Here is a 41,054-nt window from a genome sequence, read left to right on the forward strand (position 1 = left end):
CTTTTTCGGCGTCTGGAAAAAGTGACCCGCCGTAAGGGCGGAACCCTAATCAGCAACACCCGCAGCAACGGATATGCTCACACCCCCCCAAAAAAACCCCACCTAAACCCGAGCCTGACTCTTACTCCAATCCGTCAACAAACTATAAGCAACAGCCAAAAGCGTAGGCCCGATAAACAACCCGATAAACCCAAACGCAATCAACCCGCCAAACACCCCAAGCAACACAATCACCAACGGCAGATTCCCGCCCCGGCTGATCAGATACGGCTTCAGAACGTTATCCACGCCACTGATGATAAACGTCCCCCAGATCCCCAAAAACACCGCCATCCCATACTCACCCTTCCAGGCCAGCCAAGCCGTAGCCGGCACCCACACCAACGGTGGCCCCATCGGAATCAGACTCAGCAGAAACGTGACGATCCCCAACACCAGCGCCCCCGGCACCCCGGCAATCAAAAACCCGATCAACGCCAGAACCGCCTGCGCCGCCGCCGTACCGATCACCCCGTTCACCACCCGCTGCACCGTGCCAGCCACCAACTCGATGTAATACCCGGCGCGCTCGCCAATCAAACGCTCCAGCAACCGATGAGCAAACGCCGCCAGACGCGGCCCGTCGCGATAGAAAAAGAACACAAAGACAATGCTCAGCGTCAGCTCGAGAATCCCGCCGCCGATCTGCGCACTGCGCGCCAGCAACCAGTTACCGACCTGCCCCAGATAAGGCTTGATCGACACCATCAGTGCCGCGCCCTGCTGATCGATGCTGTTCCAGATCCCGACCAGTCGCTCGCCCACCAACGGCAAGGTACCGAGCCAGGCCGGCGCTTCCGGCAATCCATCGACCTGCACGTCTTTGATGAAGGCGGTGGCATCGCGCACATGATCGGCGAGGTTGAACCCCAGCCAGACCAATGGCGCCGCCACCAACAACATCCAGCCCAGGGTCAGGATCGCCGCAGCCAGCGACTCTCGGCCATTGAGCAGCCGGGTCAGAAGCCGCATCAGCGGCCAACTGGCAAACGCCAGCACCGCGCCCCAGAACAGCGCCGACCAGAACGGCGCCATCACCCAAAGGCTGGCACCAAACAACACCAGCAGCAGGATCTGCACCAGCAGTCGATCGTTATTGAGCATGTAGAGTCTCGAAAAAATCAGTCAGGCCAAGAATAGGCGAACACAGCGCGCGTGTTCGCCCGATAGAGCTTATCGCAACAGATCGATGCGTAAGCCAGAGCCGTCGACACTGCCGGTTTCCATCCGCGCCGCGCGCACGCCCTGATTGATCAGGGCCTGTCGCCAGGCCTCGGCTTTCGGCCCGGACACCGTCACGCGCAACGTCGTATCGAGATTAAGGCCACGGGAAATCAGGCGTAGCCAGGTGTCATCCGGATCATTCACGCGATCAGGGAAATCCAGTTCACCGGTGCTTTTCAGTTGGCGCAACAAAGTCGCCGACGTCGGCAGCAACTCACCCAGCGGCGCAACGGCCTCGAACTGTTCGACATGCAGATAGGCTTTGCGATTGCCGCGGGTAATGCTGTAAAGCGCCACCAGCGTGTTGTCCTTCGGTGCCGCCAGCCTCAGCAACAGATAGGCCTGTTGCTCGTCAGCCCCGTACAACTTGGAATTACCGAACACCTCGTTGGCCCACAGGCTGCTTTCGCCGCAGTCCCGCGCCTGGCACCAGAACAGCAACTCGGCGTCCTGCTTTTGCAGGGCCTCGCGGGCGGCGGTGAAGGCTTCGGTGGCGGAATGTTCGGGCGGCAACTCGTAGGTCACCGAAGTGGTCTGGCCACGGGCAGTCACCTGACCGTCGAAACGCAATTGGCCACTGATCTTGCGGATCGCGCCCAGCGGGTAGATCCGCTCCAGTTCCATCGGCGGGCGATAGTCGACGATTTGCGCATCGGCCAGACGCGGCACGATCTGCAGATCCTGACTGCCCGGCACATCGGCGGCGAACGAAACGGAACTGAAACAGCACAGTGCCAGCAGACTGAGTGATCGCTTGGTCAGGCTCATCGGATCGGCATGGCTTGGCGGTTCGGGGTCGTAGCGGTATAGAAATCCATCGTGGTTGTCTCCCATTTCAACCCGCCCAGCCTCGACAGTTGCCCGCGGCAAGTCAAGGAATGGCGAAGAAGCGATTGAAACAGTCTGCGACAAGATCCGCGCCGGCCTCATCGTTCAGGTGCAAATGGTGCCCACCTGCCAGCTGTTCCCGGCTAAAGGGTAGACGCTCCAGCAGTTCAGAGTGTTTGGCCAGCATGCCGTCGGCGGCGACGATCAGTTGCGCCGGGCAAGTGATGCGCTGAACGAAGGCCATCGCCTGCTCCTGGGTCAGGCGCAGCGGTGATGGCAGGGTCAGGCGGTTGTCGGTCCGCCAGGTGTAACCCCCGGGCACCGGCATCAAGCCGCGCTGAGCCAACAACTCGGCGGCTTCACGACTGACCGCCACCAGGCCTTTCATCCGCGCTTCGATGGCGCGGTCGAGGGTGTTGTAGACCGGTTTGCGCTTCTCGCGCAGATCCAGCTGTGCCTGCAGAGCCATGCCCATGCGCTCGGCAGCGTTTTCGCCTTTATCTGTAGGAGGAATCACACCATCGATCAACGCCAGATGCGTGATCCGCTCGGGCAACGACCCCGCCAGCACCAGCGAGACGATCGCACCCATCGAGTGCCCGAGCAGGCCGAAACGCGTCCAGCCCAGTTGCTCGGCGACTTGCAACACATCATGCGCGTAGTCCCACAGCGCATAGCCAGCGCCATTGGGCCGATGCCCGGAGTGCCCGTGCCCGGCCATGTCCAGCGCAATGATGCGCAAGCCTTTGAGCTTCGGTGCCAGCCGCGCAAAGCTGTTGGCGTTGTCGAGCCAGCCATGCAGGGCGATCACCGGCAAGCCGTCCTCGGGGCCGAACAAATGCGCCGCCAGTTCGATATGCGGCAGGCTCAAGCGCACTTCTTCGAAAACAGGGCTCATGCGCAATCCTTGTCCTGACGGGATTCCCAGCGGGTGAACAGGTTTTTCAGCAACCGTGCGGTGTCTTGCGGGCGCTCAAGGGGAAACATGTGCCCGCCGGGCATGCTCAGCGCCTCACCTTGCGGCATGCGCGAAACGAAACGGGTGTGATGGCGCATGACCACGTTGCTTTTGTGCCCGCGCACCACCGCCAGCGGCACTTTCAATTGCCGGGTACGGCCGGGGCTGGTGTGCGGCACGCCGCGATAGATGCTGATCTCGGTGGCTGGGTCGAAACGCAGGCGCAGCTTGTCGCCCACCGGATGCAAACCATGTTGCAGGTAAGCGTCGAAGCATTCCGGATCGAAACCGCGAAAAAGCGACTTGCCGGCGAAGTAACTGCGCGCACTGTCGAGGTCGGCAAACTCCTCACGGCGCCCCAGGGTGCGCCCGGCCGGGGTCAGCCTGTCGATGAAACCAAAGCGTTTGGCGGCGCGAATGACCCACTGATCACTGCGGGTCAGTACAGGGGAATCGAGCATCACCACACCGCGATACAACTCAGGACAACGCAGCGCCGCGTGCAGGTGCAGAACGCCGCCAAATGAATGACCGACACCCCACACCGGTTGATCCTGCTGCTGCAAATGGTGGATCAACTCGTCGACCAGGTTGTACCAGTTGTCATCCGCCGGGAAACGCGGGTCATGCGCATGCTGTTGCAGATGCGCAACCCGATACTCGGGCGCCAGCGCCGCGAACAACTTGCCATAGGTGCCCGAAGGGAACCCGTTGGCGTGGGCGAAAAAGATAGGTTGCGACATACAGGCAAATCCATGAACGGGAAACGTGGCGTTGATTGTCCGCAAGACCACGTTCTGCGGCATTGACCGTAACTGCCAGGAATGATGACAGTCAGGTCAACGCCATGGGCAAATCGGCAATTACCGTGCCGGCGGCTGCTCACCCAGCGGTACCACCGCCATGGTCAGGCGTGACACACAGCTGGCCTTGCCTTCATCACTGGTCAAACGGATATCCCAGACGTGCGTCGTACGGCCGATATGAATCGGCTTGGCCACCGCTGTCACCCGGCCACTGCGCAAACCACGCAGATGGTTGGCGTTGATTTCCAGCCCCACGCAGTAAAACTTGCTGGCATCGATGCACAGATAACTGGCCATCGAACCGACGGTTTCCGCCAGCACCACCGACGCGCCGCCATGCAGCAAGCCGTAAGGCTGATGAGTGCGATGGTCGATGACCATGCTCGCGGTCAGCGACTCTTCATCGAACGCTTCAAAGCGAATATCCAGCACTTCGCCGATGGTGTTTTTCTGGATTGCGTTCAACTGCTCGATGTCGGGAGTGGTACGCCACAGGCTCATCGCAGACTTCCTTTGTTGTTTTGGTCGACGCTCAATCCTGCCACAGCACCGCCTCGCTACGCTCGCTCCATTCTTCGAAGCGCGCTCCGTAGGTGTCTTCGATAACGTTGCGCTTGATTTTCAGGGTCGGCGTGAGAAAGCCGTTTTCCACCGCCCAACTGTCCTTGACCACCACCAGTCGCCGTAGACGCTCGTGCTTGTCGAGCACGGCGTTGACCTCCTCCAGCAGTTTCTCCAGGCTCGAATGCAGACTCGCCCGGCCCTCCTCCTGATTGACCGTCGACAGCACACACAAACCCAACGGCGCACTCAAGCCATCACCGACCACACATACCTGCTCGATCCGCGAATGCACCGCCAGACGGTTTTCAATGGGTGCCGGAGCGACGTATTTGCCTTTGCTGGTCTTGAAGATTTCCTTGAGCCGACCGGTCAGGCGCAAACGCCCTTCGGCATCCTGTTCGCCCTTGTCGCCGGTACGCAGAAAGCCGTCCTCGGTCAGCGTCTCAGCGGTCTTCTGTGGCTCCTTGAAGTACCCAAGCATGTTCGCCTGACTGCGCACCTGCACCTCGCCCGACTCGTCGATACGCACCTCGACATCCGGGCAGGGTTTGCCGATCCAGCCCTGTTTGTATTGGCCCGGCAGGCAGATATGTGAATAACCGCAACTCTCGGTCATACCGTAGACCTCCAGCACATCGAGGCCGAGTTTCTGATACCAGATAAGCAAGGTCTGTGGCACCGGCGCCGCGCCGGACAAAGCGACGCGCAAGGCATCCAGCCCCAACCCCGCCAGCACTTTGTGCCCTACCCGCTTGCCAATGAACGGCAGGCCAAGGAGAAAATCCAGACGCTTCGCCGGGATCTTGCTGTAGACGCCCATCTGAAATTTGGTCCAGATCCGTGGCACACCAAACATCGCGGTTGGCCGCGCGCGCTTGAGATCGGTGATGAAGGTGTCGAGGCTTTCGGCAAAGAACACTGTCTGCCCGGTGTAGATCGATGCCAGTTCAACGAACATGCGCTCGGCAACGTGGCACAGCGGCAGGTACGACAGCAGCCGGTCGTTCTCATTGAGCCCGAACAGCTGCGTGCCACGGGTCGTGGCGAAACCGAGATTGGCAAAGCTGTGCATTACGCCTTTGGGCAGGCCGGTGGTGCCGGAGGTATAGATGATCGTCGCCAGTTGTTCAGCGGCAGGACGCGGATCGTCCTGAATCGGCGAGCAACGCTGCAAGTCCGCCCAGTTGAAATCGAACTCGCCTGGTGGATGCAGCGGCAAGCTGATGGTCGGCAAATCGGCGGGCACACCTTTCGCCATTCCGGGCCAGTCATCGAGTTTGCCGATAAACGCCAGCACGCTTTCCGAATGCTTGAGCACTTGGGCCACCGAGTCGGCGGTGAGATTGGGATACAGCGGCACCGAAACATGCCCGGCCATCCAGATGGCGAGGTCGGCGATGATCCAGTGTGCGCAGTTTTTCGAGATCAGAGCGATGTGGCTGCCGGGCGGCAACTCCCGCGCGCGCAGCCAGTGCGCGGCGCACCGGGCCTGATGGCCGACGTCGGCCCAGGTCAGGGTCTCGACCTGCCCGCCACCGATGGGCTGTACGAGAAAGCGTTGGCGCGGATGCCGGGCCTCGCGTTCGTAAAACACGTCCAGCGGCAAACGGAATGCGGCAGACATGCGACTCGCTCCTGTTTTTTGGGTCTGGAGCAAGCGTAGTCAACCAAGCAAGTGCTTGGTTGGAAAATTCAAACAAATAATTTCATCGGATTTGCAGGCCTTATCGCTGGCGAGCCAGCTCCCACAGATTCAGTGTGATCTTTCAATTCAAGTTCACAAAAGATCCTGTGGGAGCTGGCTTGCCAGCGATGAAGGCGACTCGATCTCAGGGGTGCTTGAGGCTGTTGAGCTTCATCGAACCGATCAGCAACTCGCTGTGTTCCAGCTCAGCCAGGCCAGCGGTGCTGACCTTCTCCGGCGGATAACCGGCGCCATGCTGCAGATAGCTGAGCAGATTGCCCACCAAAGGGTTGTGGCTGACCAGTAGCACATTGCTCACCGACACCAGTTGTTCGGCCACCCGGTCCGGATCGACCTCCGGCGTCAGCCAATCGACCGTGCGGATCTCCGGTTCAAAACCCAACGCCTCGCGAACAATCTGCGCGGTCTGTTGCGCACGCAGATAGGGGCTGGCGTAGATCGCCGTCAGCGGCTGGCCGATCAGGTGAGCGGCGCTGTTCAAGGCTTCTTTGCGACCGTGATCAGTCAGTTCCCGGTCGGAGTCAGGACACGAGCCGTAAGGCACGGCCTCACCGTGACGCAACACCCAGAGTTTCATAGCTTGGGCTCCTCATCGCGGGCCGGGTGCGGTGCTGGCGGCACGACGTGTGGCGCCTCACCTTCCGGCGTACGCGGCGTTGGCCAGTCGGCGAACGGCCACGGTTTCTGGTCGCTGTGGAAACTGCCGAAGCGGCCGATCTGCGCCAGAAACTGGCTCAGACTGTCGCCGAAATTCATCAGGCTGGCGCTCGGGGCGCCGTAGATCAGTCTATATACAAGCTGCACCAGCACCACCGCGCCGAGGATGAACTGCGCCACCTGCCAGACCAATATGTAGACGATCATCCACAACACCCGCAGCAGGATGGATTCGTACTTGGCTTCGGTTTTCGGATCGTTCATGGCTCACTCCCTGCTGAATCAGTTGAAACCACTGGTGGAAATAAAGTCGACGTCGGTTTTCGGTTCGGCCCGCATCAGCAGACCGATGACCTGTTCCAGCGTGCGCCCCTCGAACAGGATCGCGTGCAGCCCGGCGACCAGCGGCATGTACACGCCCACTTCCTGGGATTTGGCCTTGAGCACTTTAAGGGTATTGACCCCTTCGGCGACTTCACCGAGACGCGACACCGCGTCCTCAAGACTCAGGCCCTGGCCCAAGGCGAAGCCGACCTGATAGTTGCGGCTCTTCGGCGACGAGCACGTCACGATCAAGTCGCCAACACCGGCCAGACCGAGGAAGGTCATCGGGTTGGCGCCCTGATTCACCGCAAACCGGGTCATTTCGGCCAAGGCGCGAGTGATCAGCATGCTCTTGGTGTTTTCGCCCATCTCCAGCGCCACCGCCATGCCGGCAATGATCGCGTAAACGTTTTTCAGCGCCCCGCCCAGCTCGACACCGAAACGATCAGCACTGGCGTACACGCGGAAGGTGCGGCCATGCAATGCGGCCTGCACCTGTTTGCACAGTTCTTCGTCTTCACTGGCGACCACCGTGGCGGTCAGCGCATGCTCGGCGATTTCGCGCGCAAGATTCGGTCCGGACAACACGCCGATGCGCGCTTGCGGGGCGATCTCTTCGAGGATCTGGCTCATCAGTTTGAAGGTGTGGGCTTCGATGCCTTTGGTCAGGCTGACCAGCATCTTGCCGCGCAAGCGCTCGGCGTAAGCCGCCAGCACCGTGCGCAAGGCACTGGACGGCAGCGCGACAAAGCACAAGTCGCAGGCGTCGAGGGTTTCCTGCAGGTCAGTGACGGCGGTCACCCCCGGCAGAATCTTGATGCCTTTGAGGTAACGCGGGTTTTCGCGATTGACCCGGATGGCCTCGGCCTGCTCGGGGTCACGCATCCACTGCCGGACTTGATGGCCGTTCTCGGCCAAAAGATTGGCCACGGCGGTTCCAAAACTTCCGCCTCCCAGGACCGCAATCGGGCGCTGTTCAGTCATATGCAATCCGTTAATCCATACCAGTGGCGATGCCGGCATTATACGGGGCGACCCGGTCGCGGCCAGCCCCCGCGTCAATTACCGACACTTGTAGGAAGAAGACCAATAAAACCTAGGAAAATGCCTCTAACGTGACTGGAAAAGTCGCTGCCCTCGGTTAACATGCGCGCCAATTCTTAGCTCTATAGGCTGTGTCGTGTTTTTTGCCGCTCTCCCACCGCGTTCCTCCCTGCTGCTCGCGCTGTTGTTCAGCCCGGTGTTGCAGGCGGACGACCTGTTCATGGACAGCGAAGCGCTGCCGCAGGTGTTGACCGCCACGCGTCTGAAGCAGACGCCCGCAGAAGTGCCGGGGAGCATGACCGTACTCGACAGCGAATTGATCAACGCCAGCGGTGCCCGCGACATCAGTGAACTGCTGCGGCTGGTGCCGGGGATGATGGTCGGCAACATCAGCGGCAATCAGGCGGCGGTCAATTACCACGGCACCAACGCCACCGAAGCGCGGCGCATGCAGGTGCTGATCGATGGCCGCTCGGTTTATCGCGCAGGCCTGGCGACGGTGGACTGGAGCGACATTCCGGTGGCCATCGAGGACATCGAGCGCATCGAGGTCTTTCGTGGCCCGAACACCGTCAGCTACGGCGCCAACGCACTGATGGCGGTGGTCAACATCATCACCCGCAACCCGGCGGACAGCCACGGCACGCGCCTGAAGTACACCCGTGGCCAACGCGGCATCAATGACTTCTATGCCAGCCAGGGCACCGGTTGGAATGGCGGCGATCTGCGCCTGTCGCTGTCCGGCCAGGAAGACGATGGATTCGACAGCGACCGCACCGGCGCCGATTACCGTGACAGCCGCCGCTTGAACCGCTTCAGCCTCGCAGTCAGCCAGACCCTCAGCGACAACCAAAGCCTAGACTGGCAGGTCAATGCCAAGGATGGCAGCAACCAGCGGCCCTACACCTACCGCCCGGTGTTCTCGGGGATTACCGCCGCCGGGAACAATTCCGACGTGGTGGCCAAGGACTACGCCGGCTCGGTGCGCTGGAATCTCGACATCAACCCGGAGCACAGCCTTTATATCCAAGGTTCGGCTCAGCACTGGGATCGTCAGCAAACCTGGCGTGCCTGCGACGCCGAGGTGTCGTTCAGCCCGGAGCTGACGCAACTGTGGCAGCTCAACCCGAATTACACCGAACGTCTGGCACGCAACATCACCCGCTTCACCGGCCCGGGCGCCGCGCCCGGTACGCCACAGGAAATGGCGTTGGCCAACCGCGTACTCGATCAATGGCGCAACGGCGCCAGCCAGACTCTGTGCGGCGAGATCGACCAGAGCGCCCGCGAATCGCGCTACGACCTCGAACTGCAAGACACCCTCAGCCTGTCCGACAGCGTGCGTCTGGTCAGCGGCATGAACTATCGTTACGACCGGGCTGATTCCGAGACTTACTTCAACGGCACGCTGGACGACACCACCTGGCGCGCGTTCGGCCAACTGGAATGGCGCGCCAGTGAACACTGGCTGTTGCAGGGCGGTGCGATGTTCGAAGACACGCAACTGATCGGCAGTTCGCTGACGCCACGCTTCGCGGTCAATTACCTGATCAATCCACGCCACGGCCTGCGCGCGGTGTATTCGGAGGCGATTCGCTCGCCCGACATGTTCGAGAACAACGTCAACTGGAGCTACCAGGTCAGCAAGCTGCGGCCCTCGGCCTACGGCCAGTCTTCGGCGCGTTACTTCGTCAAGACTCGCGGCCCCGGCGATCTCGATCAGGAACACATGCGCTCGCGGGAGCTGGGCTACAACGGCTATTTCGCCGATCTGGGTCTGGCGCTCGACGTGAAGCTGTTCTACGACGAGATCACCGGGATGATCAGCGAACCGCTGCGCAACAACCAATACATCGCCAGCAACGCCAACAGCTCACGCTTTCGCGGCACCGAAACCCAGCTCGACTGGCGCCTGAGCACCGTCGACCGCCTGCGTTTGACCTACGCCTACGTAGATGCCGAGGCGAGCAATCCGCTGGATCAGCAATTCACCGCCAGCAACAGCGGTTCCGCCGGCTGGCTGCGCGACTGGGGCCATGGCTGGAACAGTGCCCTCTTCTATTACGGCGACAATGCGCTCAACGGCTACCGCTTCGAGCGGGTCGACACGCGGATCGCCAAGCGCATTGCGCTGGGCAAGGCTCAAGTGCAATTGGCCGGCGTGCTGCAACAACGTCTCGACCATGAGCCGACCACTTTCGTCGACAACAACTACGACGAGCGCCGCGTGCTGTACTTCAGCGCCGAGCTGGAATTCTAAGGTGCGCTACGGCATGCCGCGCAAGACGCCAACCCTGGCTCACTGGCTGGCCGGGTTGTGTCTGTTTCTGACCGCGTGGCTGCACGGTGTGGCGGTGCAGGCCGCCGACATTCTGTTGACCGGCGCCGAAGAAAGCCCCGGTGTGCAAGCATTCGTGCAGGCGCTGAGTGAGCTGCGCCCGACCGACACCGTCCGCTTCCAGCCACTGGCCAGCCTGCCGGCGCCGGGTAAATTGCCGGCCAGCCTGCGCCTGATCCTGCTCGATCTGCCGAGCCTCGACTGGCGCCTGCAAGAATCCCAGGGCCCGGCAACGCTGGTGTTGCGCATCAGTCGCCTGCAAGCGCGTCAACGTCTCGGCTCGGCTCAGCCATCCCGCTTGAGCCTGTTGTGGAGCGATCCACCGCTGGGCCGACAACTGCAATTGATCCGGCGAATCCTGCCGCAGGCGCGTCGAGTTGGCGTTTTGTTCGACCAGCACAGCGAGTTTCTCCTTAAAGAGCTGCTTCTGGCGGCGCAGCCACTGAATCTGGAAATCGTCAGCCAGCGCTGGGACAACACCCACGACAGTCGCCCCTTGCAAACGGTGCTGAAAAACAGCGACGTGCTGCTGGGCCTCGACGATCCCGATCTGTACAACCCGAAAACCGCGAAAAACCTGCTGCTCAGCAGCTACTCACGACAATTGGCGCTGATCGGCCCGAACGCCGCGTTTGTCCGAGCCGGCAGCCTGGCCAGCACTTACAGCGACCAGAACGATTGGCTGAGTGTGCTCGACCATTTGCTCGACCAGCCACCCGCCAACTGGCCGCGCACGCTTTATCCCGCATCTTTCAAAGTCTCAAGTAATGCCCAGGTGGCTCGTTCTCTTGGAATCGAACCACTGAATGAAGCGTCTGTTGCCAGCGCGTTGGCTGAAGGAGAAAGCCGCCCATGAGTTTCCGTCGTCGTTGGGACATCAACACCCGCACCCAGCTGATCAGCCTGGGCCCGGCGCTGTTGCTGACCTTGTTGTTGATCAGTTTCTTTACCTTTGTACGCATTCAGGATTTGCGCCAGGAGCTGAATCACACCGGCCAACTGATCGCCAACCAACTGGCGCCCGCCACCGAGTACGGGGTGATTTCCGGTAACAACGAAGTCCTCGAAAGCCTGCTCAAGGCTACGCTGGCGACGCCCAACGTGCGTTTTCTGGAAGTGCAGGACAGCGCCAACCGCATTCTGGTGTATGTCGAACAACCCGCGAACGCCCACAGCCGCCCGCATCAGGTTGAAGTGTTTCAAGCGCCGGTGCGCTTGCAACGGATTGCCTTGCAGAATGACTTCTTCCAGGACGCCAAAGTCAGCAACGGCGGGGCCAGCGAGGATTATCTGGGGCGGGTGATCGTCGGTCTGTCCAACGATGCGTTCAGTCAGCGTCAGCAGGAAATCCTGCTCAAGGCAGGGATTCTGGCGTTGTTCGCCCTGCTCTTCACCTTTGTGCTGGCGCGACGTCTGGCCGGCAGTCTCTCGCAGCCGATTCGCAATATCGGCAACGCGGTCAAGGCGATTCAGGACGGCGACTATAAAACCCCGCTGCCGATCGTCGATGACACCGAACTCGGTGCGTTGTCGCAGCACATCAACAACCTCGCCCAGGCGCTGGAACAGGCCAGCCGTGAACAGCAGCAGGCCATGGCGCAATTGATCCAGACCCGCGAAGAAGCAGAAAAGGCCAACAACGCCAAATCCGACTTTCTGGCGATGATGAGTCATGAATTGCGCACGCCCATGAACGGTGTGCTGGGCATGCTGCAATTACTCGAAACCACGGAGATGACCGAGGAGCAGATCGAATACGCCGCCCTCGCCTCCGAGTCCACCGAGCATCTGCTCAAGGTGATCAACGATATTCTCGACTTCTCGCGCATCGAGCGTTCGGAGCTGGAGCTTGAGCACATTCCGTTCAACCTCGCCGAACTGATCGGCGCCTGCGCGCAGTCGTTCCAGCACAGCGCGGTGCAACGTGGCCTGGCCCTCAATCTGCGGATTCCCGAGGACATGCGCGGTTTGCAGGTACAGGGCGATCCGACGCGGATCCGACAGATCCTGGTCAACCTGGTCGGCAATGCTCTGAAGTTCACCGAGCAGGGCCGGGTCAGCATCGAGGCGCAATGGCAGTCGCTCGATCACGAGCTGCTGTGGTTCACCTGCTCGGTGCGCGACAGCGGCATCGGCATCTCGTCCGAGAGCCTGGAATCGATGTTCAACGCATTCCAGCAGGCCGACAGCTCGATTTCGCGGCGCTACGGCGGCACCGGGCTCGGCCTGCCGATCGCCCGCACCCTCGCCGAACGCATGGGCGGCACCTTGCGTGCCCAGAGCGAGGAAGGTCGCGGCTCGGTATTCACCCTGGAAATTCCGTTGGCTCTTTATAAGCAGGCGTTGCCACAACTGGCCGCCCCCCGTGCGCTGAACGGCAATGGCCACGGCGAGGGGCGCAATGTGTTGCTGGTGGAAGACAACCCGGTCAACCAGACCGTGATTGAAGCAATGCTGCGCAGCCTGGGCTTTACTGTCAGTGTCGCCACCGATGGCGCGCAGGCAGTGCGCAGTGCCGAGGGCAATGATTTTGAAGTGATTTTGATGGACTGCCGTTTGCCGATCATCGATGGCTATGAGGCCACCCGGCAGATTCGCCAGCTGGCCGGGCGCAACGACGTGCCGATCATCGCGCTGACTGCCAATGCTTTGCAGGGAGACCGCGAAACCTGTCTGTCGGCAGGGATGAACGATTATCTGGCGAAGCCGTTCAAACGTAATGATCTGCAGCAGATTCTGCAGCGGTGGGTGTCGTAGTGATGGTCTTTCCACCATCTGCGACTGGCGTGAAAAGCGAAAGTGCGGCAGTCTTAGGCACCCGAATGAGCCTCAAAAGGGGCTTGAATAAAAATTTCAGTGCACAAGTGTACATTCATGTCCTTGGTGCTGTGACTTTCACCACAACGCAATAGTCTATGAGTAGGCTGCCGGTTCGAGGCATGAACGCTTCGAACGGTCGGGAAGATTTGCCCCACCTGCCGCATGGGATTATTGAGGAGCTCGCATGACCAAACAAAACGCCTTTACTCGGGAAGATCTGCTGCGCTGCAGTCGCGGTGAGCTGTTCGGCCCAGGTAACGCGCAACTGCCCGCCCCGAACATGCTGATGGTCGATCGCATCACTCTGATCAGCGAAGAAGGCGGCAAGTACGGCAAAGGTGAATTGGTCGCCGAGCTGGATATCAACCCTGACCTGTGGTTCTTCGCGTGCCACTTCGAGGGCGATCCGGTGATGCCGGGCTGCCTGGGCCTGGACGCCATGTGGCAACTGGTTGGCTTCTTCCTCGGCTGGCAAGGCCTGCCGGGCCGTGGCCGTGCGCTGGGTTCGGGCGAAGTGAAATTCTTCGGCCAGGTCCTCCCGACCGCCAAGAAAGTCACCTACAACATTCATATCAAACGCGTCCTCAAGGGCAAGCTGAACCTGGCCATCGCCGATGGTTCGGTGACTGTCGACGGTCGCGAAATCTACACCGCCGAAGGCCTTCGCGTCGGCGTGTTCACCTCCACTGACAACTTCTAAGGGTTATTCGCATGCGCCGCGTCGTTATCACTGGTCTGGGCATCGTTTCGTGCCTGGGCAATGACAAAGAGACCGTCTCCGCTAACCTGCGTGCAAGCCGCCCTGGCATCCGGTTCAACCCGGAATATGCTGAAATGGGTCTGCGTAGCCAGGTTTCCGGCTCCATCGACCTCAACCTTGAAGAACTGATCGATCGCAAGATCTATCGTTTCGTCGGCCACGCCGCGGCTTACGCCTACCTGGCCATGAAAGACGCGATCACTGACTCCGGCCTGACCGAAGAGCAAGTGTCCAACCCGCGTACCGGTCTGATTGCCGGCTCGGGCGGTGCGTCCACCTTGAACCAGATGGAAGCGCTGGACATCCTGCGCGAGAAAGGCGTGAAACGCGTCGGCCCATACCGCGTCACGCGGACCATGAGCAGCACCGTTTCCGCTTGCCTGGCTACGCCGTTCAAGATCAAGGGCCTGAACTACTCCATCGCTTCTGCCTGCGCCACCAGTGCTCACTGCATCGGTACCGCCATGGAACAGATCCAGATGGGCAAACAGGACATCGTTTTCGCCGGTGGCGGTGAAGAGGAGCACTGGAGCCAGTCGTTCCTGTTCGACGCAATGGGCGCACTGTCCAGCAAGCGTAACGACACCCCGGAACAAGCCTCGCGCGCCTACGACGCCGACCGTGACGGTTTCGTCATTGCTGGCGGTGGCGGCATGGTTGTGGTTGAAGAGCTGGAACACGCTCTGGCCCGTGGCGCAAAAATCTACGCGGAAATCGTTGGCTACGGCGCGACCTCCGACGGCTACGACATGGTTGCCCCGAGTGGCGAAGGCGCGATCCGCTGCATGCAGATGGCGATGTCCACCGTTGATACCCCGATCGACTACCTGAACACCCACGGCACTTCGACTCCGGTCGGCGACGTTGCGGAAATGAAAGGTGTGCGTGAAGTGTTCGGCGACAAGGCTCCAGCGATCAGCTCGACCAAGAGCCTGTCCGGTCACTCCCTGGGCGCCGCCGGCGTTCACGAAGCGATCTACTGCATGCTGATGATGGAAGGCAACTTCATTGCCGGTTCCGCCAACATCGACGAGCTGGACCCTGAAGTGGCCGATCTGCCGGTGCTGACCAAGACCCGCGAGAACGCCACCATCAACACCGTGATGAGCAACAGCTTCGGCTTCGGCGGTACCAACGCCACGCTGGTACTGAAGCGCTGGGAAGGCAAGTAATTCCCCAGGCTTGAGCCACACATGAAAACGCCCCGACTGGTTCGGGGCGTTTTTTTTCGCCTGCAGAAAGTAGCGGGAACACCACCGATCTCTGTGGGAGCTGGCTTGCCAGCGATGGCGTCAGCACGGGCAATATCTATGTTGTCTGACACTCCGCTATCGCTGGCAAGCCAGCTCCCACAGGGTTCTCGGGGTGTTCTGAAAATGAAACTTCTGTCATGAAACTTACCGCCCTGCGACCGAATGTCGCGGATTACGCGGCCTGCAGCACTGTTGCGTTTTACGCAAGAATACGTTGCACGAATCAGGCGTTTACTTAGCAAGCTAACAAATCATATAAAAGAGTCCTGCACACGCCTTGCTGCAGATAACTTGAGATTTGGAGCTAGCAGATGACTGTAAAAGTAACTGAACGCGACGATTCACACATGTCCCACGAAGGCGTAGCCGCCGGTATCCGTATCTGGGATGTGCATCAACAAGACTTGCTGGTCGGGATGTTCCACAACGAAATCGACGCCCACAACTACAAGGCCGAACTGGAAGTGCAAGAGCAGCAACGGGATCTGAAATCCGCCTGATTCAACCACAGCATTGAAAACGAAAAACCCCGCCATGAGCGGGGTTTTTCGTTGTTACAGCTTTATCAATTTACCACATCAGATCGTCAGGGATCTGATAGGCCGCGTACGGATCGTCCTCGGTGCTGACCTCTTCAGTCTGTACATTGAGTTGCACGATACGCTGCGGATCGCGTTCCTGGATCTTCAGGGCCGCTTCACGCGGGATCACTTCGTAACCACCGGCATGGTGGACGATCGCCAGCGAACCGCTGCTGAGCTTGTTGCGCATCAGCGTGTTGACCGAGATGCGCTTGACCTTCTTGTCGTCGACGAAGTTGTAGTAGTCCTCGGTGGTCAGCTTCGGCAGACGCGAGACTTCGATCAACTGCTTGACCTGCGCAGCCCGGGCCTTGGCCTCGGCTTTTTCTTTCTGCTGACGGTTCAGCTCCTGGTCGCGCTTGACCTTCTCGGCCATGGCTTCCTGCGCGGCGCGCTGCTGCGAGTCATCCAGTTCGATCTGGCCTTTGTGGGCCAGACGCTGCTGCTTTTGCTTGTCCTTGCTGACCTGCTTGGCCTGCTTTTGGTTGACCAGACCTGCTTTGAGCAACTGATCGCGAAGGGAAATACTCATGTGCTTACTCACTTGGGCAGTTGCTCAGCCGCAGCTAGGCAAATTCTTTTCCTGACGTTTGGCTTCACCCCACAGGGCGTCCAACTCTTCGAGGGTGCAATCTTCTATGGGACGGTGGGTGTCGCGCAATGCCTGTTCGATAAAACGGAAACGTCTTTCGAATTTGCCATTGGCGCCACGCAGGGCAGTTTCCGGATCGACCTTCAGGTGACGAGCCAGATTGACCACGGAAAACAGCAGGTCGCCGATCTCTTCCGCCACCGCTTGGGGATCGTTTTCGGACATGGCTTCGAGCACTTCATCCAGCTCTTCGCGGACTTTGTCGAGCACGGGCAAGGCGTCCGGCCAGTCGAAACCGACCTGCCCGGCGCGCTTCTGCAATTTGGCTGAACGGGACAATGCCGGCAGCGTTGCGGGCACATCATCGAGCAACGACAGTTGCTCGGGCGCGGCGGATTTCTCGGCGCGTTCTTCGGCCTTGATCTCCTCCCAGCGCTGCTTGACCTGCTCCTCAGTCAATCGCGGCACATCCAGCGGCGCGTAGAGATCGCCGGTCGGGAACACATGCGGATGCCGACGAATCAGCTTGCGGGTGATGCTGTCGATCACCCCGGCAAATTCGAAACGCCCCTCCTCCCGCGCCAGCTGACTGTAATACACCACCTGAAACAGCAGGTCGCCCAACTCGCCCTGCAAGTGATCGAAATCACCACGCTCGATGGCATCGGCCACTTCGTAGGCTTCTTCGAGAGTGTGCGGGACGATGGTTGCGTAGGTTTGCTTGATGTCCCACGGGCAACCGTACTGCGGATCGCGCAGGCGGCTCATCAAGTGCAGCAGGTCTTCAAGGCTGTACATCATTTTTCTTTCTCACCACAAAACCCTGTGGGAGCTGGCTTGCCAGCGATGGCGTCAGCTCGGCTCTCCGGAAAGACCGAGTTGTCTGCATCGCTGGCAAGCCAGCTCCCACATTGGGTCGAAGCCATGTTCACGGGGTGCGGTTACGCCGCGTTTCGATGATGTTCGGCAACTGCGAAATCCGCCCCAGCAAGCGTCCCAGCGCGTCCAGCCCCGGGATCTCGATGGTCAGCGACATCAGCGCGGTGTTGTCTTCCTTGTTCGAGCGGGTGTTGACCGCCAGCACGTTGATCCGCTCGTTGAGCAGCACCTGCGAGACGTCGCGCAGCAGACCGGAACGGTCGTAGGCGCGGATGACGATGTCCACCGGATAGGTGAGCACCGGCACCGGGCCCCAGCTGACCTGAATGATCCGCTCCGGCTCACGCCCGCCCAGTTGCAGCACCGAGGCGCAGTCCTGACGGTGAATGCTCACGCCACGGCCTTGGGTGATGTAACCGACAATCGCATCGCCCGGCAGCGGCTGGCAGCAACCGGCCATCTGGGTCATCAGGTTGCCGACGCCCTGGATCTGAATGTCGCCACGCTTGCCCGGTTTGTACCCGGTGGCTTTGCGCGGAATCAGTTCCAGCTGTTCGTTGCCGCGTTCCGGCTCGACCAGTTGCTGCGCCAGGTTGACCAGTTGCGCCAGACGCAGGTCGCCGGCACCGAGGGCGGCGAACATGTCCTCGGCGGTTTTCATGTTGGCCTTGTCGGCCAGCTTGTCGAAATCCACCGCAGGCAGACCGAGACGCGTCAGTTCGCGCTCGATCAGGGTTTTACCGGCCGCAACGTTCTGGTCGCGGGCCTGCAATTTGAACCAGTGAACGATCTTCGCCCGTGCCCGCGAGGTGGTGACGTAACCCAGGTTGGAGTTCAGCCAGTCACGGCTCGGTGTGCCGTGTTTGCTGGTGATGATCTCGACCTGCTCACCGGTCTGCAGGCTGTAGTTGAGCGGCACGATGCGCCCGTTGATCTTCGCCCCACGGCAGTTGTGGCCGATCTCGGTGTGCACGCGGTAGGCAAAGTCCAGCGGCGTCGCGCCTTTCGGCAAGTCGATGGCATGACCGTCGGGGGTAAAGATGTACACCCGATCCGGCTCGATATCGACCCGCAGCTGTTCAGCCAGACCGCCGATGTCGCCCAGCTCTTCGTGCCACTCGAGTACCTGACGCAGCCAGGAGATTTTCTCTTCGTAGTGGTTGGAGCCGGATTTGACGTCGGTGCCCTTGTAGCGCCAGTGCGCGCAAACGCCAAGTTCGGCTTCTTCGTGCATGGAGTGGGTGCGGATCTGCACCTCCAGCACCTTGCCTTCCGGGCCGATCACGGCGGTGTGCAGCGAGCGGTAGCCGTTTTCTTTCGGGTTGGCGATGTAGTCGTCGAATTCTTTCGGGATGTGCCGCCACAACGTGTGGACGATGCCAAGCGCGGTGTAGCAGTCGCGCATTTCCGGCACCAGCACACGAACGGCGCGAACGTCGTAGATCTGGCTGAATTCCAGACCCTTGCGCTGCATTTTGCGCCAGATCGAATAAATGTGTTTGGCCCGGCCGCTGATGTCGGCGTCGACACCGGTGGCCTGCAGTTCGTCCTTGAGCTGGGTCATCACGTCGGCGATGAAACGCTCACGATCCAGCCGTCGCTCGTGGAGCAACTTGGCGATCTGTTTGTATTGGTCAGGCTCGAGATAACGGAAGGACAAGTCCTCCAGTTCCCATTTGATATGACCGATGCCGAGTCGGTGCGCGAGCGGCGCATAGATGTCGAAGACTTCGCGGGCGACGCGGTTACGCTTTTCGTCGTCGGCAGTTTTCACTGCGCGAATGGCGCAGGTGCGTTCGGCCAGTTTGATCAAGGCGACGCGGACGTCGTCGACCATCGCCACGAGCATCTTGCGCAGGTTTTCCACCTGCCCTTGCGTACCCATGACCATCGACTGGCGCGGGCTGAGGCTGGCACTGATCGCGGCCATGCGCTGCACGCCGTCGATCAGTTTGGCTACCACCGGGCCGAAGCGCTGGCCGACGGCCGCGAGTTCGATCTGGCCTTCACGGACACCGCGATAAAGAACGGCGGCGACCAGCGAATCCTGATCGAGCTTGAGGTCGGCGAGAATCTCGGCGATCTCGAGTCCCGTGCTGAAACTGCCGGAGCCTTCGGCCCACAGATTCTTCTTGGCATTGGACTGTTGTTCGGCCTCGCGAGCGAACTCGCAGGCTTCTTTCAAGGCTTCGCGATCCAGTGCCAGATCGACACTGACCGCGTGATCGAGCCAAGCCTCGAGATTGATACTGCCGTCAGTGTTGATCGGCTGGTGTGCTCTCACCTGTACCATCTTGCTTTACCTTCCCTACGACGCAGATTCAATGCGTCAAATCGCTGACCTTCGTTGCCCGTTTGCGCTCGCGGGGCTAAAGCGAGCGCTGCGCGGACAGATCAGACGGATTCAGACGAGCCATCCTGGCTCGCTTCAAATAACGCCATGGCCTCGACATGTGCCGTCTGAGGAAACATATCGAGAATCCCGGCACGTTTTAACCGGTAGCCCTGCTTGATCAATTCGACCGTATCGCGCGCCAGAGTTGCAGGGTTGCACGACACATATACCAACCGCTTGGCACCCAGGGTCGCAAGCTTGCGCACCACCTCGAAAGCACCGTCACGCGGTGGGTCCAAGAGTACCGCAGAAAAGCCGTTTCCGATCCACTGGGCATCGGTCAAAGGCTGGGATAAATCGGCTTGAAAAAACTTTGTGTTATGCAAATTGTTGCTAGCGGCGTTCGCGGCGGCGCGATCGACCATGGTCTGCACGCCCTCCACCGCCACCACTTCGCGCACGCTTTGGGCCAGCGGCAAGGCGAAGTTGCCCAAGCCGCAGAACAGATCGAGTACACGCTCATCGCGGGTCGGCTTCAGCCAGTCCAGCGCTTGCGCGACCATCGCTTCGTTGACCCCGGCGTTGACCTGAATGAAATCTCCCGGCCGCCAGGCCAGATCCAGCCCCCACTGCTCCAGGCGATAGCCCAGCGACTGGGTGATGTCGACCGGTTGCGGTTCGCCTTCGCCATGCAGCCACAGTTGCGCTTCATGGAACTGGCAGAAGTCCTTGAGAATCGTCAGATCCGCTTCGGACAACGGCGCCATGTGCCGCAACAGCACCGCCAGCGATGAACCGCTGAACAACTCGACATGGCCCAGCGCTTGCGGTTTGCTCAGGCGACGAAGCATCTCCGGCAGCCGGGTCATGATCGGTTGCAAGGGCTGTACCAGCACCGGGCATTCGCTGATGGCGACGATGTCCTGACTGCCGGCAGCGCGGAAACCGACATCGAGCTTTTTCGCCTTGATGTCCCAGCGCACCGCAATGCGGGCACGACGGCGATAGCCGAACTCAGGGCCGGTCAACGGCGCTGCCCACTCTTGCGGTTCGACACCGGCAACCTTCGCCAATTGCTCGGCGAGCATGCGCTGTTTCAGGGCAAGCTGTTCGCTGTGGGGCAAATGCTGAACACTGCAACCGCCGCAGCGGCCGGCGTGCTGACACGGTGCCGGGCGGCGCAGCTCACTGGCCTTGAACACCCGTTCGGTGCGCGCCTCGACCACTTTGCCGTGGGCGCCGAGCACCCGCGCTTCGACCTCTTCACCGGCGAGGGCACCGAGGACGAACCAGGTTTTACCTTCGAAAAACGCGATACCGCGACCGTCATTGGCCAGACGCTCGATGGTCAAGCGCTGTTTTTTGCCGGTCGGGATTTGCGGGGCCTTGCTGCCGCCGGTGGGCTGGAAGCGCAGGCCTCTCTCGTGCTTGGCCATCAGTTGGGCGCGTCGAAAATGCCGGTCGACAGATAACGGTCGCCACGGTCGCAGATGATCGCGACGATCACCGCGTTTTCAACTTCTTTGGACAGGCGCAGCATCGCTGCCACCGCACCGCCCGAGGAAACGCCGCAGAAGATGCCTTCTTCGCGGGCCAGACGACGAGTGACGTCCTCGGCTTCGCTTTGCGCCATGTCGACGATGCGGTCGACGCGGTCGGCCTGATAGATCTTCGGCAGGTATTCCTGCGGCCAGCGACGGATGCCGGGAATGGCCGAGCCTTCCATCGGTTGCAGACCGACGATCTGCACGTTGTCGCTCTGCTCTTTCAGGTAGCGCGACACGCCCATGATGGTGCCGGTAGTGCCCATCGAGCTGACGAAATGAGTGATGGTGCCCTGGGTCTGACGCCAGATTTCCGGGCCGGTGGTGGTGTAGTGCGCTTCAGGGTTATCGCCATTGGCGAACTGATCGAGCACCTTGCCACGGCCTTCGGCTTCCATGCGCTGCGCGAGATCGCGCGCGCCTTCCATGCCCTCTTCCTGGCTGACCAGAATCAACTCGGCACCGTACGCGGTCATCGCCGCTTTACGCTCGGCGCTGGAGTTGTCCGGCATGATCAGGATCATCTTGTAACCCTTGATCGCGGCGGCCATGGCCAGGGCGATCCCGGTGTTGCCCGAGGTCGCTTCGATCAGCGTATCGCCCGCGTGGATCTGCCCGCGCAGTTCGGCACGGGTGATCATCGACAGCGCCGGACGATCCTTGACCGAACCCGCCGGGTTGTTCCCTTCGAGCTTGAGCAATAGGGTGTTGCTGGTGGCACCGGGCAGGCGCTGCAAACGCACCAGCGGAGTGTTGCCGACGCAATCGGCGATGGTTGGGTACTGCAGGGTCATGGCGTATTCGCAATCCAGACGTGCGGGGGCGCCTATCATACCGGCAAACCCGCGCAGGCCATATCACGCAAAGTGCGGTGCTTATGGTTTATGGGAATAAGGAGAGGCTAGCCAACGTTTTCCGGGTGCGCGGTATCCAACGCGTAAAACTCATGCAGTTTGGCTTGAAGCAGTTGTTTATCCGGCAAGCAGGTTTGATATTGCGCGATCAATGCCGGGGAAAGACTGCGATTGAGAGAGTACTCGACGACCTCGTCCTCCTTGCTGGCGCACAGCAGTAAACCGATGGCCCGGTTTTCGTGGGGCTTGCGGACATTGCGATCCAGTGCCTCAAGATAGAAATCCATCTTGCCGAGGTACTCCGGTTCAAAGCGCCCGACCTTGAGTTCAATGGCCACCAGACAGTTAAGCCCCCGGTGGAAAAACAGAAGATCGAGAGAGAAATCCCGGCCACCGACTTGCAATGGATATTCGGAACCGACAAAGCAGAAGTCGCGACCAAGTTCGATCAAGAAGATCCTGAGGCGTGATAGCAGGCCTTGGTGCAAATTGGTTTCGGAATGAGCAGAGGGCAGATCGAGGAACTCGACCATGTAGGTATCACGGAAAATCTCGAGTGCTGCGGGATGGGCTTGTTTCAGTGCCGCGGAAGCTTTCGCCGGGTTGGTGACGCTTCGTTCGAACAGAGCCGTTTTGAATTGGCGCTCCAACTCTCTTGTAGACCACTTCTCCTGAATGGCCATCCGCAGATAAAACTCGCGCTCTTCAGAGAGCTTACTCTGAGTCAAAATGAGTAAATTATGAGTCCAAGGCAATTGTGTCAGCAGTGCTGACACTTTCTGATCGCCCCGATAAATCTCATAAAACTGGCGCATCCGAAACAAATTGCGCCGAGTGAACCCTCGCAACCCGGGTTGTGTCAGAGCCAAATGATCGGCCAATTGCCCCACCACCGAATCCCCCCACTCCGCCTGCTCAATCTTGCGACTGATGTGCGCCCCCACCTGCCAATAAAGCTCAATCAGCTGTGTATTGACCGCTTGCATGGCCTTATGTCTGGAACTGTGAATCAGCGCGAGCACTTCGTTGAAGCGTTCGCCATCCGGGCTGCCAGTAAGGCGGGATACAGTCATGCGCAATTCCTTGGAGATCAGCTGAGGCACGAGCCTAAACCGTTCAGGACGCTAAAAATGACCGCTGATACAGCTTGGGAAATGTCGTACAAAAGAAGGCGAGCGCTCATGCATACTCGCAGGATTGGCCTCCGCCAACGGACTACATCGCGAGCAAGCTCGCTCTGACAGGGTGATAGGCATTCATGTAGGAACTGCGGACCGCTGCGATCTTTTGATCTTGCCCCTTAACAACATCAAAAGATCGCAGCCTCGTTTCACTCGACAGCTCCTACAGAGTTTGGTGTTGGGCGAAGATTGGTGGCACGCTGCTGGAACCTGTGGGAGCTGGCTTGCCAGCGATGGCGTCGGGACTGACAGCGCCATCATCAGCCACCAACCGCAGATTCAGTCGCAACCCCGAACCGCTGTTCTGCGCCCAAAGACGCCCACCCTGGCGCTGCACCGCATTCCGCGCAATGCTCAAACCCAAGCCAAACCCGCCATCCCCCGGCCGCGATCCGTCCAGTCGGGTGAACGGCGAAAAGATCCGCTCCAGATCCCCGTCAGCCACCCCGCCGCCCTGATCCTCCAGCCACAGATGCCAGTAATCGCCATCTCGCCGGCCATCCAGACGCACAATCCCGCCCTCAGGCGAATGACGAATGGCGTTGCGCAAAATATTCTCCAGCGCCTGCGCCAAGGTATTGAGATTGCCGCGCACCCAGCACGACGCTTCCACCGCGCACTGCAATTGCAGACTCGGCCAGCCACTTTCATAACAGGCGTTGTCGGTGAGCATCTCCCACAAGGCCTGGATCTGAATCGCTTCGTCTGGCAGTGGCGAACGGTCGGTATCGAGCCAGGCCAGTTGCAACGTGTCTTCGACCAGCCGTTGCATGCCATCGACTTCGCGGCCGATGCGCTCGCGCAATTGCGGCAAACCCTGCTCACTTTCGCTGGCCACGCGCAGTCGGCTCAGCGGGGTTCGCAGTTCATGGGACAGGTCGCGCAGCAATTGCTGCTGCACGGCGACGGTGGTTTGCAGGCGTTCGGACATCGAGTCGAACGCCCGGGCCAGTTCGCCGAGTTCGTCCGGCCTCTGGGTGATGCCGCTCGACAGCCGTACATTCAATTGATCGGCGCGCCAGGCATTGGCCTGCTCCCGCAGGTTGTTCAGCGGCACCACCAGCAAGCGGTACAGCCCGACGCACAACAATAAAGTGAACAGCCCGGGAATCACGCCGTTGGTGATGACTCGCCAGAACACCCGGTATTTGCCCGGCACAAAGCGTTCGGGCAATTCGATCACCAGACTGCCGGCGGACGGATCCTTGGGAAACGGGATGCGCAGCCACGGCCGGCCCTGCTTGTGGATCGGCCAGTCGAGGCCGCGCAAGAAGGTCAGGTGCTGGATTTCCTGTTCGTTCAGCGGATCATTGCTCAGCGACTGCAAGTTGCCGCCGATCACGCCGACCCAACTGGCCTCGCGCAACTCCATGCTCTGCAACCAGTCATCGACGCCGCTGCGCCCGCCTCGCTGCCACGCCTGCTCGGCTTGCGCGGCATAACGCGCCAGCGTGCCGCGCGCCTCGTCGGAGAGGAACTGGTTGCGCTGCTCCATGTACCGGCCCCACGACCAACTGAGCCAGATCATCAACAGGCAGAACGCGACCAGCAGACAGGCCAGTTTCCAGAACAACGAGTGCCGTCCCGGCAGCTCAGACATTTTCATCAGCGGCACTCAACACGTAACCCTTGCCCCACACCGTGCGCACTTCCCGCTCGGTGTAGCCGATGGCTTTGAGTTTGCGGCGGATCTGGCTGATGTGCATGTCGAGACTGCGGTCGTGCGCAGCGTAGCCGCGTTGCAGGACGTGCTGGTAAAGGAAAGCCTTGCTCAGCACTTCTTCATCATTACGGTTGAGGGTTTCCAGCAGGCGGAATTCGCTGCGGGTCAGACCGGCCGCTTGCTCGCGGAAGAACACATCGCATTGCTCATCGTCAAAGTGCAGCGTGCCCGTAGCCACCGGCACAGCCAACGCCGCGGGACGACGATCAAGGGCCACCCGCCGCAGGATCGCTTCGATGCGCACATGCAGTTCGGCCATGCTGAACGGCTTGGGCAGGTAATCGTCGGCGCCCAGACGGAAACCACTGATGCGATCGGCCTCGGCACCGAGGGCCGACATCAGCAGCACCGGCGTCGAGTGGCTCTGGCGCAGTTGAGTCAGCAGGTTCAGGCCATCCAGCCCGGGCAACAGAATGTCCATCAACACCACGTCGAACACCTGGCGCCTGGCGATGTTCAGGCCTTCCTGACCGTTCTGGCACCAGGTCACCTGAAAGCCGCTGCGACCCAGATGTTCGTGAACATAGGCACCCAGAACCGGATCGTCCTCGATGGAAAGTATGCGTGGCTGGCCAACGGAAACAGGAGTCATGAGTATCTGCAAGTAATTCTCAGTTGAGCGCGATTATTCAAGATTGCCGGGCAGCGGGCAACTCAAGGTTGCGCCGTCGGACGAACGCGCCTGCGCTGGCGGACAGCAGACGAGAGTATTTTTCCGGAGATTGCCCGCGAGCAAATCGCTACACTGCGCCAATGTCGCGTGCCGGATGCACGCATGAGTCAACGGATCAGCGGGATGCAGGAGATAGGCGTGCTCAAGAAACTGGGAATCAAAGGTCGCGTGTTGTTGCTGACCTTGTTGCCGACCAGCCTGATGGCGCTGGTGTTGGGTGGTTATTTCACCTGGACGCAGCAGTCCGACCTGCAGACCCAATTGATGCAGCGCGGCGAAATGATCGCCGAGCAACTCGCACCGTTAGTGGCACCCGCCATGGGTCATGGCAACAGCGACTTGCTGGAGCGCATCGCCACTCAGTCCCTCGAACAACCCGATGTGCGCGCAGTGACCTTCCTCGCACCGGACCGCTCGCCGCTGGCCCACGCCGGCCCGACCATGCTCAATCAGGCACCGAGCGGTGACAGCGCGCACTTGCAACGGCGCAGCGGCAATGACGCGACCCGCTACCTGATGCCGGTGTTCGGCAAGCACCGCAACCTCGCCGGCGAATTGATCCCCGAAGAATCCGACCGTCTGCTCGGCTGGGTCGAACTGGAACTGTCACACAACGGCATGCTGCTGCGCGGTTATCGCAGCCTGTTCGCCAGCCTGTTGCTGATTGCCGCCGGGCTTGCCGGTGCCGCGCTGCTCGCCTTGCGCATGGGCCGCACCATCAATCGTCCGCTGAGCCAGATCAAACAAGCTGTCGCGCAACTCAAGGATGGCCACCTGGAAACCCGCCTGCCACCGCTCGGCAGTCAGGAGCTGGATGAATTGGCGTCGGGCATCAATCGCATGGCCGGCACCTTGCAGAACGCCCGCGAAGAACTGCAGCACAGCGTCGATCAGGCCACCGAAGATGTCCGGCAGAACCTGGAAACCATCGAGATCCAGAACATCGAACTGGATCTGGCCCGTAAAGAAGCGCTGGAAGCGAGCCGGATCAAATCCGAATTCCTGGCCAACATGAGTCACGAGATCCGCACGCCGCTCAACGGCATTCTCGGCTTCACGCATCTGCTGCAAAAAAGCGAGCTGACCCCGCGCCAGCTCGACTACCTGGGCACCATCGAAAAATCCGCTGACAGCCTGCTCGGGATCATCAACGAGATCCTCGACTTCTCGAAAATCGAGGCCGGCAAACTGGTGCTCGACCACATTCCGTTCAACTTGCGCGATCTGTTGCAGGACACCCTGACCATCCTCGCCCCCGCCGCTCACGCCAAGCAGTTGGAGCTGGTCAGCCTGGTTTATCGCGATACGCCGCTGTCGCTGGTCGGTGATCCGTTACGCCTGAAGCAGATTCTCACCAACCTGGTGAGCAATGCGATCAAGTTCACCCGCGAAGGCACCATCGTCGCCCGGGCGATGCTCGAAGAAGAACACGAAGACAGCGTGCAACTGCGCATCAGTATTCAGGACACCGGCATCGGCCTGTCGAATCAGGACGTGCGCGCGTTGTTCCAGGCGTTCAGTCAGGCCGACAACTCGCTGTCGCGACAACCGGGCGGCACCGGGCTGGGGCTAGTGATTTCCAAGCGCCTGATCGAACAGATGGGCGGCGAGATCGGCGTCGACAGCACACCGGGCGAAGGCTCGGAATTCTGGATCAGCCTGAGCCTGCCGAAAACCCGTGACGACGCCGAAGACCTGCCCTCGGCGCCGTTGCTCGGACGCCGTGTAGCGGTGCTGGAAAACCACGAACTGGCGCGTCAGGCCTTGCAGCATCAACTGGAAGACTGCGGCCTCAATGTCACGCCGTTCAACACCCTGGAAAGCCTGACCAATGGCGTCACCGGCGCGCATCAGACCGATCAGGCTATTGATCTGGCGGTGATCGGCATCACCAGCAACGACATACTGCCGGAACGCCTGAACCAGCACATCTGGGACCTCGAACACCTCGGCTGCAAAGTGCTGGTGCTGTGCCCGACCACCGAACAGACACTGTTCCATCTATCGGTGCCCAACCCGCACAGCCAGCTGCAAGCCAAACCGGCCTGTACGCGTAAATTGCGCCGCGCCCTGTCGGATCTGGCCAACCCGCGCCAACCACGCAACGAGCCGAACGAACCATTGTCGAGTCGCGCACCAAAGGTGCTGTGTGTCGATGACAACCCGGCCAATCTGTTGCTGGTGCAAACGCTGCTCGAAGACATGGGCGCCAAGGTTCTCGCGGTGGAAAGCGGTTATGCAGCGGTCAAAGCGGTGCAGACCGAATCCTTCGATCTGGTGTTGATGGACGTCCAGATGCCCGGCATGGATGGGCGTCAAAGCACCGAAACCATTCGCCAGTGGGAGAGCGAACGGCATTGCACACCCCTGCCGATCGTCGCGCTCACCGCGCATGCCATGGCCAACGAAAAACGCGCATTGCTGCAAAGCGGCATGGACGACTACCTGACCAAACCGATCAGCGAGCGGCAACTGGCGCAGGTGGTGCTGAAATGGACCGGTCTGGCCCTGCGCAATCAGGCGCCGGAGCGCGTCAGTGACAGCGCGGCGGGCAATCACGAATTGCCGGTGCTCGATCACGAGGAAGGCTTGCGTCTGGCCGCTGGCAAGGCGGACCTGGCGGCGGACATGCTGGCGATGCTGCTGGCCTCGCTGGAAGCCGACCGCGAAGCCATTCGCACGGCACGCGACAGCCACGACCAGAATGCTCTGATTGAACGCGTGCATCGCCTGCACGGCGCCACGCGTTATTGCGGCGTCCCGCAATTGCGCGCCGCCTGTCAGCGCAGCGAAACCCTGCTCAAACAGGACGACCCGAAAGCGTCGACGGCGCTGGATGAGCTGGAACGGGCGATCAACCGCCTCGCCGCGCAAGCGAAGATCAGCGCCTGACCCAGCGCAATACCGGCCAGCGCGAACACCGATAAAGTTGACTTGGTTTATGCCACCCGAGTCGATGCTCCAGGAGGATTTCATGCGCACGATCGTTTTCAGCAGCCAGACCTACGACCGCGACAGTTTCCTCGGTGCCGATTGCCCGGCGGGTATCGAACTGCATTTTCAACCGGCGCGGCTGAGTCTCGACACTGCCGCACTGGCCGAACATCACGAAGTGGTTTGCGCCTTTATCAACGACGACCTCAGCGCCGCCGTGCTGGAGCGTCTGGCGGCCGGCGGCACACGCCTGATCGCCCTGCGCTCGGCCGGTTACAACCATGTCGATCTGGCCGCGGCGAAACGCCTGGGCCTTGACGTCGTGCGTGTCCCGGCCTACTCGCCGCATGCGGTGGCCGAGCATGCCGTGGCCCTGATCCTCGCCCTCAACCGGCGCTTGCACCGCGCCTACAACCGCACCCGTGAAGGCGATTTCAGTCTGCATGGCCTGACCGGTTTCGATCTGGTCGGCAAGACGGTCGGCATCGTCGGCACCGGGCAGATCGGCGCCACCTTCGCGAAAATCATGCACGGTTTCGGTTGTGAACTGCTCGCGTACGACCCGTACCCGAATCCTCAGGTGCTGGCCTTGGGTGCCCGTTATCTGAGCCTGCCGGAGTTGCTCGCGCAGTCGCGAATCATCAGCCTGCACTGCCCGCTCAACGAGCAGAGCAAACACCTGATCAACCGCGACTCACTGGCGCACATGCAGGCGGGGGCGATGCTCATCAACACCGGTCGCGGCGGTCTGGTGGACACCCCGGCGCTGATCGATGCCTTGAAGGACGGGCAACTGGGTTATCTGGGTCTGGATGTGTATGAGGAAGAGGCGCAGCTGTTTTTCGAGGACCGCTCCGACCTGCCGTTGCAGGACGACGTGCTGGCGCGCTTGCTGACCTTTCCGAATGTGATCATCACCGCGCATCAGGCGTTTCTGACACGCGAGGCGCTGGGCGCGATTGCCGCGACGACCCTGGACAATATCGCGACCTGGGTTGCGGGGTCACCGCAGAACCAGGTCGAGGGTTAAGCGCTTTAGCGCTTACTTAAGGGAGGACGCCAGAATCAGCAGCGCCAGCCAGCCAAAACCGAACAGGCGTTGTTTTGCCGAGTGGCCATTGCGCAGCAGGAACCAGACAAACACCATCGGCAACAGGAACACCATGATCTTCAGCCAGCCTTCCACCGGGCGGCTGCCATCCTCATTGATATGCGTCACGGCTGCTTGCGCGGCCGGTTGCTGACGCCGTTGCCCCGCCGCTGCCGGCATGATGTTCGGTAACGGCTCTGGACTTTCAGGCGCGATGACAGCAGCCTCGGCCACAGTCCTGTTGCGCGGCAGACTGCCGAAAGAAATCGTCGCAGGCTTAGCCGGTGCCCCGGCGCTCTGCGCGTCGGCCTGTTGTTGCGCCATCGGCGCCCCGCAATGAATGCACGCCGAGGCTTGCGAGCTGATGCTGCGCTTACATTCATAACATTCGATCAGCGCCATGTTCCGTTCCTTCAGAGTCGAGGGCGGCAGTTTGCCATGGGCCAAGGTCGATTTGAACCTGATCGAAGGTCGCAAGCGCACGTCAATTTGCAACGTGGCCCGTGCTAGCATGTCGCGCATATTTGGAGGACCCATGGTCGAACACGATTTCCGCTACAACCTGATGAACCCGCAACACACCCTCACCGAATGCCGCGCCCTTGTACCGGGCCGCTATCAGGTCACCGGCAACGGTGGCTCGATCCGCATCGGTGACGCCCTGCTGGTCACCCTTAAAGGCAGCAAGGACTTGTCCATGCGCCTGACCGTCGAAACCGTCCGCCACCTGATCAATCCGCCAGGCCAATGGACCGCAATGACCACGGGCCCGGTGTTCGGCGAACTGGCGATTCACACCTGGCAGGTCAACTGCGACAGCTGCGCCAAAGAGCTGAGCTTCGAGTTCGCAGTAGACGCCAAGCTGGGCAAAGCCGCAGAAAAACCGGCCGCCACGGCGCGCATTGCCGAGTTGGGCTGGAAAGCCGTTGGCGAGAAACATCTGTGCCCGAAATGCCAGGAGCCTGCGTGATGAAACGCCTTGCCCTGACCGCTCTGGTCGGTGTTGGCCTGGCGGGCTGCGCCGCGGAGCCTGTGCAACTGCAACAGAACCGCAGCTACATTCTGGAGTGGATCGGCGAACGGCCATTGATGGATTACAGCCATCTGACCGTGACCCTCGGCGATGATGGCCGCGCCTACGGCAACGGCGGCTGCAACCATTGGTTCGCGCCGTACACCCTCGATGGCGACAAGCTGAGCTTCGGCAAGATCGGCAAGACCCGCAAACTGTGCGCGCCGGCACTGATGGAGCAGGAACAACGCTTCCTTCAGGCGCTGGAGCAGGTCGAGCGCTGGGATATTTCGCCGATCGAACAGATGCGCTTCTGGCCGGCGCAAGGCAAGCCGCTGCGCTGGTGGCTGGAAGAGGGTTGAACCTCATATCCTCGATCCGCTGAAGATTACCTGTGGCGAGGGAGCTTGCTCCCGCTCGGCTGCGCAGCAGTCGTAAATCGGTTACCGCAATTTACCTGTTGCACTGCGGCGGCCGGGTTTGGGGCTGCTTCGCAGCCCAGCGGGAGCAAGCTCCCTCGCCACAAAAAGCCATTATTGGGTCGCCTGCAACGCCTCAAGCCTGGCCATCACCCCCGCCGCTGTCTGCTCCCCCAGCAACTGCTCCCGCACCTTGCCCTTGTTGTCGATGATGTAAGTCACCGGCAAGGCCTCACTGCGCGGCAAGTCGAACAACTCCGCCGGATCCTGCGCCAGTACAGTGAACTTGATGCCGAGTTTTTCACTGGCGTCTTTCAGTTCTACACCCTGCACGTTGTCGAAGTTGACCCCGAATACACCGACATTCTTGCTCTTGAGTTCATCCGCCAAATGGTTGAGTTCAGGGATTTCCGTGCGGCACGGGCCACACCATTCAGCCCAGTAGTTGATCACCACCCATTGTTTGTCGAGGCGCTCGGACGCCACTTTCTGACCGTTCTGGTCGATACCATAGTCATTACCGCAGCCCCCCAGCATCAACGCCCCGATTATCGTCAATGCCGCTGCCAATCGCCGTGTCATGTCCTGTTCCTTGTGAAAATTTGAATACGCCTGCGACCCATCGCCTCCCGAGGTTCTGGATTGCGCGTTGCACAGTTAGAATAGCCGCCACTTTACGCCAGAAGCGACCCGCCATGACCGATCTGACGCTTTATCACAATCCGCGCTGCTCGAAATCCCGCGGCGCGCTGGAACTGCTTGAAGCCCGCGGCCTGACTCCGAACGTCGTGCGCTATCTCGAAACGCCGCTGGACGCCGCACAGATCAAGGCCCTGCTCGGCAAGCTCGGGATCAGCGCACGGCAACTGCTGCGCACCGGGGAAGATGAATACAAAACCCTGAACCTGGCCGACGCCAGTCTCACCGAGAAACAATTGATCGAAGCGATCGCGGCCCATCCCAAGCTGATGGAACGACCGATTCTGGAAGTCGGCGACAAAGCCGTCATCGGCCGTCCACCGGAGCAGGTCCTGGAGTTGCTGCCGTGAGCGCGCCGTACATTCTGGTTCTGTATTACAGCCGCAGCGGCTCGACCAACGAGATGGCCCGGCAGATCGCCCGTGGTGTCGAGCAGGCCGGCCTCGAAGCGCGTTTGCGCACTGTGCCGGCGATCTCCACCGAGTGCGAAGCCGTGGCCCCGGACATCCCGGACGAAGGCGCGCTCTACGCGACCCTCGATGACCTGAAGAACTGCGCCGGTCTGGCCCTCGGCAGTCCGACCCGGTTCGGCAACATGGCTGCACCGCTCAAATACTTCCTCGATGGCACCAGCAACCTCTGGCTGACCGGCGCCCTCGTCGGCAAACCGGCCGGCGTGTTCACCTCCACCGCTAGCCTGCATGGCGGCCAGGAAACCACGCTGCTGTCGATGATGCTGCCGTTGCTGCACCACGGCATGCTGATCACCGGCCTGCCCTACAGCGAATCGGCGCTCCTGGAAACCCAGGGCGGCGGCACACCGTACGGCGCCAGCCATCACGCCGGGGCGGATGGTAAAAGTGGCCTCGACCAGCACGAAGTCGCACTGTGCCGGGCGCTGGGCCTGCGTCTGGCCAAGACTGCGCAGAAACTGGAGGGCTGACGGTGGCGAAGAAGCCGAAAATCCTGCCCTCCGTCGAGTGGCTTGAGCCGAGAGTGAAGGCGATGCGGGTGATCAGCTTGCTGAGCTTTTTTGCTTTGGCCGGACTGCTCGCCGCCTACTATCTGGTATTCGCCGACCTGCATGGCGCCCGACCGTGGGTGATTCTGCTGGTCGAGCTGATCCCGTGGCTGGTCCTCGCCCCGGCGATGATCATGGGCAGCGCCCGTGGGCATTCGTGGATGTGTTTTGTGGTGAATCTGTATTTCATCAAAGGCGCACTGGCGGCGTATGACCCGAACCGGCAGATGTTTGGTGTGCTGGAGATGGTCGCGAGCCTGGCGGTGTTCTGCTCAGCGCTGCTGTATGTGCGGTGGCGGTATCAGTTGAATCGCAAACTGGCTGGCGAGGGCGAGATCAGCGTCGCCTAAGCCGACGCCATCGCTGGCAAGCCAGCTCCCACAGGATCTGTGTTGAAACACAATAATGTGATCAATACAAAAACTGTGGGAGCTGGCTTGCCAGCGATTGGGGCGACGCGGTCTTAATGATTCACGGTGTACGCGAGCATCATCGAGATCTGGCTCATCGCCCGCCCGCCGCTCTGTTCATGCCACTGGTTGAATGCATCCTGCACAATCGCCAGATCGCGCAGACTGGTCGGCACCTTGTCGACGATCTTCTGCGCATTCAGCGCCGCGACCACGTCATAGCTCGGCACAAAGGTATCCTTGCCGACCATGCGCAAAAACCGTGGGGCCGATAGTCCGCCCAGTTGATGGCCGTGTTTTTTCAGGTAGGTCCACAGACCGACAATGTCGGTCACCGGCCAGTCGGCGATCAGCGCGCCGAAGCTGCCCTTGTCTTTCTCGACATCCAGAATGAACTGCGCATTGCGCGGCACGCTCTTGAGCTTGCCCAGGTGACGGATGATCCGTGCATCCTGCATCAGCCGTTCAAGGTGTTCGGCGCTCATCAGCACGACTTTTTCCGGGTCGAACTTGAAGAACACTTCTTCGAAGGCCGGCCACTTGGCATCCACCAGACTGTGCTTGAGCCCCGCGCGAAAAACGCGCAGGGCCATGGTCGAGAGGTAGCGATCGTCGCTGATTTTGCGCAATTGCGCCGGGGTCTTGGGAACGGGCAGATGGGCTTCCAGTTCAGCCGCCGAACCAAAGCGGTTCAGACAGTATTCGTGCAGCCACTTGTAATCGCGCATGCCCTCTCCTATTTAACGAAACGAAGAAACCAATGTGGGAGCGAGCCTGCTCGCGAAAGCAGTGTGTCAGTCAACATTGATGCTGGCTGACATGACGCCTTCGCGAGCAGGCTCGCTCCCACAGTGATCGGGTTTACAGATTGACGACGTTGACGAACCGCGAAGCCGCCGTCTCATCGATCTTCAGGCTGGTGAAGTCGAACAGGTTGCGGTCGGCCAGTTGCGACGGCACCACGTTCTGCAGACTGCGGAAGATGCTTTCAGTTCGCCCCGGGGTCTTGCGATCCCAATCCTGAAGCATTTCCTTGACCACCTGACGCTGCAGGTTTTCCTGCGAACCGCAGAGGTTGCACGGGATGATCGGGAATTCCTTGAGGTCCGAGTAGGCCTGGATGTCCTTCTCGTTGCAGTACGCCAGCGGACGGATCACCACGTTGCGGCCGTCATCGGCGCGCAACTTCGGCGGCATCGCCTTGAGGGTGCCGTTGAAGAACATGTTGAGGAAGAACGTCTCGACGATGTCGTCGCGATGATGACCGAGGGCCATTTTGGTCGCGCCGATTTCGTCGGCAAAGGTATACAGCGTGCCACGACGCAGGCGCGAGCACAGCGAGCAGGTGGTCTTGCCTTCCGGAATCAGCTCTTTGACCACCGAGTAAGTGTCTTTCTCGACGATGTGGTACTCGATGCCCAGCTCTTTGAGGTAGGCCGGCAGCACGTGCTCGGGGAAGCCCGGCTGCTTCTGGTCCATGTTCACCGCGACGATCTCGAACTTGATCGGTGCAACCTTCTGCAGGTGCATCAGCACGTCGAGCATGGTGTAGCTGTCCTTGCCCCCGGACAGGCAGACCATGACCTTGTCGCCGTCTTCAATCATGTTGAAGTCGGCGACCGCTTCCCCGGCCAGGCGGCGCAGGCGCTTTTGCAGTTTGTTCTGGTTGACCGTAAGAGTGCCCATGACGCGAAATCCGTGAGGTGTGACGAAGGGCCGGCATTTTACGCAAAAACGTCGTGGGGGCGAAGGGCCGTGGGTCTGTCCCATTCTTCCGAGGTCTGCATTGCCCTCGGTGGCGAGGGGATTGATCCCCGATCGGCTGCGCAGCAGTCGTCAAGCCATCCACCGCGAAGTATCGGGAAAATAGAGTTCTGAGGTTTTGGGGCTGCTTTCGCACCCCATCGGGGATGAATCCCCTCACCACAAATATATTTCCAGGATAACCAAGAGTTGATACCAAGAGCCTGCGGCGATTAAGCCCCCTGTTTACAGCGCGATTTGCTCTAAGCCCCTAGTCCCTGTGCGGTTAAGTCCTTTCTATACTGCGACATAAGGTCGCACACATCTGAAGACCTGAATTTGCTCGGCCTCATTGGCCCGTAGGCGCTCCGTTGGGGGGCGATGGCAATAACAAGAGGAGTGACTGGCATGATCCATCACGTAGTGGGACTTTTTACCCACCCCGATCAGGAATGGAAGGAAATCCGTGGCGACCAAGAGGAAAGCATCAGCCACATGTACCTCACACACACGCTGATTCTGGCGGCGATCCCCGCTGTCTCGGCGTTCATCGGCACCACGCAGGTCGGTTGGGTGATCGGCAATCGCGCGCCGGTCATGCTCACGGTCGAAAGCGCCATCTGGATGACGGTCATGTCGTATCTGGCGATGCTCGGCGGGGTCGCGGTGATGGGCGCGTTTGTGCACTGGATGGCCCGCACCTACGACGCCAACCCGAGTCTGGCCCGTTGCGTGGCGTTTGCCACCTACACCGCGACACCGTTGTTTGTCGGCGGGCTGGCGGCGCTTTATCCGCATATGTGGCTGGGAATGATCGTCGGCACGGCGGCCATCTGCTACACGGTGTATCTGCTGTATGTGGGGCTGCCGACCTTCATGAATATTCCGTCGGACGAAGGTTTTCTGTTTTCCAGCTCGGTGCTGGCGGTGGGTCTGGTGGTGCTGGTGGCCATCATGGCGTTCACCGTGATCGTCTGGGGCCTGGGCGTGGGGCCCGTGTACACCAACTGACGCAATGACTCTCCGAGAAAAACAAGATCTGCCAATACAGGCCGCCGCAAGGCGGCCTTCTCGTCTCGCTGATGACCATTCGGCAGTTCGGCGATTCGCAAGTCCACAGGGTTGCGGCATACTCGACGCCTCTGGAGATCCATCAAGCATGCCCGAGCAACTCAATACCCGCGTCGAAGACTGTTACCAACTCGCTGAATCCTTTTTCAAACGTCATTTCCAACGCCCCGTGGTGAGCCTCAAGCTGCGCGGGCAAAAAGCCGGGGTCGCGCATCTGCACGAGAACCTGCTGCGCTTCAACCCGCAGTTGTACCGGGAAAACACCGAACACTTCCTCAAACAGACCGTGGCCCACGAAGTCGCGCACCTGATCGCCCATCAACTGTTCGGCGACCGCATCCAGCCCCATGGCGAGGAGTGGCAACTGATCATGCGTGGCGTCTACGAACTGCCGCCGGATCGCTGCCACACGTATGCAATCAAACGCCGCAGCGTGACCCGCTATATCTATAAGTGCCCGTGTGCCGACAGTGATTTTCCGTTTTCGGCGCAGCGCCATAGCTTGGTGCGGCAGGGGCGGCGGTATTTGTGCCGGCGGTGTCGCAATACCTTGGTGTTCAGTGGTGAGATGCGCGTGGAATAGTCAGTTTTGCAGTGACCTGACTGGCCCCATCGCTGACAGCCAGCTCCCACAGTGTCCGAGGTGGCCACATAAACCATGTCCGACACAAAACCTGTGGGAGCTGGCTTGCCAGCGATAGGGCCAACACAGACGCTAAAGAATCACCTTGGATGCACGCAACTCGGCAATCCGCTCGGGACTGAACCCCAACTCCCCCAACACTTGATCCGTATGCTGCCCCAACCCCGCGCCAACATGCCGTGGCGCCGGCAACGCCTCGGAAAATTTCAACGGACACGCCATTTGCGCCTGGGTCGTGCCATCCCCGCGCGGCACCTGGGTCACCAGTTCCCGAGCCTTTAACTGTGGATGGCGCACCGCCTCCCCCAGATTCAATACTGGCTCGACACACGCATCGATCCCGGCAAACAACTCGCACAGTTCGGCAAAGTCATGTTTTTCGAATTCGACCGTCAGCGCGTATTTCAACGCCCGCTGCTGCTCAGGCTTGGGCGACAAGCCTTGCGCCGCCAACTCCGGGCGACCCAGCGCCGTGCACAATTGCTGCATGAACCCAGGCTCGAGACTGCCTACCGACATCCAGCGCCCGTCGCGCGAGCGGTAGTAATCGTAAAAGCTACCGCCGTTGAGCATCTGGTCTTCCCACGCCGGCTCCTCGCCACAGGCCAGATACCCGGCACCGGCCATGGCGTTCAGGCTGAATGCGCAATCGGTCATGCTCACGTCCAGATGGGTGCCCTGCCCGGTCTGCTGACGGGCAATCACCGCCGCCAGCAGGCCGATCACCCCGTGCAGCGACCCGCCCGCCACATCCGCCACCTGCATGCCCAGTGGCAACGGACCGCTGTCGGCGCGGCCGGTGTAGCTGGCAAGCCCGGCCAGTGCGAGGTAGTTGATGTCATGCCCGGCGCGATCCTTGTACGGCCCGGTCTGGCCGTAGCCGGTGATCGACACATAAATCAGCTTCGGGTTGATCGCCTTCAGCGCCTCGTAACCCAGGCCCAGACGCTCCATCACGCCGGGGCGAAACTGCTCGAGGACGATGTCGTAGTCGGCCAGCAGTTGCTTGACCACCTCCAGTGCCTCGGGCTGTTTCAGATCCAGTGCGAGGCTGCGTTTGTTGCGATTGAGATAGGCGTGGCTAGCCGACATGCCCTGATCGTGAGGCGGCAACACCCGCAGCAGATCCAGACGGGTCGGCGACTCGATCCGCAACACTTCGGCGCCCATGTCGGCCAGCAACAGCGAGGCGAACGGCCCCGGCAGCAGCGTCGAGAAGTCGAGGATTTTCAGTGAGGCCAGCGGTGCAGACATGGGCGAACTCCTTGGGCGATGCACTCAGCCTAGGCAGCGATACCGCGTACGGCAATCACCGGAAATGTCAGCGAGTGTGACCGTTACGCTCAAATCGCAGGCAAGAAAAAACCCCTGTGGCGAGGGGATTCATCCCCGATGGACTGCGCAGTATTCCCTTCTTTTCAGTCAAAGAAGGGGCCGCTGCGCAATTCATCGGGGATAAATCCCCTCACCACAAGGGCTCTTCACAATCCGGCATCGCAGTGATGCCGGTTTTTTACTTACTTGACGTTGCTCGGCGTCGGGCCTTCAGCCACACCCAGGTCGTCTTCAGGACGGGTATCAGCGATACCGCGACCACCCGAAGCCAGCTCGGCTTGCAGGGTATCGGTGTCCAGCTCTTTCACCCACTTGGCAACCACGATGGTCGCAACAGCGTTACCCACCAGGTTGGTCAGTGCGCGTGCTTCGGACATGAAGCGGTCGATACCGAGGATCAGCGCCAGACCGGCCACCGGCAGGTGACCCACCGCCGACAGCGTCGCCGCCAGCACGATGAAGCCCGAACCGGTCACACCGGCAGCGCCTTTGGAGGACAGCAGCAACACCACCAACAGAGTGATCTGATGGGTGATGTCCATGTGCGTGTCAGTTGCCTGAGCAATGAACACCGCCGCCATGGTCAGGTAGATCGCAGTACCGTCGAGGTTGAACGAGTAGCCCGTCGGGATCACCAGACCCACGACCGATTTCTTCGCGCCCAGACGCTCCATCTTGATCAGCATGCGTGGCAGTACCGATTCCGACGACGAGGTGCCGAGTACGATCAGCAGCTCTTCACGGATGTAGCGGATCATCTTCAGCACGCTGAAACCGTGCATGCGCGCGATACCGCCGAGCACGATCAGAATGAACGCCAGGCAAGTGATGTAGAAGCAGATCATCAACTGACCCAACTGCACCAGCGAGCCGACACCGTAGGCACCGATGGTGAATGCCATCGCACCGAAGGCACCGATTGGCGCGAGCTTCATGATCATGTTGATGATGTTGAACATCACGTGAGCGAAGCGATCGATGAAGTCGAGGATCGGACGGCCATAGTCGCCCAGGCGATGCAGGGCGAAACCGAAGATCACCGAGAACATCAGCACTTGCAGGATGTCACCGGTAGCGAACGCGCCGACGATGGTGGTCGGGATCACGTTGAGCAGGAAGCCGACAACGCTCTGGTCAGCACCGGCTGCTACATAAGAAGCGACTTTCGAAGCATCGAGGGTGGCCACGTCGATGTGCATGCCGTTGCCCGGTTGCACGACGTTGACCACGACCAGACCGACCAGCAGGGCGATGGTCGAAACGATTTCGAAGTAAAGGAGTGCGTAACCACCGGTCTTGCCGACCGACTTCATGCTCTGCATGCCGGCGATGCCGCTGACCACGGTGCAGAAGATGATCGGAGCGATGATCATTTTGATCAGTTTGATGAACCCGTCACCCAGCGGTTTTACCGCCACGCCGAATTGCGGGTAGTAGTGACCGAGCGCGATACCGATACAAATTGCGACGATCACCTGGAAATACAGGGATTTGTACAGTGGCTGACGAGTCGTCATTGCAAGATTCCTCAAGCGTCCCGCGTGGCAGCATCCATCTGCTGACCGCGAAACCTGAATTGCGAACCCTCCTGCACTGGAGGGATTTGTTGTGTCGAGCGACGCTTTTTCCTGCCGGATCAACGCACGCTTCTGTCGCTCTTATCGCAAACGTCGTGCCACTTTGGTGCGTTTCGTAGCAAGCCTTTTGATATCAGGGATTACAGGGTCGTTTTGTCACCGTCTGGTTACTCCAGTGTGGCGGATTTCCGCCAACTCGCCCGATCTCGTCCTACAATTTGGCGGAAATCCGCCTTGTTGCCAGGTTCACCCCCAGCTACCATCCGGCGCCAGAGGAAGGATTTGCCGCTTATGCGCGAACGCACCATCGCCAGTCATTTCGCCCGTGCCGCCCTCGGTGGTGCGCGCCGCCTCGGATTCGATTATTCGGGCCTGCTGCTGGAACTGGGGATCAGCCCTGAATTGCTCGACGAGCCCCGTGCGCGCATCGCCCCGGAGCAGTTCACCCGGTTGATCCAGAGCCTGTGGCTGGCACTGGACGACGAGTACCTGGGGTTCGGCAAGGCACCGAGCAAACCCGGCAGCTTCGCCATGATGTGCCACGCCTCGATTCATTGCCGCAATCTGGAAAAAGCCCTGCAACGCGGCTTATTGTTTTATAGCCTATTCCCCGACGCCCCGCGCCTGACCCTGAGCCGCGAAGACGAATGGGTGCGCCTGAGCCTCGATGATTCACAGTTGTGGGACCCGGATCACTTCCTCACCGAAAGCCTGCTGGTGATCTGGCATCGCCTCGGCAGTTGGCTGATCGGCCAGCGCATCCGCCTGGAGCAGGCGACGTTCAGCTACGCGAAACCTGCGCACGGCGCTGAATACGATCTGTTGTTTCCCTGCCCGTTGGTGTTTTCAGCGGATCAAAGCAGTCTGCTGTTTCACAGCCGTTACCTGCACATGCCACTTTTGCAGGATGAACGCACCCTCAAACACTTCCTCGAACGCTCCCCCGCTGACTTGCTGTCTCGTCCGGATGATGGCGACAGTCTCAGCAGTCGCCTGCGCCGCTTGCTCAGCCGCGACAGTGCGCACTGGCCGGATCTGGAAGCGGTGGCGGCGCACTTGCACATCAGCCCGCAAACGCTGCGCCGGCATTTGCGTGAGGAAGGCACGAGTTTTCAGGAGTTGAAGGATCAGTTGCGGCGGGATATCGCCATTTATCATTTGGGGCGGGCGGATCTGTCGTTGCAACAGATTGCCGAGCAGCTGGGGTTTTCCGAGCCGTCGGCGTTTCATCGGGCTTTCAAGAAGTGGACGGGGGTGACGCCGGGGGCTTATCGGGCGCAGGAGCAGTGAGGTGTCTTCGAGATCTCGCCTTCTGAAATACCGTGGATTTCGGAGGTGGGTTTGTTTGTCTGGGATTTCTGGGGGGTTGGGGTTCTGGGGTTTGTGGGCATATCCGTTGCTGCGGGTGTTGCTGATTA

At 60.4% G+C, this 41,054-nt stretch carries 39 protein-coding genes; 16 read left to right on the forward strand and 23 right to left on the reverse strand.

Features of this window, described 5'->3' with window-relative positions:
- Window positions 1-102: 102 nt before the first annotated feature.
- From AC3WMT_RS28955 to AC3WMT_RS28995, 9 genes are all read right to left on the reverse strand, one after another.
- Window positions 103-1,143, reverse strand: a complete 1,041-nt coding sequence (locus tag AC3WMT_RS28955; RefSeq protein WP_103306858.1) for an AI-2E family transporter — start codon at window positions 1,141-1,143, stop codon at window positions 103-105.
- 69 nt (window positions 1,144-1,212) lie between these two features.
- A complete protein-coding gene (locus AC3WMT_RS28960; protein ID WP_103306859.1) occupies window positions 1,213-2,031 on the reverse strand; it encodes a DUF4892 domain-containing protein in 819 nt (272 codons plus the stop codon).
- A 103-nt stretch (window positions 2,032-2,134) separates the two neighbouring features.
- Window positions 2,135-2,989: an alpha/beta hydrolase gene (locus tag AC3WMT_RS28965; protein WP_103306860.1), complete on the reverse strand. Its 855-nt coding sequence runs from the start codon at window positions 2,987-2,989 to the stop codon at window positions 2,135-2,137.
- The gene (locus tag AC3WMT_RS28970) at window positions 2,986-3,792 is read right to left on the reverse strand and encodes an alpha/beta fold hydrolase (RefSeq protein ID WP_103306861.1); all 807 of its coding nucleotides are present in this window, start codon (window positions 3,790-3,792) and stop codon (window positions 2,986-2,988) included. Before AC3WMT_RS28970 ends, AC3WMT_RS28965 begins: the two co-directional genes overlap by 4 nt.
- 120 nt (window positions 3,793-3,912) lie before the next feature.
- Entirely contained in the window at window positions 3,913-4,356 is a 444-nt protein-coding gene (locus AC3WMT_RS28975; RefSeq protein ID WP_008087813.1) for a hotdog fold thioesterase, read from the reverse strand.
- A gap of 31 nt (window positions 4,357-4,387) precedes the next feature.
- Entirely contained in the window at window positions 4,388-6,043 is a 1,656-nt protein-coding gene (locus AC3WMT_RS28980; protein WP_103306862.1) for an AMP-binding protein, read from the reverse strand.
- A gap of 205 nt (window positions 6,044-6,248) precedes the next feature.
- Window positions 6,249-6,701 (reverse strand): phosphohistidine phosphatase SixA, encoded by a 453-nt coding sequence (sixA, locus tag AC3WMT_RS28985; protein ID WP_103306863.1) that lies wholly within the window; start codon window positions 6,699-6,701, stop codon window positions 6,249-6,251.
- Entirely contained in the window at window positions 6,698-7,045 is a 348-nt protein-coding gene (locus tag AC3WMT_RS28990) for a DUF4389 domain-containing protein (protein WP_103306864.1), read from the reverse strand. The genes sixA and AC3WMT_RS28990 overlap by 4 nt, the downstream gene beginning before the upstream one ends.
- A gap of 18 nt (window positions 7,046-7,063) precedes the next feature.
- Entirely contained in the window at window positions 7,064-8,089 is a 1,026-nt protein-coding gene (locus AC3WMT_RS28995) for an NAD(P)H-dependent glycerol-3-phosphate dehydrogenase (protein ID WP_103306865.1), read from the reverse strand.
- A 196-nt stretch (window positions 8,090-8,285) separates the two neighbouring features.
- Between AC3WMT_RS28995 and AC3WMT_RS29000 the strand changes: the two genes are divergently transcribed.
- The 6 genes from AC3WMT_RS29000 (at window position 8,286) to AC3WMT_RS29025 (ending at window position 15,820) form a co-directional block, all read left to right on the forward strand.
- The gene (locus tag AC3WMT_RS29000) at window positions 8,286-10,409 is read left to right on the forward strand and encodes a TonB-dependent receptor plug domain-containing protein (RefSeq protein ID WP_103306866.1); all 2,124 of its coding nucleotides are present in this window, start codon (window positions 8,286-8,288) and stop codon (window positions 10,407-10,409) included.
- Between the two features lies 1 nt (window position 10,410).
- Window positions 10,411-11,343 (forward strand): ABC transporter substrate-binding protein, encoded by a 933-nt coding sequence (locus AC3WMT_RS29005; protein ID WP_103306867.1) that lies wholly within the window; start codon window positions 10,411-10,413, stop codon window positions 11,341-11,343.
- Window positions 11,340-13,244, forward strand: a complete 1,905-nt coding sequence (locus AC3WMT_RS29010) for a response regulator (RefSeq protein WP_103306868.1) — start codon at window positions 11,340-11,342, stop codon at window positions 13,242-13,244. Before AC3WMT_RS29005 ends, AC3WMT_RS29010 begins: the two co-directional genes overlap by 4 nt.
- 247 nt (window positions 13,245-13,491) lie before the next feature.
- Window positions 13,492-14,007, forward strand: a complete 516-nt coding sequence (gene fabA / locus AC3WMT_RS29015; RefSeq protein WP_003227150.1) for a 3-hydroxyacyl-[acyl-carrier-protein] dehydratase FabA — start codon at window positions 13,492-13,494, stop codon at window positions 14,005-14,007.
- An 11-nt stretch (window positions 14,008-14,018) separates the two neighbouring features.
- Entirely contained in the window at window positions 14,019-15,239 is a 1,221-nt protein-coding gene (fabB, locus tag AC3WMT_RS29020; protein ID WP_007968959.1) for a beta-ketoacyl-ACP synthase I, read from the forward strand.
- 392 nt (window positions 15,240-15,631) lie between these two features.
- Entirely contained in the window at window positions 15,632-15,820 is a 189-nt protein-coding gene (locus tag AC3WMT_RS29025; protein ID WP_007917473.1) for a hypothetical protein, read from the forward strand.
- A gap of 70 nt (window positions 15,821-15,890) precedes the next feature.
- Here AC3WMT_RS29025 and AC3WMT_RS29030 read toward each other — a convergent pair whose 3' ends face one another.
- From AC3WMT_RS29030 to AC3WMT_RS29065, 8 genes are all read right to left on the reverse strand, one after another.
- Window positions 15,891-16,433 carry a DUF2058 domain-containing protein gene (locus AC3WMT_RS29030; protein WP_016987455.1) on the reverse strand — a complete coding sequence of 181 codons (543 nt, stop codon included), beginning with the start codon at window positions 16,431-16,433 and terminating at the stop codon, window positions 15,891-15,893.
- Window positions 16,434-16,457: 24 nt separating this feature from the next.
- Window positions 16,458-17,291 (reverse strand): nucleoside triphosphate pyrophosphohydrolase, encoded by an 834-nt coding sequence (gene mazG, locus AC3WMT_RS29035; RefSeq protein ID WP_103306869.1) that lies wholly within the window; start codon window positions 17,289-17,291, stop codon window positions 16,458-16,460.
- Between the two features lie 130 nt (window positions 17,292-17,421).
- Window positions 17,422-19,665, reverse strand: a complete 2,244-nt coding sequence (relA, locus tag AC3WMT_RS29040; protein ID WP_007917476.1) for a GTP diphosphokinase — start codon at window positions 19,663-19,665, stop codon at window positions 17,422-17,424.
- Window positions 19,666-19,766: 101 nt separating this feature from the next.
- Window positions 19,767-21,143, reverse strand: a complete 1,377-nt coding sequence (rlmD, locus tag AC3WMT_RS29045; protein ID WP_103306870.1) for a 23S rRNA (uracil(1939)-C(5))-methyltransferase RlmD — start codon at window positions 21,141-21,143, stop codon at window positions 19,767-19,769.
- Window positions 21,143-22,045 carry a cysteine synthase CysM gene (gene cysM, locus AC3WMT_RS29050; RefSeq protein WP_053122764.1) on the reverse strand — a complete coding sequence of 301 codons (903 nt, stop codon included), beginning with the start codon at window positions 22,043-22,045 and terminating at the stop codon, window positions 21,143-21,145. Before cysM ends, rlmD begins: the two co-directional genes overlap by 1 nt.
- 107 nt (window positions 22,046-22,152) lie before the next feature.
- Complete coding sequence (locus AC3WMT_RS29055) at window positions 22,153-23,178, reverse strand: PDDEXK nuclease domain-containing protein (protein ID WP_103306872.1); 1,026 nt, start codon at window positions 23,176-23,178, stop codon at window positions 22,153-22,155.
- A 271-nt stretch (window positions 23,179-23,449) separates the two neighbouring features.
- The gene (locus tag AC3WMT_RS29060) at window positions 23,450-24,892 is read right to left on the reverse strand and encodes a sensor histidine kinase (RefSeq protein ID WP_103306873.1); all 1,443 of its coding nucleotides are present in this window, start codon (window positions 24,890-24,892) and stop codon (window positions 23,450-23,452) included.
- On the reverse strand, window positions 24,879-25,601 hold the full coding sequence (locus AC3WMT_RS29065) for a response regulator transcription factor (RefSeq protein ID WP_103306874.1): 723 nt from the start codon (window positions 25,599-25,601) through the stop codon (window positions 24,879-24,881). The genes AC3WMT_RS29060 and AC3WMT_RS29065 overlap by 14 nt, the downstream gene beginning before the upstream one ends.
- A gap of 219 nt (window positions 25,602-25,820) precedes the next feature.
- Here AC3WMT_RS29065 and AC3WMT_RS29070 point away from each other — a divergent pair, with 219 nt between their 5' ends.
- Together AC3WMT_RS29070 and AC3WMT_RS29075 are read left to right on the forward strand one after the other, a co-directional pair.
- Window positions 25,821-28,574, forward strand: a complete 2,754-nt coding sequence (locus tag AC3WMT_RS29070; protein WP_103306887.1) for a response regulator — start codon at window positions 25,821-25,823, stop codon at window positions 28,572-28,574.
- 82 nt (window positions 28,575-28,656) lie between these two features.
- A complete protein-coding gene (locus AC3WMT_RS29075) occupies window positions 28,657-29,646 on the forward strand; it encodes a 2-hydroxyacid dehydrogenase (protein WP_103306875.1) in 990 nt (329 codons plus the stop codon).
- A gap of 12 nt (window positions 29,647-29,658) precedes the next feature.
- Here the strand turns inward: AC3WMT_RS29075 and AC3WMT_RS29080 are convergent, their stop codons facing one another.
- The gene (locus AC3WMT_RS29080) at window positions 29,659-30,108 is read right to left on the reverse strand and encodes a hypothetical protein (RefSeq protein WP_103306876.1); all 450 of its coding nucleotides are present in this window, start codon (window positions 30,106-30,108) and stop codon (window positions 29,659-29,661) included.
- 133 nt (window positions 30,109-30,241) lie between these two features.
- On the opposite strand from AC3WMT_RS29080, the gene AC3WMT_RS29085 reads away from it, so the two are divergent.
- Both AC3WMT_RS29085 and AC3WMT_RS29090 read left to right on the forward strand, forming a co-directional pair.
- Complete coding sequence (locus AC3WMT_RS29085) at window positions 30,242-30,676, forward strand: hypothetical protein (RefSeq protein WP_103306877.1); 435 nt, start codon at window positions 30,242-30,244, stop codon at window positions 30,674-30,676.
- Complete coding sequence (locus AC3WMT_RS29090) at window positions 30,676-31,080, forward strand: META domain-containing protein (RefSeq protein ID WP_103306878.1); 405 nt, start codon at window positions 30,676-30,678, stop codon at window positions 31,078-31,080. Before AC3WMT_RS29085 ends, AC3WMT_RS29090 begins: the two co-directional genes overlap by 1 nt.
- Window positions 31,081-31,251: 171 nt before the next feature.
- On the opposite strand, the gene AC3WMT_RS29095 is transcribed toward AC3WMT_RS29090, so the two are convergent.
- Window positions 31,252-31,719 (reverse strand): TlpA disulfide reductase family protein, encoded by a 468-nt coding sequence (locus tag AC3WMT_RS29095; RefSeq protein ID WP_103306879.1) that lies wholly within the window; start codon window positions 31,717-31,719, stop codon window positions 31,252-31,254.
- 113 nt (window positions 31,720-31,832) lie between these two features.
- On the opposite strand from AC3WMT_RS29095, the gene arsC reads away from it, so the two are divergent.
- The 3 genes from arsC to AC3WMT_RS29110 are packed head-to-tail and all read left to right on the forward strand — an operon-like array spanning window position 31,833 to window position 33,207.
- Window positions 31,833-32,186, forward strand: a complete 354-nt coding sequence (arsC, locus tag AC3WMT_RS29100; protein ID WP_103306880.1) for an arsenate reductase (glutaredoxin) — start codon at window positions 31,833-31,835, stop codon at window positions 32,184-32,186.
- Window positions 32,183-32,779, forward strand: a complete 597-nt coding sequence (gene wrbA, locus AC3WMT_RS29105) for an NAD(P)H:quinone oxidoreductase (protein WP_103306881.1) — start codon at window positions 32,183-32,185, stop codon at window positions 32,777-32,779. The genes arsC and wrbA overlap by 4 nt, the downstream gene beginning before the upstream one ends.
- Window positions 32,780-32,781: 2 nt before the next feature.
- On the forward strand, window positions 32,782-33,207 hold the full coding sequence (locus tag AC3WMT_RS29110) for a DUF2069 domain-containing protein (protein ID WP_103306882.1): 426 nt from the start codon (window positions 32,782-32,784) through the stop codon (window positions 33,205-33,207).
- A gap of 113 nt (window positions 33,208-33,320) precedes the next feature.
- On the opposite strand, the gene AC3WMT_RS29115 is transcribed toward AC3WMT_RS29110, so the two are convergent.
- Together AC3WMT_RS29115 and ttcA are read right to left on the reverse strand one after the other, a co-directional pair.
- Window positions 33,321-33,995, reverse strand: coding sequence for a DNA-3-methyladenine glycosylase I (locus AC3WMT_RS29115; protein WP_007917512.1), 675 nt, complete (start codon window positions 33,993-33,995; stop codon window positions 33,321-33,323).
- A 133-nt stretch (window positions 33,996-34,128) separates the two neighbouring features.
- Window positions 34,129-34,953, reverse strand: a complete 825-nt coding sequence (ttcA, locus tag AC3WMT_RS29120) for a tRNA 2-thiocytidine(32) synthetase TtcA (protein WP_103306883.1) — start codon at window positions 34,951-34,953, stop codon at window positions 34,129-34,131.
- A gap of 465 nt (window positions 34,954-35,418) precedes the next feature.
- On the opposite strand from ttcA, the gene AC3WMT_RS29125 reads away from it, so the two are divergent.
- On the forward strand, window positions 35,419-36,021 hold the full coding sequence (locus tag AC3WMT_RS29125; RefSeq protein ID WP_007917515.1) for a Yip1 family protein: 603 nt from the start codon (window positions 35,419-35,421) through the stop codon (window positions 36,019-36,021).
- Between the two features lie 148 nt (window positions 36,022-36,169).
- Complete coding sequence (locus tag AC3WMT_RS29130; protein ID WP_025112945.1) at window positions 36,170-36,664, forward strand: SprT family zinc-dependent metalloprotease; 495 nt, start codon at window positions 36,170-36,172, stop codon at window positions 36,662-36,664.
- A gap of 132 nt (window positions 36,665-36,796) precedes the next feature.
- On the opposite strand, the gene AC3WMT_RS29135 is transcribed toward AC3WMT_RS29130, so the two are convergent.
- Both AC3WMT_RS29135 and AC3WMT_RS29140 read right to left on the reverse strand, forming a co-directional pair.
- On the reverse strand, window positions 36,797-37,978 hold the full coding sequence (locus tag AC3WMT_RS29135; protein WP_103306884.1) for a CaiB/BaiF CoA transferase family protein: 1,182 nt from the start codon (window positions 37,976-37,978) through the stop codon (window positions 36,797-36,799).
- 263 nt (window positions 37,979-38,241) lie between these two features.
- A complete protein-coding gene (locus tag AC3WMT_RS29140) occupies window positions 38,242-39,576 on the reverse strand; it encodes a dicarboxylate/amino acid:cation symporter (protein WP_103306885.1) in 1,335 nt (444 codons plus the stop codon).
- A gap of 351 nt (window positions 39,577-39,927) precedes the next feature.
- Here AC3WMT_RS29140 and AC3WMT_RS29145 point away from each other — a divergent pair, with 351 nt between their 5' ends.
- Window positions 39,928-40,926 carry an AraC family transcriptional regulator gene (locus tag AC3WMT_RS29145; protein ID WP_103306886.1) on the forward strand — a complete coding sequence of 333 codons (999 nt, stop codon included), beginning with the start codon at window positions 39,928-39,930 and terminating at the stop codon, window positions 40,924-40,926.
- Window positions 40,927-41,054 lie beyond the last annotated feature (128 nt).

It is taken from the genome of Pseudomonas sp. FW305-7 (genome assembly GCF_058786735.1).

What these genes read in the sequence shown, in the direction of transcription:
- AC3WMT_RS28955 (WP_103306858.1), bottom strand. Translation starts at nt 1,143, where the DNA reads ATGCTCAATAACGATCGACTGCTGGTGCAGATCCTGCTGCTGGTGTTG.
- AC3WMT_RS28960 (WP_103306859.1), bottom strand. Translation starts at nt 2,031, where the DNA reads ATGAGCCTGACCAAGCGATCACTCAGTCTGCTGGCACTGTGCTGTTTC.
- AC3WMT_RS28965 (WP_103306860.1), bottom strand. Translation starts at nt 2,989, where the DNA reads ATGAGCCCTGTTTTCGAAGAAGTGCGCTTGAGCCTGCCGCATATCGAA.
- AC3WMT_RS28970 (WP_103306861.1), bottom strand. Translation starts at nt 3,792, where the DNA reads ATGTCGCAACCTATCTTTTTCGCCCACGCCAACGGGTTCCCTTCGGGC.
- AC3WMT_RS28975 (WP_008087813.1), bottom strand. Translation starts at nt 4,356, where the DNA reads ATGAGCCTGTGGCGTACCACTCCCGACATCGAGCAGTTGAACGCAATC.
- AC3WMT_RS28980 (WP_103306862.1), bottom strand. Translation starts at nt 6,043, where the DNA reads ATGTCTGCCGCATTCCGTTTGCCGCTGGACGTGTTTTACGAACGCGAG.
- sixA (WP_103306863.1), bottom strand. Translation starts at nt 6,701, where the DNA reads ATGAAACTCTGGGTGTTGCGTCACGGTGAGGCCGTGCCTTACGGCTCG.
- AC3WMT_RS28990 (WP_103306864.1), bottom strand. Translation starts at nt 7,045, where the DNA reads ATGAACGATCCGAAAACCGAAGCCAAGTACGAATCCATCCTGCTGCGG.
- AC3WMT_RS28995 (WP_103306865.1), bottom strand. Translation starts at nt 8,089, where the DNA reads ATGACTGAACAGCGCCCGATTGCGGTCCTGGGAGGCGGAAGTTTTGGA.
- AC3WMT_RS29010 (WP_103306868.1), top strand. Translation starts at nt 11,340, where the DNA reads ATGAGTTTCCGTCGTCGTTGGGACATCAACACCCGCACCCAGCTGATC.
- fabA (WP_003227150.1), top strand. Translation starts at nt 13,492, where the DNA reads ATGACCAAACAAAACGCCTTTACTCGGGAAGATCTGCTGCGCTGCAGT.
- fabB (WP_007968959.1), top strand. Translation starts at nt 14,019, where the DNA reads ATGCGCCGCGTCGTTATCACTGGTCTGGGCATCGTTTCGTGCCTGGGC.
- AC3WMT_RS29025 (WP_007917473.1), top strand. Translation starts at nt 15,632, where the DNA reads ATGACTGTAAAAGTAACTGAACGCGACGATTCACACATGTCCCACGAA.
- AC3WMT_RS29030 (WP_016987455.1), bottom strand. Translation starts at nt 16,433, where the DNA reads ATGAGTATTTCCCTTCGCGATCAGTTGCTCAAAGCAGGTCTGGTCAAC.
- mazG (WP_103306869.1), bottom strand. Translation starts at nt 17,291, where the DNA reads ATGTACAGCCTTGAAGACCTGCTGCACTTGATGAGCCGCCTGCGCGAT.
- relA (WP_007917476.1), bottom strand. Translation starts at nt 19,665, where the DNA reads ATGGTACAGGTGAGAGCACACCAGCCGATCAACACTGACGGCAGTATC.
- rlmD (WP_103306870.1), bottom strand. Translation starts at nt 21,143, where the DNA reads ATGGCCAAGCACGAGAGAGGCCTGCGCTTCCAGCCCACCGGCGGCAGC.
- cysM (WP_053122764.1), bottom strand. Translation starts at nt 22,045, where the DNA reads ATGACCCTGCAGTACCCAACCATCGCCGATTGCGTCGGCAACACTCCG.
- AC3WMT_RS29055 (WP_103306872.1), bottom strand. Translation starts at nt 23,178, where the DNA reads ATGACTGTATCCCGCCTTACTGGCAGCCCGGATGGCGAACGCTTCAAC.
- AC3WMT_RS29060 (WP_103306873.1), bottom strand. Translation starts at nt 24,892, where the DNA reads ATGAAAATGTCTGAGCTGCCGGGACGGCACTCGTTGTTCTGGAAACTG.
- AC3WMT_RS29065 (WP_103306874.1), bottom strand. Translation starts at nt 25,601, where the DNA reads ATGACTCCTGTTTCCGTTGGCCAGCCACGCATACTTTCCATCGAGGAC.
- AC3WMT_RS29075 (WP_103306875.1), top strand. Translation starts at nt 28,657, where the DNA reads ATGCGCACGATCGTTTTCAGCAGCCAGACCTACGACCGCGACAGTTTC.
- AC3WMT_RS29080 (WP_103306876.1), bottom strand. Translation starts at nt 30,108, where the DNA reads ATGGCGCTGATCGAATGTTATGAATGTAAGCGCAGCATCAGCTCGCAA.
- AC3WMT_RS29085 (WP_103306877.1), top strand. Translation starts at nt 30,242, where the DNA reads ATGGTCGAACACGATTTCCGCTACAACCTGATGAACCCGCAACACACC.
- AC3WMT_RS29090 (WP_103306878.1), top strand. Translation starts at nt 30,676, where the DNA reads ATGAAACGCCTTGCCCTGACCGCTCTGGTCGGTGTTGGCCTGGCGGGC.
- AC3WMT_RS29095 (WP_103306879.1), bottom strand. Translation starts at nt 31,719, where the DNA reads ATGACACGGCGATTGGCAGCGGCATTGACGATAATCGGGGCGTTGATG.
- arsC (WP_103306880.1), top strand. Translation starts at nt 31,833, where the DNA reads ATGACCGATCTGACGCTTTATCACAATCCGCGCTGCTCGAAATCCCGC.
- AC3WMT_RS29115 (WP_007917512.1), bottom strand. Translation starts at nt 33,995, where the DNA reads ATGCGCGATTACAAGTGGCTGCACGAATACTGTCTGAACCGCTTTGGT.
- ttcA (WP_103306883.1), bottom strand. Translation starts at nt 34,953, where the DNA reads ATGGGCACTCTTACGGTCAACCAGAACAAACTGCAAAAGCGCCTGCGC.
- AC3WMT_RS29125 (WP_007917515.1), top strand. Translation starts at nt 35,419, where the DNA reads ATGATCCATCACGTAGTGGGACTTTTTACCCACCCCGATCAGGAATGG.
- AC3WMT_RS29130 (WP_025112945.1), top strand. Translation starts at nt 36,170, where the DNA reads ATGCCCGAGCAACTCAATACCCGCGTCGAAGACTGTTACCAACTCGCT.
- AC3WMT_RS29135 (WP_103306884.1), bottom strand. Translation starts at nt 37,978, where the DNA reads ATGTCTGCACCGCTGGCCTCACTGAAAATCCTCGACTTCTCGACGCTG.
- AC3WMT_RS29140 (WP_103306885.1), bottom strand. Translation starts at nt 39,576, where the DNA reads ATGACGACTCGTCAGCCACTGTACAAATCCCTGTATTTCCAGGTGATC.
- AC3WMT_RS29145 (WP_103306886.1), top strand. Translation starts at nt 39,928, where the DNA reads ATGCGCGAACGCACCATCGCCAGTCATTTCGCCCGTGCCGCCCTCGGT.